Genomic DNA, 55,641 nt, shown 5'->3' on the forward strand with positions numbered 1-55,641 from the left:
TGACGCCCATAGCGCGCCGGCCCCACGCCTTCCCATCCCGAACAGGACCGTGAAACGGCGCCGCGCCCATGATACTGGAGCTCCTGCCTCCGGGAAAGTCGGTCAGCGTCAGACGAACCTCTCAACAAAAACCCCCGCCGTAGGCTGATGGCGGGGGTTTTTGCGTCTACGAGTGCGCTGTTTGCGCCAAAAAAGAAGCCCGCTTCAGGCGGGCTTCATGCATGGGCTTGCCGAAACGTCACACCCGGCGCTTGTATTCACCGGTGGCCGTATCGATTTCGATCTTGTCGCCGATCTCGACGAATGCCGGGACCATGAGCTCGTGGCCAGTCGGCTTGATGCGGGCCGGTTTCATTACCTTGCCGGAGGTGTCACCGCGCACGGCCGGCTCGGTATATTCGACTTCCCGGACCACGGAGGAGGGAAGTTCGACCGCGATCGCCTTGCCCTGATAGAGCACGACTTCGCAGCTCATGCCGTCTTCGAGGTAGGGAAGGACGTTTTCCATGTTGTCCTTTTCCACCTCGTACTGGTTGAATTCCTCGTCCATGAACACGTACATCGGATCGGCAAAGTAGCTGTACGTGCATTCCTTGCGCTCGAGGATCACGGTGTCGAATTTCTCGTCGGCCTTGTAGACTGCTTCGGTGACGTTGCCCGTGAAGAGGTTCTTCAGTTTCATCTTTACGACGGCGGCGTTGCGGCCGGATTTGTTGTACTCGGCCTTCTGGACGATGAAAGGCTCGTCCTTGATGAGGACGACGTTGCCGGCGCGCAGTTCCTGGGCTTGCTTCATCATGGGTGTGGTTTCCCGCAGTTCCGTTGAAAATAAACGATCATTTTATCTCGTTTCTGGCAATGAAGTCGAGCAGCCGGGTGCAGAGGTCTTCCTGGCGAGCAAGGTGGTGGCACCAGCGGCGGCAATGCGCTTGCCAGAGATCGCGTTGTTGCCATAGACCATCCCAGTCTTGAGCGGTTTCCTCGCCGCGGTTGCTGCGCTGGAACAGGCGGCTTATCGAATCGCCGAGTGCCGCCGGCGCATCGGCGAGGTAGTGGTCGAGAAACGCGTCGAGCTTGAGCAGATGGGCATTTCTTTCCTGGCGATAGGGGTGCCAGAGAAAGGGGCGTCCACTCCACTGGGCGCGGACGAAAGAGTCTTCGCCTCGTACCCAATTGAAATCACAGCTCCATAGCAATCGGTCGAAATCGTCCTGCGCCAGCATGGGCAAAGGGACGAAGCGCACGTGTGGCGTTCCCGGAAGGGCGAGGGCTCGGGTACCGAGTTCGAGGCCGGAGCGAGCGAGCGCTTGACGCGGCTGCCCCGGAGGGACGAAGACACTCGTCGCTCGGGGGGCGCTGGCGAGCCAGGCGCGGAATGCGTCCAGCTCGGCGTCGGCATAGCAAAACAGGGTGATCCGCTGCGTTTCGACCGTTTCGACCTGTCCGATGCGCGCCAGGAAGCGGGCGATCTGCTCCGGATCACCTTGAAAGCGGTCGCGCTGCTCGAGGAGCGTGCGTTCGCGCAGTAGGCCGCCGGTGCGGCGGGTGAATCCGGGGACGAAGAACCTGGCGGTGAGCGGCAAGCGGGGGTGGGGGGAGGAGAGGCCATGGACTTCTTCGGCCCAGGATTCCGGTGTGAGGTGCTCGAGGTGGATCCAGCAGGGGGGGAGGTGGCGGCTGGCAAGCGCCTCGAGCCAGGGTTCGCCCAGGCCGCAGCCAAAGGCTTCGATGGCGACGTCGATGTGCGCCAGGGCTTCGCGATCGTGCGCATCCGGTTGTGGACGATGCCAGCGGCGCAGGATGAGCCGGCCGAGCCGCTGGATCTCTGCGTCGGCGCGGACTTCGGGGGCGAAGGCGGCGAGGGTGCCGGGGTCGTCGATCCAGAGGATGACGTCCTTGCCGAAGTCGTCGCGCAGCTGGCGGGCGAGGCGCCAGGCGACGCCGGCGTCGCCGTAGTTGTCGATGACGGAGCAGAAGATGCCGAACTGCATGGCGGTCCGAGAAAAAATGGGAGTCTAGCCGCTCTTGCAGGTTCCTGGGCAGGTGTATAATGTTTTTTCAGGGATTTTTCCGATGGCCTTGTGGTGAGGGTGCAAAGATGCGCAAAGGAATGAGGACTTTGGTGCTGTCGGCGGCGATGGGAATGTCGTGTGCGGCAGCGTGGGCCGAGGAGGAGGCGTTGCCTCAGCTTGATCTCGATTTGCCCAGCGGCGTCTATCGGTGCGAAGAAGGAACCAAGCAGCTGGGCGTGGAACGGGTGCGCCAGGATAGCGATAAGGTTGTGGTGCGCTGGGAGGGCAAGCGCTACACCTTGGCGCGCGACGTCTCTTTCTCGGGCTTGCCGCGCTACGAGGATCGGCAAAACGGCCTGCTGTGGGTCGACCTGCCGTGGAAGAGCGTGCTGCTCAACACTAAGACCGAGCGCCCGATGGCGGCCGATTGCGTCTATGCCCAAGGGGTCGATCCTTCCGTGCTCGATGCGCCGGTGAAAGTGGCTGCAGCCAAGACGAAGAAAAAAACTGCCGCGAAACCGTCCAAGCCGGCGCCGCAGAAAACGGCCAAGGTGACGACGGCTTCGTCCTCCAACTGAAACGATCTCCGCGCACGGCGGGCGTGGCGTCGCGATGACGTCCGCCCGCCGTCGGTTTGATAAAATCTCTTTTTTTATTTCTCGAGGAGTGATCCATGGCCGTAGAGCGTACGCTGTCCATCATCAAACCCGATGCCGTTGCCAAGAACGTGATCGGCAAGATCTACCAGCGCTTCGAAGATGCCGGTCTCAAGATCGTCGCCGCGAAGATGGTATGGCTGTCGGAAAAAGAGGCCGGCGCTTTCTATGCGGTGCATAAGGACCGCCCCTTCTACAAGGATCTGGTGGCCTTCATGACCTCCGGTCCGGTGATGGTGCAGGTGCTAGAAGGCGAGAACGCCATCGCCAAGAATCGCGAGCTGATGGGCGCGACCGATCCGAAAAAGGCTGCTCCGGGCACCATCCGCGCCGATTTCGCCGACTCGATCGACGCCAACGCGGTGCACGGTTCCGATGCGCCCGAAACCGCCAAGGCGGAGATCGCCTTTTTCTTCCCGGAAATGAACATTTATTCGCGTTGAAGGGTCCATGCCGTCAGGAGATGCCCCTGGCGGCCGTACGATGACAACTCTGACGAACCTGCTCGATTTCGACCTGCCGCAACTCACCGACTGGGTTCAGTCCCTCGGTGAGCGTCCTTTCCGTGCACGTCAGATCTTTCGCTGGATCCATCGTGAGGGCTGCGAGGACTTTGCAGCGATGAGCGACGTGGCGAAGAGCCTGCGCGCCAAGCTCGAGGAACAGGCGATCATCGCTGCGCCGCGCGTGCTGCGCGACAGCGTCTCGCGCGACGGTACGCGCAAGTGGCTGCTCGACGTGGGCGGGGGCAACGCCGTGGAGACGGTGTTCATTCCCGAACGCTCGCGCGGCACGCTGTGTGTTTCTACTCAGGCCGGCTGCGCGCTCGAGTGTGCCTTCTGCTCCACGGGTAAGCAGGGATTCAACCGCAATCTCAGCACCGCCGAGATCCTGGGGCAGCTGTGGCTCGCCAACCGGCTGCTGGGTGCGGCCAAGGCCGAGGGCGATTGGGACGCGGCCGAAGGGCCGGACAACGGTCGGGTGGTGACCAACGTCGTGCTCATGGGCATGGGCGAACCGCTGGCCAATTTCGAGGCGGTGGTGCGTGCCCTGCGCGTGATGCTCGACGATCACGGCTATGGCCTGTCGCGGCGTCGGGTCACGGTATCGACTTCCGGAATCGTGCCGGCCATCGACCGCCTGCGCGAGCAGTGCCCGGTGGCGCTGGCGGTGTCGCTGCATGCGCCCAACGATGCGCTGCGCGATCGGCTCGTGCCGATCAATCGCAAGTATCCCCTGCGCGAGCTGCTCGCAGCTTGCCAGCGCTATCTCGAGCGCGCGCCGCGCGACTTCATCACGTTCGAATATGTGCTGCTCGCCGGGGTCAACGACGAACCGGAGCACGCGCGTGAGCTGGTGGCCTTGGTGCGCGACGTGCCCTGCAAATTCAATTTGATCCCATTCAATCCCTTCCCCGGCGCGCCGTTCGCGCGGCCCGAGGAAGATCGCATCCGTCGTTTCGCTTCCATTTTGATGGAGTCGGGATTGGTGACGACGACGCGCAAGACGCGCGGCGACGACGTGGCCGCTGCCTGCGGTCAGCTCGCAGGCCAGGTGCGCGACCGCACGCGCCGTTCGCGTGAGGCGGCAGGCGTTGACCAAGGAGAGGTGGCATGAGGCTTCCGAGACGATCGAGCTTGCTGCTGCTCGCGTTCGCCCTGTCGGGGTGCGTGAGCCAGACCTTGCATTCTGAATCCAACCTCATGGATTCGAGCTATGTCCGGCCGCTGTTGGAGCGCAAGCCCGATCGTCCGGAAGAGGTGCGGGCGAAGGCGCACATCGATCTCGCGCTCGCCTACATCGAGATCGGCCGCGTGGACGTGGCCTTGGACGAATTGCGTGCCGCTGCCGCAGAGGCTCCCGATTATCCACCGCTGCACTATGCCTGGGGGGTGACGCATCTGGCGATCGGCGATCGGGTCCAGGCCGAGAGCGGCTTGAAGCGCGCTCTGGCGGCAGCGCCGCGCGATCCCGATTTCAACTACGCCTACGGATGGTTCCTGTGTACGGGCCCGGATCCGGCAAGTGGTCTGCCTTACATCGAGCAGGTCGTGACCAATCCCTATTATGGGGGCAAGGCGCGTGCCTATGCCAATCTGGCCTGGTGTCAGGACATGACCGGGAACCGGGAGGCCGCCCGCCGCAGCATCCAGGAGGCGATCCGGCTCGAACCCCGCAACACCGTCGTCCTCTATCAGGCTGCCCGATTGGCCCAGCGTTGGGGTGAATGGGACAAGGCTTCCGATTATCTGCAGCGCTTGATGCGCGAGATCGATCCCGATCCCGCCGTGCTGTGGATGGCGCTCAACGTCGAGCGCAAGCGCGGGGATACCGCGGCTTTCGAGCAGTATGCCAAGAGGCTTAGAACGGAGTTTCCCGACAGCCCCGAGGCCGAACGGTTGCAGCAGGGGGCGTGGGAGCCGTGACGAACCAGCAGCCGGGAGACCCTCGCGCGGTCGGCGTGCAGCTGGCGCACGCGAGGATGCAGCAAGGGCGGACGATCGCCGAGATGGCGCAGCAGCTGAAATTGCTGCCGCGGCAGGTCGAGGCGCTCGAAGAGGGGCGTTTCGAGGCGCTGCCGGGCCCGGTGTTCGTGCGCGGCTTCGTGCGCAATTATGCCCGCGCGCTTGGTCTGGATCCTGAGCCCTTGCTCGAAATGCTCGGTGAGCGGGAGCGCGACAAGGAAGTGGTGCTCACGCCCGTCTCCAATGCTCGAGGGGAGATCAGGGTGCGCCGTTTCCGGCCGTGGCGGGTACTCTGGCGCTATGTGCTCCCCGCCCTCGTCCTTTCCTTGGTCGTGGCGGCGTATTTCGACTGGTTTCGCATGCCTGAGCCCGTGGATCAGGAAAACACAGCGGCGGTATTGCTGCCGCCGGGTGAGCCCGAAGCCGACGCGGCTGAAAAAGCCGAAAAGGCGGCATCGGAAGAAACGAACGAACTGGGGACTTCAGTCGGCGGTAACGGAGAAACGGGCGGGGCCGCAGTTCCTGCGCCGGCTCCCGTTGTCCCGTCGGCCGCGCCTATGCCCGCTGCAGAAGAGGAAAAGGCGGAGCCTGCCGTGCCGACCTTGCGCTTTTCCGCTTCGGGACGCTCATGGATCGAAGTGCGGGACGCCAAAGGTACGGTGCTTTTCTCTCGCATACTCTCGGCTGGGGAGCGAGCGGAGGTGCCCGGCGAGCCGCCCTTGAACGTGGTGGTGGGCAACGCCCCGGCGGTCGAGGTCGAGTTCCAGGGACATCCTGTGGACGTGAAACACGCAGCCAAGAACGGTGTGGCCAAGCTGCGTCTGCAATGAGAACGGGGAAGGACATGACGGGGCAGGAAACTCGGCTGCCGGAGGACGACGAACCTCGTAGTGGACCTGCGCCACGCCGACCGACGCGCCAGGTGCAGGTAGGGAACGTGACGATCGGTTCGAACGCGCCCATCGTCGTGCAGTCCATGACCAATACCGCGACGAGCGAGGTCGAGGCCACGGTGCGTCAGGTGCTGGCACTCGCGCGTGCCGGTTCCGAGCTGGTGCGGCTCACGGTCAATGACGAGGCGGCCGCGCGCGCGGTGCCCGAGATTCGCGAACGCCTGTTGCGCGCCGGTTGCACCGTACCGCTGGTGGGCGACTTCCATTACAACGGCCACCAGCTGCTGCGCGAGTATCCGGCCTGCGCCGAGGCGCTGGACAAATGGCGCATCAACCCGGGCAACGTCGGACAGGGAGAGAAACGCGACCGGCGTTTCGCCGAGATCGTCGAACTCGCCTGCCGTTACGACAAACCCGTGCGCATCGGAGTGAATTGGGGCAGCCTCGACCCGGCCGTGCTCGCGCGCCTCATGGACGAGAATGCCCGGCGCGCCCAGCCCTGGTCGGCCGGGGCGGTGATGCGCGAGGCGCTCGTGACGTCCGCCCTCGAATCGGCAGCGCTCGCCGAGCGCTACGGCCTGCCGGCCGATCGCATCGTGCTCTCGGCCAAGGTCTCGAGCGTGCAGGATCTCATCGCCGTCTATCGCGCGCTCGCGCAGCGCTGCGATTATCCGCTGCACCTGGGCCTTACCGAGGCGGGCATGGGTAGCAAGGGCATCGTCGCCTCGACCGCGGCGCTCGCCGTGCTGCTGCAAGAAGGGATCGGCGACACCATCCGCGTCTCCCTCACGCCTGCGCCGGGGGGTGATCGCACCGAAGAAGTGGTGGTGGCGCAGCAGATCCTGCAGACCATGGGGCTGCGGGCGTTCACGCCGATGGTGACGGCCTGCCCGGGATGCGGGCGTACGACTTCCTCTTTTTTTCAGGAGTTGGCCGAATCGACCCAGAACTACGTGCGCGCGCGCATGCCCGAGTGGCGCGAACGCTATGACGGGGTGGAGCAGCTGACGCTGGCCGTGATGGGCTGCGTCGTCAATGGTCCGGGTGAATCCAAGCATGCCCACATCGGCATCTCGCTGCCGGGCACGGGCGAGGCACCGGCCGCTCCCGTGTTCGTCGACGGGCAGAAGGTGGCCACCCTGCGCGGTCCGGACCTCGCTGCGCAGTTCCACGCCATGATCGAGGCCTACGTGGCGCGGCGTTTTCCGCCGAAGCTTACGCAACACGACGAGGAAGCATGAGCGCAACGAAACTGCAGGCGGTGCGCGGGATGAACGACATCCTGCCGCCCGAATCCGATTGGTGGGAAGAATTCGAGGAACGGGTGCGTACCTGGGCGCGCGCCTATGGCTATCGCCCCATTCGTACGCCCATCGTCGAGCCGACGGCGCTCTTCAAGCGTGCCATCGGCGAGGTGACCGACATCGTCGAGAAGGAGATGTATTCCTTCGAGGACGTGCTGAACGGTGAACACCTGACCTTGCGTCCCGAGGGGACGGCAGGCTGTGTTCGGGCGGTGATCGAGCACAACCTCCTCTTCCAAGGGCCGCAGCGGCTCTATTACCTGGGCCCGATGTTCCGCCACGAGCGGCCGCAGAAAGGGCGTTACCGGCAGTTCCACCAGGTCGGCATCGAGGCGCTCGGCTTTGCCGGTCCCGACATCGACGCCGAGCTCATCCTCATGGGCGCGCGCCTGTGGGACGAGCTGGGATTGCAGGACGTGCGGCTCGAGATCAACTCACTGGGTTCCAGCGAGGAGCGCGCCGCGCACCGCCGGGCCTTGGTCGAGTACTTCCGCGCCCGCTACGACGAACTCGACGAGGACGGTAAACGGCGCCTCGAGCGCAATCCGCTGCGTATCCTGGATTCGAAGAATCCGGCGATGCAGGAACTCATCGAGGGGGCGCCGCGTCTGTTGGATTTCCTCGGTGAGGAGTCGAGGGCGCACTTCGAGCGGGTACTCTCCCTCATCGAAGCGGCAGGCGTGCCATATCGTATCAACCCGCGGCTGGTGCGGGGGCTGGATTACTACAACCGCACCGTCTTCGAATGGGTGACCCCGCGGCTCGGGGCGCAGGCGACCATCTGCGCGGGTGGCCGCTACGACGGTCTCATCGAGCAGCTCGGCGGCAGGCCGGCGCCCGCGGCCGGGTTTGCCATCGGCGTGGAGCGCTTGCTGTTGCTGTGGCAGATGAGCGGCGGCAATGTGACGCCCAAAGTGCCCGACGTCTATGTCGTGCATCAGGGCGAGCGAGCCGAGGCCGTGGCATTCCAGCTCGCCGAGCGTCTGCGCGATCTGGGGCTCGACGTGGTGCTGCACTGCGGCGGCGGCAGCTTCAAGAGCCAGATGAAAAAAGCGGACGCGAGCGGCGCGGCGCTGGCCTTGATCCTGGGAGAGGACGAGGTCGACAGCGGCACGGTGGGGCTCAAGCCCCTGCGCCAGGAGGCACCGCAGCAGCGGGTGGCGATCGAAGCCTGCGAAGACGCGGTGATGCAATGGCTCTACGGCCAGGAGGAAGGCGATGGCGCTTGACTTGCAGGAACAGGAACAGATCGACGAACTCAAGACCTGGTGGCAGATGTATGGCCGCTGGGTGACGATCGCCATTCTCGTGGCGGCGATCGTCTCTCTGGGCTGGAACGGATGGCGCTGGTGGCGCCAGCACCAGGCGCAGGAGGCGGCGCGCATCGAGGCGGAACTGGAAGCGGCGCTCGCGCGCGGCGAACTGCCGCAGGCGCGGGCCGCGGGAGAGCGTCTGCGTCAATCGCGCGCCAATCCCACGCTTGCCGATCTCTCCGGCTTGAAACTCGGCCATGAGTTGTGGCAGAAGGGGGATCGTGCCGCGGCCAGGGAAGAGCTGAGGCGCGTGGCAGACGAGGGTTCTGAACCCTACCTGCGCGATCTGGCGCGGCTGCGCGAGGCGGCGGTGTTGCTCGATTCGGGTTCGGCTCAGGAGGCGTTCGAGCGACTCGCCGCTGCGCCGGTGTCGGAGCTGGCCGCACGCTATGAAGAAGCCCGGGGAGATGCGCTCGCGGCGCTCGGACGGATCGAAGAGGCGCGCGCGGCCTATCAGCGTGCCCTCGACCAGGGGGCGGATCCCGCCTGGCGCGAACTCGTCGAACTCAAGCGCGACGGGTTGGGGAGCTGAGCATGAAAGATCGTTCCCTCCGTGCCGCTGCGCGCCTGCTGGCACTTTTGGCCGCCTCTGCGCTCGTCGCCGGCTGCTCTTCGCTCAATCCGTTTTCGCGCAAAGGGCCGCAGATCGCGCCTTTGCCGCCGCTCGTCAGTCCCGTGGAGGTGACGATCGCCGCGCAGACCAAGGTCGGATCCAGCGAGGGACTCTTCCTCACTCCCGTCGTGCTCGACGACGAGGCCATCGTCGCTGGCGGGGACGGGCGCGTGCTGCGCTGGAATGGCGGCGTGCGCTGGGAGGCGAAGCTCGAAGAGGGCATCATCGCCGGCGTGGGCGCGGACGAGCGCCTCGCCGTGGTCGTCACACGCAAAGGAGATACCGTGGCGCTTGCCGTCGGCGATGGCGCGGTGCGTTGGCGCCATCCGCTCAAGGCCGATGTGATCACGCCGCCTTTGGTGGCTGGCGGCCTCGTCGTGGTGCGTACGGCCGATCATCGCCTCATCGCGCTCGATGCGCGCGACGGCAAGGAGCGCTGGGTCTATCAGCGCAACCTGCCGCCCTTGTCCCTGCGTCAGTCGGCCCCGCTCGTGAGCGCGGGCAATGCCATCGTCGCGGGTTATCCCGGAGGGATCATCGCCGTGCTCGATCCGCGCAGCGGCGCGCCGCTCTTCGAGCTGACGGTGGCCTCGCCCAAGGGCGCGACCGAGATCGAGCGGCTCACCGACGTGGTCGGCCCGCCGCTGGTGGCGCGCCAGGAAGTGTGCGCCGCTGCCTATCAGGGGCGCGTGGCCTGTTTCGACGGACGCACCGCCGAGACCCTCTGGGCCAAGGATCTTTCCAGCCGCACCGGGATCGACCGTGACTACCGCTACGTCGTGGTCACTGCCGACAACGACGACGTGGTCGCGCTCGATGCCTACTCCGGCAAGGAACAGTGGCGCACGGGCGGATTCTCCTGGCGCCTCTTGACGCGTCCGCTCATCCTCGGAGACTGGGTGCTCGTGGGCGATCGCGAAGGCTATGTCCATGCGCTCGATCGCAACGACGGCCGCATCCGCGGCCGGGTGCGCGTCGGCTCCGGACCCATCCTCGTCGAGCCGAAATCCATCGGCCCCAACCGGGCGGTGGTGCAGAACACCGACGGGACGGTGGCCATCGTGGAGGTGCATTGATGGCGGCTCTGCCCACCGTCGTGCTCGTCGGGCGGCCCAACGTCGGCAAGTCCACCCTGTTCAACCGGCTCACGCAGAGCCGCGACGCGCTGGTGGCCGACGTGCCGGGGCTGACGCGCGACCGGCGCTACGGCCAGGGCCGGCTCGGTCCGCGGCCCTATCTGGTGGTCGACACCGCCGGGTTCGATCCGACGAGCAAGGAAGGAATCACGCGCGAGATGGCGCGCCAGGCCGAGCAGGCGATCCGCGAGGCCGACGTCGTCCTCTTCCTCGTCGATGGGCGCGCCGGCCTCACCGCACACGATCGGGATATCGCCGACTACCTGAGGCGGCTCGGTCGCCCCGTGCGGCTGGTGGTCAATAAAACCGAGGGGATGCGCCAGGTGATGGCCACGGCCGAATTCCACGCCCTGGGGCTGGGCGAGCCCATGGCCATCTCGGCGGCGCACGGCGAGGGCGTGCGCCAGATGATCGCCGAAGTCCTGGCCGATTTCCCCGAGGACGAAGAAGTCGCACCGCCGCAGGACGAGGATGTGCCGCGCGTGGCGGTGGTCGGCCGCCCCAACGTGGGCAAGTCGACCCTTATCAACGCGCTTCTCGGCGAAGAGCGCCTCATCGCCTATGACCAGCCCGGCACCACGCGCGACGCGATCGAAGTGCCGTTCGCGCAAGGCACGCGCCGCTACGTGCTCGTCGACACGGCCGGCGTGCGCCGCAAGGGGCGCGTCACCGAGGTGGTGGAGAAATTCTCGGTGATCAAGACCATGCAGGCGGTGGAGCGGGCCAACGTCGCCGTGCTCGTGCTTGACGCGACCCAGGAGATCGCCGATCAGGACGCACACCTGGGCGGGTTCATCCTGGAGGCCGGGCGTGCCCTGGTGGTCGCGGTGAACAAATGGGATGCCGTCGACGACTACCGCCGCAGCCTGGTGAAGACGCAGCTTGGCAGCAAGCTGGGGTTTCTCTCGTTCGCGCGCACCGTGTTTCTCTCGGCCGCGAAAGGACAGGGGCTGGCGCCGCTGCTCAAGGCCGTAGACGAAGCCTATGCGGCTGCCTTTGCCAAGTTGCCCACGCCGCAGCTCACGCGCGTGCTGCAGGAACTGGTCAAACGCCAGGCGCCGCCGCGCCACGGGCTGTTTCGCCCCAAGCCGCGCTATGCGCACCAGGGGGGGAGCAACCCGCCAGTGATCGTCATTCACGGCAACGCGCTCGAGCATCTGTCCAAATCCTACCGCCGCTATCTCGAGCATGGATTCCTCGAAGCCTTTCGTTTGCGCGGCACGCCGCTCAAGCTCGAATGGCGCACTTCGGAAAACCCCTACGTGAAACGCAGCGATTGAACGGCTGCTGCGCAAAGCCGGCGCGACTGTGCTATCGTTGTCCGCGGTTCCGCACCACTTTTTTCCTTCGATCAAATCCACAACACGAAAGGCCACGACATGAGCAACAAAGCCTTGCAACTGCAAGACCCCTTCCTCAACCTGCTGCGCCGCGAGCACGTTCCGGTGGCGATCTACCTCGTCAACGGCATCAAGCTGCAGGGGCACATCGAGTCTTTCGACCAGTACGTCGTCCTGCTCAAGAACACCGTCACGCAGATGGTGTATAAGCACGCCATTTCCACCGTCGTGCCTTCGCGTCCGGTGACGCTGCGCGAAGTCCACGAGGACGAGCAGCCGGAACAATGACGGATCTTGGGGAACGCCGGTACGTTTCGGACGTCTCACCGACGTTGCTTTTCTGAAGGGATCCCCCATTGTTCGAACGTCCGCAACGCGGCGAGCAAGCCGTGCTCGTCCAACTCGATCTCGGTCAAGGGGCGCTCGCCGAGCGCCTCTCCGAATTGCAGCTCCTGGTAGAAAGCGCCGGGGCCGACGTGGTCGGCGTGGTGCGCGGTCGCCGTCCCCGGCCTGATCCGGCCTTCTTCGTCGGCCGCGGCAAACTCGAAGAAGTACGCAGCGCCCTCGTGCAGGGGCAGGGCGACTTGGTTGTCTTCGATCATACGCTCTCGCCGGCGCAGCAGCGCAACCTCGAACGCGAGCTGCAGTGTCGGGTGATCGATCGCAATGCCCTCATCCTCGACATCTTCGCGCAGCGTGCCCGCAGCCATGAAGGAAAACTCCAGGTGGAGCTCGCCCAGCTCGAATACCTCTCCACCCGGCTCGTGCGCGGCTGGACCCACCTCGAGCGCCAGCGCGGCGGCATCGGTCTGCGCGGCCCGGGTGAGACCCAGCTCGAAACCGACCGGCGGCTCTTGGGCATCCGCGTCAAGCAGCTGAAGAGCCGGCTCGAGCGGCTCGAGCGCCAGCGCACCACGCGCCGGCGCGCGCGCAACCGTCGGGGGGTGCCGCAGGTCTCGCTGGTGGGCTATACCAACGCTGGCAAGTCGACCCTCTTCAACGCACTCACCAAAGCCGGCGCCTATGCCGCCGACCAGCTCTTTGCCACGCTCGACACCACATCGCGCCGCATCTGGCTGCCGGAAGTGGGCGACGTCGTGCTCTCGGACACCGTCGGTTTCATCCGTGATCTGCCGCACGACCTGGTGGCGGCCTTCCATGCCACCCTCGAAGAGGTGGCCGAGGCCGACCTGCTGCTGCACGTGGTCGATGGCGCGAGCGAGGACCGTGAGGCGCAGCGCGCCACGGTGGAGGCGGTGCTCGCCGAGATCGGGGCTCAAGACGTGCCGCGGCTCGAGGTGCTCAACAAGATCGACCTGCTTACCGAGGTTCCGGCCGAGCTGAGCGACGAGTGTGGTAGCATTCGCCGGGTCTGCGTCAGCGCGCGCACCGGCGAGGGGCTCGACGCCTTGCGTTCGGCGCTCGCTTCCCGCCTGCGCGCTCTGCTGCCGTCGACCTTTGCTGCCGAATCACGAGACGAGGAACTCCATGTCACTGAATGATCCCCGCTGGGGCGATCGCGACGACGAATCCGGCGAGGAGGCGCGACGACGCGAACCGCGGGCCGGGCGTTCGCCCCAGGGCGAAGGCCCGCCCGATCTCGAGGAAGTGTGGCGTCAGTTCAACGAGCGGCTCTCGGTGCTCTTTGGCGGTGGCCGTGGCGGACGCCCTGCCGGCTCTGACGGACGTCAACCGTGGGGCGGCAAGCAAGTGGGGGGCGGAATCGTCCTGCTCGTCGCCATCGTGCTCGCGCTGTGGCTGCTCTCCGGCTTCTACAAGGTCGATGCCAACGAGCGGGCGGTGGTGCTGCGCTTCGGTCGCTACGTCGAGACGACCGAACCTGGCTTGCGCTGGCGTCTGCCCTATCCCATCGAGCGTCACGAGATCGTCGATCTCACCGGCGTGCGCACGGTGGAGGTCGGCTACCGCGGCACGGACCGCAACAAGGTGCTGCGCGAATCGCTCATGCTCACCGACGACGAGAACATCGTCTCCATCCAGTTCGCGGTGCAATACGTGCTCAAATCTCCCGAAGACTATCTCTTCCGCGACCGCGCGCCCGACGAGAGCGTCAAGCAGGCCGCCGAAAGCGCCATGCGCGAGATCGTCGGCAAATCCAAGATGGACTACGTCCTCTACGAAGGGCGCGAGGACATCGCCGTGCGCACGCAGGAGCTGATGCAAGCCATGCTCGATCGCTACCGCACAGGGGTGCAGGTGGTGCGCGTGACCCTGCAAAACGCCCAGCCGCCCGAGCAGGTGCAGGCCGCGTTCGACGACGCGGTCAAGGCCGGGCAGGACCGCGAGCGGCTGCGCAACGAGGGCGAGGCCTACGCCAACGCGGTGATCCCGCGGGCCCGCGGTACCGCCGCGCGCCTGCTGGAAGAGGCCAACGCCTACAAAGGCAAGGTCGTGGCCCAGGCTACGGGCGATGCCTCGCGCTTCACCCAGATCCAGCAGCAATACCGCCAAGCTCCGGCGATCACGCGCGAACGTCTCTATCTCGAAACGATGCAGCAGATCTTCACCAATACGAGCAAGGTGCTGGTCGACGCGCCGGCGCACAACAACCTCATGCTGTTGCCGCTGGATCGCTTGCTGTCCCGCTCCGGCCCGGCGGTGGCGCCGACGGTTACCCGCCAGGGTCCCAGCAGCGGCGACGGCAGTGCCGAGGCCGCGGCCGAATCGGGCGGGCGCAAGGAGCAGCGGGATGTTCCGCGCGACGAGCTGCGCGACCGTGAGCGGGGGAGCCGATGATGCAGGCAAGGATCGCTACGATAGTCGGAGCCGTGTTGCTCCTCGCCGCCGTCGCCTCGATGTCGCTCTTCACCGTCGATCAGCGCCGCTACGCCATGGTGCTGCAGTTCGGCGAAGTGAAGGCCGTCGTCACCGAGCCGGGCCTGCACGTGAAGCTGCCGCTGGTGCAGAACGTGCGCCAGTTCGACCGGCGGCTCCTGACCATCGACACGCCCGAACCGGAGCGCTTCATCACCTCCGAGAAGAAGAACGTGCTGGTGGATCACTTCATCAAATGGCGCATCGTCGACCCGCAGCAGTATTACATCACCATGGGCGGGGACGAGACGCGCGCCCGCACGCGGCTGCTGCAGACGGTCAACGCCACGCTGCGCGAGGAATTCGGCCAGCGCACGGTGCACGACGTCGTCTCCGGTGAGCGCGACAAGGTCATGGAGATCGTGCGCACCAAGACCGACCGCGACGCGCGCACGTTCGGCGTCGAGATCGTCGATCTGCGCCTGAAGCGCGTCGATCTGCCGGCGGAGGTGTCCGAGTCGGTCTACCGCCGCATGGAGGCCGAGCGCAAGCGCGTGGCCAACAACCTTCGTTCCGAAGGGGCGGCGATCGCCGAGCGCATTCGCGCCGACGCCGACCGGCAAAGCGAACTGATCATCGCCGAAGCCTACCGCGAGTCGCAGCGCATCAAGGGCGAAGGGGATGCGGAAGCAACGCGCATCTTCAACGAAGCCTATGGGCGCGATCCCGATTTCTTCAGCTACTACCGTAGCCTGGAAGCCTACCGCGAGAGCTTCGCCCGGCGCGACGACGTGCTCGTCCTCGATCCGAGCTCGTCCTTCTTCAAGTACTTCAAGGCGCCCCAGCCGGCTGGCGGTCGCTGAGCATCGCACGGCGAGGCCACATGCCCGAAGTCTTGTGGAAAGCGCTCGGCTTGATGCTCGTCTTCGAGGGGCTGATGCCTTTCCTCGCGCCCGAGTCCTGGCAGCAGACCATGAGGCGGCTGTCCGAACTGCCGCCGCAGAGGCTACGCTGGTTCGGTGGCGCGGCCGTCGTGCTGGGGCTACTCATCGTGAACGACATTCTGTGAGGCCATTCATGCGTTGGGTCCTGCCCGACTATCTGCGTGACGAACTGCCGCCGGCGGCCGAGCACCTCGAACGCCTGCGCCGCGAGCTGCTCGATCTCTTCCGCCTGCATGGCTACCAGCTCGTCGCCCCGCCGCTCATCGAATTCCTCTCTTCCCTCATCGTCGGCGGCGGGGAAGATCTGCGGCTGCGGACTTTCGAGCTCACCGACCAGCTGAGCGGACGAACCCTGGGCGTGCGTGCCGACATCACGCCGCAGGCGGCGCGTATCGACGCGCATTTGCTCAACCGGCGCGGTGTCACCCGCTTGTGCTATTGCGGCCCGGTGCTGCACACGCTGCCGGCTTCGCTCACCGCGACGCGCGAGCCATTGCAGCTCGGCGCCGAGCTCTATGGCCATGCCGGGGTGGAGGCCGACATCGAGATCATCCGTTTGTTGGCCACGGCGCTCGAACGGGCGCGCCTGCCGGCGGTGCGCATCGACGTTGGCCACATGGGGCTGTTTCGCGCCCTCACCGAGGGGCTGGATGCCGAGCGCGCCGAGACCCTCTTCGAACTGCTGCAGGCGAAAGATTCCGCCGGGCTCGAAGAGATGCTCGCCCAAAGCGGTGACGAGCTCGACGCCGAGCGTGCCGCTTCCCTGCGCGCCCTGCCCGGGCTCTACGGCGGTGTCGAAGTGCTCGCCGCGGCGCGGGCGCGGCTTGCGCCGCTGCCGGCAGTGGTGCGGGCCCTCGACGAGCTCGAAGCGCTCGCCGCGGCGCTCGCCGATCTGCCGCTCGGGTTCGATCTGGCTGACCTGCGCGGCTATCACTACCACACCGGCGTGATGTTCGCCGCCTACGGCGCCGATCATCCCTCGGCACTCGCTCTAGGCGGACGCTACGACGGGCTGGGGGCGGCGTTTGGCCGGGCGCGGCCGGCCACGGGTTTTTCGATCGATTTGCGCGAACTCATCGCCCGCCTGCCGCTTGCCCCTTTGCCGGGCGCCATCCTCGCGCCGTCCTGCGGTGACGAGGCGCTGGAGGCGGTGGTGGCGCAGCTGCGTGAGGCAGGGCAGGCGGTGGTCCGTGAGCTGCCGGGACATCCGCTCGAGGAGTGGCGTGAAGCGGGTTGTGACCGGCGCCTCGTGTGCCGCGCCGGACATTGGGTGGTAGAACCGTTGTGATCGCAAAAGGAAGGGCTGATGGCTAAGAACGTGGTCGTCGTCGGGACACAGTGGGGCGACGAAGGCAAGGGCAAGATCGTCGACTGGCTCACCGACAACGCTCAGGGCGTGGTGCGCTTTCAGGGCGGGCACAACGCCGGGCATACCTTGGTGGTGGGCGAGCGCGAGTACAAACTCAACCTCGTGCCTTCCGGCATCGTGCGCGAGGGGGTGGCCTGTTTCATCGGCAATGGGGTGGTGCTCGACGTGCATCATCTGCTGTCCGAGATCCGGGTGCTGGAGACAGGGGGCATCGAAGTGCGCTCGCGCCTGCGCGTTAGCCCCGGCTGTCCCCTGATCCTGCCTTATCACGTCGCGCTCGACCGGGCGCGCGAGGCGGCGCGCAGCGCCGGCGACAAGATCGGCACCACCGGCAAGGGCATCGGCCCGGCCTACGAGGACAAGGTGGCTCGCCGCGCGATCCGCCTCTATGACCTCTTTCGCCCCGACCAATTCCGCGCCAAGCTCGAAAGCAATCTCGCCTGGTACAACTTCGTGCTCACCCAGGCTTTCCACGCCGAGCCGCTCGAGTTCGAGCCGATCTACGAACAGGCGCTCGCCGATGCGAAAGAAGTCTTGCCGCTGGTGACCGACGTCTCGGAGCGGCTCTACGAGATCAACAAGGCGGGCGGCAACCTCCTCTTCGAGGGCGCCCAGGGGACGCTGCTCGACATCGACCACGGCACTTACCCCTTCGTCACCTCCAGCAACTGCGTCGCCGGTCAGGCCGCCGCCGGTGCGGGGCTGGGGCCAGGGCGGCTGCACTACGTGCTCGGCATCACCAAGGCGTATTGCACCCGGGTGGGTGGCGGTCCTTTCCCTACGGAACTGAACATCGACACCGAGGGCACACCGGGCTGGCAGATGTCGATCAAGGGCCGTGAGTTCGGCACCGTCACCGGACGAAAGCGGCGCTGCGGCTGGCTCGATCTGGCCGCGCTCAAGCGCTCCATCATCATCAACGGCGTCTCGGGCTTGTGCATCACCAAGCTCGACGTGCTCGACGGCCTCGAGCAGCTCAAGCTGTGCATCGGTTACGAACTCGACGGCGAGCGGCGGGAATTGCTGCCGATGGGGGCCGATGAGGTCGCCCGCTGCATTCCCGTCTACGAAACCTTGCCCGGCTGGCAGGAGAGCACCTTCGGGGCGCGCCGTTGGGAGGATCTTCCCTACGAGGCCCGTGCCTACCTGCACCGCATCGAGGAATTCTGCGAGATTCCGATCGACGTGATCTCCACCGGCCCCGAGCGGGACGAAACCATCCTGCGCCGTCATCCCTTCGGCGCCTGATCCTATGCTGCGGCCTCGTGCCGGACGTGCTACAGTGAGAAAGTCCCGCAAGGGGCTTTCTGCCGTTCGAACCACGAAAAAGGAGGAACTCGATGAAGCTGTATTTCTCGCCCGGTGCCTGTTCCCTGTCGCCCCACATCGCCTTGCGTGAGGCCGGTATCGAGCCCGAGCTGGTGCGGGTGGATCTCGCCACGAAGAAACTTGCAGACGGAAGCGATTATCTGGCCATCAACCCCAAGGGCTACGTTCCGGCGCTGCAACTCGACGATGGGACGCTCCTCACCGAAGGGCCGGCGATCCTGCTCTACATCGTGCAGAATCTGGCGCGCACGCCCCTTGGTCCCAAAGAGGGGATGGGGCTGGTGCGGTTGGTGGAATGGCTCAACTTCATCTCCACCGAGATCCACAAAGGATTCTCGCCGCTCTTCAAGCCGAACTGCCCCCAGGAGTGGAAGGCGGTGGCGAAAGAGACCCTGCTCAAGCGCCTGCAGTGGGTGGATGGGCAGCTCGCGCAGCGTCCCTGGCTGCTGGGAGAGGAATTTTCGGTCGCCGATATCTACCTCTACGTGTGCGCGCGCTGGACGGCCTTCGTGCAGATCGATCTGGGGCAATTCCCAGCCTTGGCGCGCTTTGTCGAGAAGATGGCGCAGCGCCCCGCCGTGCAGGCGACGATCAAGGCCGAGGGGCTCAAGCAGTAGCTCTGCCCGTTTCGGAATGAGCGAAAAAGCCGCCTTCAGGCGACTTTTTCGCTTGTGTGCCGAGCTGGGTGCGCCAAGCGTATAATTTGCCTCTGCATTGGCATCGCTTGTGGGTATCTGGACCTCGCCTTGACGAAATTATTCCTTGCCATAACCACCAACACAGATCTACAGGAGGCCAGTATGCCCACCCTGCACAAAGTCGCTGCCGTCACATCCAAGGGACAGATCATCCTACCCAAAGCCATCCGCCAGGGCTCAAGTAGGGATGCAGGTGTGCTGCATATCGTCTCTGTGCTTCGAAATACAAAGATACTTAAATTATTGATATCTTTTGCCTCGAAAAAAAACCTCGGAGCCATCCCGCTCGTGTTATTGGGAGCTATCGGTTATGGCAGTCTGTTCGCGCAGGAGCAAGCGCAGACCATGCCGCTGCCCGGCACAGCGCTCTCACCCAACGCTTCCGCTCCGCAGGTGATCGACGACCTGCCTGCAAGTTATGCAGATGGACTTGATGAAGCAACCAAGGCTTTGGTCGATAAGGGTCGTTACGTCGCACGCCTCGGCGACTGTGTGGCTTGCCATACGGGCGACAAGAACAAACCTCTGGCGGGCGGACTGGCACTGACCACACCTTTTGGAAAGCTGTATTCGACCAACATCACGCCCGACCCAAAAACCGGCATCGGGCGCTATAGCTTCGAGCAGTTCGAGCGGGTAATGCGCAAAGGCGTTGCCGCAGACGGCCACAACCTGTATCCCGCAATGCCCTATCCGTCGTATGCCAAGATGTCGACGGACGATCTCAAAGCGCTTTACACCTACCTCATGAAAGGCGTCAAGCCAATCGAACAAGCCAATCTGCCTTCGGACATGTCGTTTCCGTTCAACCAGCGCTGGGGCTTGACCCTGTGGAACTGGGCATTTCTCGAAGACAAGCCCTTCGAGCCCAACCCGCAGCAAAGCGCCCAATGGAATCGCGGGGCTTACATCGTCCAAGGGGCGGGCCATTGCGGCGCCTGTCACACGCCGCGGGGTATAGGTTTTCAAGAAAAAGCCATGTCCGAAGCCGGCCCCAAGGGCGTTTATTACCTGGCTGGCGAAACGGTGGAAAACTGGCGAGCCCTGAGCCTACGCGGCTTGTGGACGCCGGAAGAAACGGCCGAAATGCTCAAAACCGGGCGAAATCGGCATGGTGCCGTCGCAGGCAACATGGTTGACGTGGTGCAGCACAGCACACAATACCTCACCGACGACGATCTGCTGGCCATCGGCATTTATCTCAAGTCGTTGCCACCCAGTGAATATGACAAGCCCATGCAAGTGGTGCAAAACCCCGCTTTAACCATTGCGCCTGCAGCCCAACAGGTCACTACAGCGAGTGCAGCGAAGGTGCCGGCTGATCTTTATACGAGCCGTGGAGGACTGGGTTATCTTCAGTTCTGCAACGACTGCCATCGCAGCGACGGCGCCGGCGTGCCGGGTGTATTTCCGCCACTTGACGGCAACCTGACACTACAGCAAGATGATCCCGCGACGTTCATGCACATCATGCTCACGGGGGCGAAAACGGCACAGACGAAAACTTATGCGCGCGTATTGACCATGCCCTCTTTCTCGCGCTTGAGCGACGCAGAAATTGCTGAGATTGGCAACTTCGTCCGCAAGCACTGGGGGCACCCCGAATCCAAGCCCATCACGGCAGACATGGTGGCCGAGATGCGCAAGGAGTTGGAAGTCAAGAATATCGACAACCGCAAGTTCGAAACGCCGCGCCTGGCCGACATGCTCAAGGAGCCCAACGCGCAGCAACTGATTCTGGGTGCGCGCTTGAACCTCGAAACCCGCGATCTGCTGCCGCACAATGTGGGCAATGCGCTTAATTGCACCAGTTGCCACCTGAACGCTGGCACGGTGGCAGACGGTTCGCCCTACGTCGGCGTCTCGGCCTTTTTCCCGAGCTATTCGCCGCGTTCCGGCAGAGTGATTACCTTGGCTGATCGGATCAACGGTTGCTTCCTGCGCTCCATGAACGGCAAAGCCTTGCCCGTGGATTCCGAGGAAATGAAGGCCATGATCGCCTACTTCGACTGGATGAAACGCGAGACCAAACCCGAAGACAAGGTAGAAGGCCGTGGCGTGGGCAAGATCGACACGAAGCTTGTGCCCAATGTGGCCAATGGTGAGCAAATTTATGCAAATCAGTGCGCGCTATGCCACGGTAAGGATGGCGAAGGGATCAAAAACGCTGCGGGGCAATGGGTCTATCCGCCGCTGTGGGGCGATCAGTCTTTCAACATCGGCGCCGGAATGGCGCGCACTTATACGGCCGCTGCCTTCGTCAAGCGCAACATGCCCATTGCGTTTCATGACAACTTCCCGTTAGGACAGGGCGGGCTGACAGATCAGGAGGCCGTCGACGTGGCTGAATATTTCTCCCACATGCCGCGCCCGGACTTCGCTGCCAAGGCAAAAGATTGGCCGAAGGACAAAAAGCCTTTCGACGCTCGGTATTGAGATATGGTAGGTCCGCGGGGAAATGGGTGTCCCTGCGTTGAACTTCCCGATGAAGAAGCCGCCCGCGGGCGGCTTCTTCGTGTCAGGGATAGAGTACGGGATAGTCGAGATAGCCCTTCTCGCCTCCCGTATAGAAGGTGGAAGGATCGGGTGTATTGAGCGGTGCGCCGCGGCGCAAGCGCTCGACCAGGTCGGGATTGGCGATGAAGAGTTGCCCGAACGAGATCATGTCGGCTTCGCCCCGTGCGATCGCCGCATTGGCCGTCTCGAAGGTATAGCCGCCGTTCGTCATATAGACGGTCGGCCACAGGGGGCGTAGCAATTTCAGGTCGAAGGCGGGGCCGGCCACCCCTGGCGCCTCCTTACCCATTTCGGTGATATGCAGATAGCCGAGCTTGAATTCTCCCAAGGCCTTGACGACGTAAGAAAACGTCGCTTCGGGGTTGGAATCGCGCATGTCGTTGAACGGTTGCAGGGGCGAGAGGCGCACGCCCACGCAGCCGCGATCCCATACGCCGAGCACCGCCTCGGTCACCTCCATGAGGAAACGGGCGCGGTTGGCGATGGAGCCGCCGTAGGCGTCGGTGCGACGGTTGCTGCCGTCGCGCAGGAACTGGTCGATGAGGTACCCGTTGGCGCCGTGGATCTCCACGCCGTCGAAACCGGCCGCCTTGGCGTTTCGCGCCGCCTGGGCGTAGCGTTCGACGGTTTCTTCGATTTCTTGCAGGCTCATGGCATGCGGCGTGACGAAGGGTTTGCTGCCGCTGGGGGTGTAGGTCTCGCCGCGGGCGGCGATCGCGGAGGGGCCGATGGGCTGCAAGCCGCCGTTGACCTCGGGATGCGCCACCCGGCCGCAGTGCCACAGCTGGGCGAAGATGCGCCCGCCGCGGGCGTGCACCGCCTCGGTGACTGCTTTCCATCCCTGGATCTGAGCCGGCGTGAAGATACCGGGGGTGTTGGGATAGGCGAAGCCCTCGGGGGAGACGATCACGCCTTCGCTGATGATGAGGCCGGCGCTGGCGCGTTGGGCATAGTAGCGCGCCATCATGTCGGTGGGCACGCCTTCGGCGCTGGCGCGGTTGCGCGTCATCGGCGCCATGGCGATGCGGTTGGGCAGGGTATAGGGCCCCAGGACGATAGGGGTGAAGAGATCGATTTTTTCGGTCATCGACGACTCCTTTGATCGAGTGGATGAAGTGCTCGATCAGTATAGGACGCCGATGGGCAAGGCATCATGGTCGGCCGTCAGCGAGGGAGGAGCGCAGGGGGATAGAGAAATGAAAAAAGCACCGCGAGGGCGGTGCTTCTTACTCGTGAATCTGGTGCCCAGAAGAGGACTCGAACCTCCACGCCTTGCGGCACTGGTACCTGAAACCAGCGCGTCTACCAATTCCGCCATCTGGGCGACGAGATGCGTTATTATAAGCACGCGGCGCGCGTTGTCAACGCCATTTCGGCGTGGGCGGGTGCCGCATGATGAATATGCAAGGACTTCTGATTCTCGATGAGCAAAACTTCAAAGAACAAGCCGCGGACTCCTTCCGCTGATCCCGCTCCTTCCTCCCCCCGCCGCCGGCGAACTCCGGCCTTGCTGTCTGCCTCTTCGACCGAAGCACCGGCGTCGGCGCCTCCGGCTCGTGCCGAATCTGCAACCGTGCCGGCGATCGAGGTGAGCGAGCGCCGCCGCCAGGATCCTTTCTTTGCCCGCGAGGCGACCAAGTACGGGCATCCTTTGCCCAGTCGGGAATACGTCCTCCAGGTGCTTGCCGAGGCTGGCCGTCCCATGCCTTGGAGCGAACTCGTGGAGGCGCTCGACATCGCCCCGCAGGAGTACGAGCTCTTCGAACGGCGGCTGCGCGCGATGGAGCGCGATGGCCAGATCCTGCGCAACCGCCGCGGCGCCTATCTCCTGCCGGAGAAGGCCGACCTCATCCGCGGCCGCGTGCAGGGCCATCCCGACGGCTTCGGTTTCGTGATCCGCGACGACGGCGGCGAGGACATCTTCCTCGGGCCCAAGGAAATGCGCCAGGTACTGCACGGCGACCGGGTGATCGTGCGCATCGCCGGCACCGACCGCCGCGGCCGGCCCGAAGGCAAGATCGTGGAGGTGCTCGAACGCGCCAACCAGAAAGTGGTCGGACGCGTACTCGTCGAGCACGGCGTCACTCTGGTGGTGCCCGAGGACAAGCGTATCGCCCAGGACATCCTCGTCGCGCCGGGGGGTAAAAAGGCCAAACCGGGGCAGGTGGTGGTGGTCGAGCTCATCGAGCAGCCGACGAAATACGCCCAACCGATCGGGCGGATCGTCGAGATATTGGGCGATTACGACGATCCCGGCATGGAGATCGAAATCGCGTTGCGTAAGTTCGACCTGCCGTTCGAATGGCCGCCCGAGGTGCGAGAGGAAGCGCGTCGCCTGCCCGACGCGGTGCGGCGCAAGGACCTCGCCGGGCGGGTGGACCTGCGCGAATTGCCGCTCGTGACCATCGACGGCGAGACGGCTAAGGATTTCGACGACGCCGTCTATTGCGAACCGCAGGGCAAAGGGTTCCGGCTGATCGTGGCGATCGCCGACGTGTCCCACTATGTGCACCCCGGCTCGGCGCTCGATGCCGAGGGCTTCAATCGCGGCAACTCGGTCTATTTTCCGCGCCGGGTCATTCCCATGCTGCCGGAGAAGCTGAGCAACGGCCTGTGCTCGCTCGTGCCGCACGAAGATCGGCTGTGCATGGCCTGCGACATGATCGTGAGCGCCTCGGGCAAGGTGCAGCGCTACCGTTTCTACCCGGCAGTGATGAATTCCCACGCCCGCCTCACCTACACCGAGGTCGCCGCCGCCCTCTATGAGGGCAAGGAAGAGGCCCGGACGAAGCTTGCCGAGCTCCTGCCGCACCTGCAGCATCTCGACGCCGTTTTCCGGGCGCTTTTGAAAGCGCGGCGCCAGCGTGGGGCGATCGACTTCGAGACGGTGGAGACGCGCATTGAGTTCGACGAGAACGGCAAGATCGCGCGCATCGTGCCCGAGGTGCGCACCGACGCGCACCGCCTCATCGAAGAATGCATGCTGGCAGCCAACGTCTGCGCCTCCGAGTTCCTTGCCGAACACGAACATCCCACGCTCTACCGCGTGCATGAGCCACCGGCGCCGGAGAAAGTCGCGGCGCTGCGCGAGTTCCTCGCCGGGTTCGGCATCGAGCTGCCCGGCGGCGACGAGCCCTCCCCGAAGGACTACGCCAAGGTGCTGGAGCAGATCCAGCAGCGCCCCGATGCGCCCCTGCTGCAGATGGTGATGCTGCGCTCGCTCAAGCAGGCCGTGTATACGCCAGAAAATCGCGGCCACTTCGGGCTCGCCTACGAGGCGTACGCGCATTTCACCTCCCCCATCCGCCGCTATCCCGACCTGCTGGTGCACCGCTGCATCAAGGCGGTGCTCGCCGGTACGCGCTACGAGCCCGGCGACTGGAAGGCGATCGGCGAGCACTGCTCGATGACGGAGCGGCGCGCCGACGAGGCCACGCGCGAAGTCATCGGCTGGCTCAAGTGCTACTTCATGCAGGACAAGGTGGGCGAGGTCTACACCGGCGTGGTCACGGCGGTGGTGCCCTTCGGCCTCTTCGTCACGCTCGACGAGCTCTTCGTGGAAGGGCTGGTGCACATCTCGGATCTGGGCGACGATTATTTCCACTTCGACGAGCGCGCGCACGCCCTGGTGGGTGAGCGTAGCGGCGTGCGCCACCGCCTGGCCGATCGGGTGAAGGTGCAGGTGGTGCGGGTCGATCTGGCCACGCGCAAGATCGATTTCCATCTCCTGGAGAACCTCAGCCCGGCACCGACCCGGCGCGAGGGCAAGACCGAGCGCACGCGCCGCGCCAAGGGCAAGCGATGAAGGAAGAAACCAGACAACGGCGCACCGTGCCGGGGTTTCATGCGGTCACGGCGCTGCTGCGCCATCGTCCCGAGGACGTCGCCGAGCTCTACGTCGATCGGCAGCGGCAGGATGCGCGCATGCGCTCGCTGCTCGAACGCGCGCAGTTGGCCGGCGTGCGCGTCGTGCCTGCAGACTCCGCCCGGCTCGACGCGATCGCCGGCTCAGGGCGGCATCAGGGGGTGGTCGCCTTCGTCGCCGCGGCGGCGCGGACGCATTTGCTCGAAGAAGTGCTCGATGCGCTCGATGCGAACCGGCCGGCGCTCTTCCTCGTGCTCGACGGGGTGCAGGATCCGCACAACCTGGGGGCCTGCCTGCGCGTGGCCGATGGGGCCGGCGTGGATGCGGTGATCGCGCCCAAGGACCGCGCCGCGGGTTTGAGTGCCGCAGCGGTCAAGGTCGCGAGCGGCGCGGCGGATACCGTCCCCTACGTGACGGTGACCAACCTCGCGCGGGCGCTACGCACGCTCAAGGAGGCGGGCGTGTGGGTAGTGGGCGCGGCGGGCGAGGCGCAGAAGTCGCTCTACGAGTGCGACCTTGCTGGATCCGTAGCCTGGGTGCTCGGCGCCGAGGGGGAGGGACTGCGGCGGCTCACGCGCGAGCTGTGCGACGAGCTCGTACATATCCCCATGCTCGGCGCCGTCGAGAGCCTGAACGTGTCGGTGGCTGCCGGCGTGTGCCTCTATGAGACGGTGCGTCGGCGTCTGGCTCAAGCCGCGGGCGGCTGAGGCGCACCCTGCGCGGCAGGGACAGCCGCCGCGGCCGGCCAGGCGATGTCGCGGATGTGCAGGTCGCGCTGCGGGAAGGGGATCTCGATGCCGTTCGCTTTGAAGATCCGGTCGATTTCATGGTTCAAGCGGCCGAGGATGCTCAGGCGTTGATTGACGTCGGCCACGATGGCCCGCACCTCGAAATCCAGCGAACTCTCGCCGAAACGGGCGAAGACCACGCTGGGCGCCGGATCGGAGAGCACGCCCGGCGTGGCCTTGACGGCTTCGAGCAATAGCGCTTCGACGTGCTCGGGGTCGGTGCCGTAGGCCACGCCGATAGTGACGAAGATGCGCGACAGCGAGTTGCTCAGCGTCCAGTTGGTCACCTGCTCGGTGATGAGTTTCTTGTTCGGTACGAGGATCTCGCGCCGGTCGAAATCCTCGATCACCGTGGCGCGGATGGTAAGCCGCCGCACGGTGCCGGTCTCGTTGCCGATGGTGACCTGGTCGCCCACGCGCACCGGTCGCTCGAAGAGGATGATGAGGCCGGAGACGAAGTTGGCCACGATCTCCTGCAGGCCGAAACCCAACCCCACGCTCAGGGCGGCCAGCAGCCACTGCAGTTTCGACCACGGCATACCGAGTTCGCCCAGGATGAGCACCGAGCCGATGGTGAAGATGGCGTAGCGCAGCAGCGTCACCAAGGCATACTTGCTGCCCGCATCCAACCGCGAGGTGCGCTGCAGCGCCAATTCGAGCAGACCGGGAAGGTTGCGCGCCGCCACCCACATCACCGCAAAGCCGATCATGGCGATGAGGAGGTCGGCGAAGGTGACTTGCAGCGTTACCGTCTCGTTGCCCAGCGTCTCCGTGTAGCGCCACAGCACCCATTCGTCGAGGATGCGGGTGGCGGGCAGCAGCGACGACCAAAGCTCGAAGAGCACGAAGGCGAGTCCAAGGATGAGCGCGAGGTTGAGCAGGGTCAGCGTCTGGCGTTCGGAAGAATCGATGCGCGCATCCTCGCCTGTGTTTCCTTCTTCGAGGCTTTCGCGCTGCCGGTCGAAGCGGTGCAGGAAGAAATCGCGTGCGGCATGCTGCAGCAGGGCGAAGGCGAGCAGCACCCAAAGAGTGGACATGAACCGGCCGACGAGGGCCGCCGCCGCGTAGAAATAGCCGGCTCCGGCGAGCAGCGCGCTCACCAGGGGCAGGCCGGGGCCGCCGATGGCCGCCGTCAGGCGCAGCCAGGGCGGCTGCTGGGCGATGGCGAGGAGCCCTCTCCGCGGCCGGAAGATGCGCCACAGGAGCAAGGCCAGCAGCAACATGGAGACGACGAAAGGCGTGCGCCCCAGGTCGGTAAAGGGGGCATCCAGCTGGGCCTCGTTGAGATAGACGGCGAGAAAGCCCAAGGGCAGCACGCCCCAGGCGAACCCCCGCAGCGTGTGCCTCAGGCGCTTGAGGATGGAGGGCGGCCAATGAAACCGGGTGGCGGCAATCCCCGTGCCCGGCGCGAAGACGCGCTGCCAGAAGGCGACGTTCCAGCCGAAAGGCGCGATGCGCACCAAGGCGGTGCCGATGGCGCGGAAATTTTCGGCGAACGCATCCCCGGCGAGAATCATCGTGCCGCAGCCGTAGGCGATGAGCGGGAAGGGAAGGGCTTGGATGGCTTCCAGGAAAAGCAGCAGCAAGGTATCGAGCAAGCCGGCGTGGTGCGGATCGCGCTCGCCGGCGGCGAGGTGGCGACCGATGAGCCGGGCCAGCCGGGGGCGTGCGAGGAGCAGGCAGACGCCCAGCACGGCGGCCAACCATGTCATCGGCGGGGACTGGGTGAGGGCGAGGCGCCATGAGCCAGGATCGGCAAAGCTCTGGAAAAGGGTGAGCGTGCCCGTGCCGACGGCGAGGAGCTCGGGCATGGGGTCGCGCCACAGCGTGCGGGTGGTGGCCACCCACATGAGGTGCTGGTCGATGAAGGAGGAGAACTCTTCGACGACGTCCAGATCGCGCAGGAGCACCGATTCCAGGTCGCTGAGCGCCGCGAGCAGGGCCGGGCGCAGGGCGTCGATCGTCTCCAGCGTGAGGGAGCGCACGGCCAGGGCTTCGACGATGGCATTTTCCAGGTTGCCGTCGGCTCCGGCCGGGTCGGACTGCCCCAGGACCTGGCGCGCCCGCTCGCGGGGATCGGCAATGAGGCGCTTGGCCTGGCGTAGCTCGAGCTCGAGCAGTTGGACTTCTTCGAGCATGCCGCGGACCTTGTTGAGCTCCTGGCTCAATTCGGACGGGGAAGGGAGGCGGCTGCGGTATTCGAGGAGGAGGTTGCCCACGGCTGGACTCAGGCCCTGTTGGGCGATGCGCTTTTTCAGGGATTCGAGCGTTTCCCACCGCTCCTGCGTTTCACGCTGCAGCTGCGATTGGCGTTCGCGCACGCTCTGCAGGCGATGGCGCAGGGTCTGCAAGCGCGCTTCCCATTCCCGGTTGGTCGCCTCCACCCGGGCAAGTCTCGGGTCGATTGCTTCGGCATTGACCTGGCTCGTTTCCTGGCTGACTTCGGCCGTCGTGCTCTTTTCCACCGCTTCGCGCAGCTGCCGCAGGCGGGCCAGTTCGACGTCGAGCCGCTCGATGCGGCGCGACAGCAGCACCCGCGTGCTCGCGGCAAGACGGCTCTCGAGCAAGGCGGCGCGCCGTTCGGCTTCTTGAGCCTGGCTTGTGACCAAGGTGGCGAGTGTGAGGGCTTGCTGTACCAGGGGATCGTTGCTGGGAAGGGTAGGCAGGGGGGCGGGCGGAGGGGGGGCGACAGCAGCATCGCCGCGCTCCTTGGGTTGTTCGAGGTCTGAGAGCTGGGCGCGCAAAGCTTCCTGCGTCTGGCGTCGCGTCCGTTCTTCCTCGAGGATGCGGCGCAGGCGCTCGGCGCGCTCGCTCGGTGCCAGGCTGTCGCTGACCCGCAGATCGGCAAACTCGCTGGGGCGGCTGGCGGCGAGCTGCTGCAGTTCGCGCTGCGTCTGCTCGATGAGCTTTTCGGCGAGCGCGGCGCGAATCTCGGCTTGCTGTCGGCGGCTTTGCGCTTCCTGGATGCGGTCGAGCAATTGCTTGAGCGCGGCGGAGGTGTCGGGCGGTAGCGCATTGCGCTGCAGCGCATCTTGAATCAGGGCAAGGCCCGACTGGATCGGGTCGTCGCTGGTCTCGGCGGCAAAGGCGGGGACGAGCGCACCGACGAGGCAGAAGATCAAGAGGCCGCACAACCGGCGGACGAAACGCATGGAGCCTTCCTTGGGATGGGCGCGAGATCGGGAGCGGGGAGAATGCCGGCAGTCCGATTCGAACGGACGACCTTCCGCTTACAAGGCGGGTGCTCTACCAGCTGAGCTATGCCGGCGCTGCCGCGTCCGGCTCCGGAATCGCTCCGGAGCGGACGGAAAGATTATACCGTTCCCTCGTGCGGAGGAGAGGGCTTAGGAGGTGACGGGGATCTTGCCGATCTTGATGCGCCACTCGCGCGGGCCGGTTTCATGCACGTTGTTGCCTTGGCTATCGACGGCCACCGTCACCGGCATGTCGCGCACCTCGAATTCGTAGATCGCCTCCATGCCCAGATCCTCGAAGGCGACGACGCGCGCTGCCTTGATCGCCTTGGCCACCAGATAGGCGGCTCCGCCCACGGCCATGAGGTAGGCGGCGCGGTGGTCGCGGATCGCCGCCACGGCTTCGGGGCCGCGCTCGGCCTTGCCGACCATGGCGATGAGTCCGGTCTTTTCCAGCATGAGGCGGGTGAATTTGTCCATGCGCGTGGCGGTGGTGGGGCCGGCGGGGCCGACGACTTCGTCGCGCACCGGATCGACCGGGCCGACGTAGTAGATGACCCGGTTGGTGAAATCGACGGGGAGCGGCTCGCCGCGGGCGATCATGTCGGCGATGCGCTTGTGCGCGGCATCCCGCCCGGTGAGGAGCTTGCCGTTCAGCAGCAGGATGTCGCCGGCCTTCCAGGAGGCGACTTCCTCGCGCGTGAGGGTGTCGAGATTTACCCGCTTGGCTTTCTCGGTGTCGGGCGTCCAGGTGACCTGCGGCCAGTCTTCGAGGCGCGGCGGTTCGAGCCGGGCCGGGCCGCTGCCGTCGAGGGTGAAGTGCACGTGGCGGGTGGCGGCGCAGTTGGGAATCATGGCCACCGGCAGGCTCGCGGCGTGGGTGGGGTAGTCGAGCACTTTCACGTCGAGCACCGTAGTGAGGCCACCCAGCCCCTGGGCGCCGATGCCGAGCGCGTTGACCTTGTCGTAGAGTTCGAGCCGCAGCCGTTCGGCGGTACTGAGCTCCTCGCCGCGCTCGGCGCGGGCCTGCAGCTCGTGGATGTCGACGGGAGCCATGAGGGATTTCTTGGCGAGCAGCATGGCTTTTTCCGGGGTGCCGCCGATGCCGATGCCGAGGATGCCGGGCGGACACCAGCCCGCTCCCATGGTGGGCACGGTCTTGAGCACCCAGTCGACGAGGGAGTCCGACGGGTTGAGCATGGCCATCTTGGCCTTGTTCTCCGAGCCGCCGCCCTTGGCCGCGCAGATCACCTCCACTTTGTTGCCGGGTACGAGCTCGACGTGGACCACGGCCGGGGTGTTGTCGCGGGTATTCTGCCGCTTGCCGGCCGGGTCGCGCAGGACCGAAGCGCGCAGGGGGTTGTCCGGGTTGGTGTAGGCGCGGCGCACGCCCTCGTCGATGAGTTCCTGCAGGCTGCGGCGCGTGTCGAAACGCACGTCCTGGCCGATCTCGAGGAAAACCGTGGCGATGCCCGTGTCCTGGCAGATCGGGCGGTGGCCCTCGGCGGCCATGCGGGAGTTGGTGAGGATCTGGGCGATGGCGTCTTTCGCCGCAGGGCTTTGCTCGCGCTCGTAGGCCTTGGCGAGCGCCTTGATGTAATCGAGCGGGTGATAGTAGCTGATGTACTGGAAGGCGTCGGCGATCGATTCGATCAGGTCTTCTTCACGGATGGTAGTCATCGCAGGATTCCTCGCAGAGGGCGCTATTCTAACAGAGGGCATCGCCGGCCAGAGGGTACGAGACCGGTGCCGTAGTAAGTCTGATGTAAGATATAAACGTTTCAATTCAAAATGTCAGAGGTCGGCGGCTGCGCCGCCCGTTCGGACGAAATCACGCAGAGGGAGGAAACATCCATGGCTCAGAAAATGTACTATCCGCCAGAAGAACTCGTCAAGAACGCCGCCGTCTCGGGGATGGATCACTATAAGCGGCTCGTGGCCGAGGCGGAAAAAGATTACGAAGGCTACTGGGCGAACCACGCCCGCACGCTCCTCGACTGGAAGAAACCCTTCACCCAGGTGCTCGACGAGTCCAACGCTCCGTTCTACAAATGGTTCGCCGACGGGGTGCTCAATGCCTCCTACAACTGTCTCGACCGGCACGTGGCCGCCGGGCTGGGCGACAAGGTGGCCATCATCTTCGAGGCCGACGACGGCAAGGTCACCAAGGTCACGTACCGCGAGCTGCTCGCACGGGTGGGCCAGTTCGCCAATGCGCTCAAGTCGCTCGGCGTGAAGAAGGGCGACCGGGTCCTCATCTATCTGCCCATGGGCATCGAAGGCGTGGTGGCCATGCAGGCGTGCGCCCGCATCGGGGCGACGCACTCGGTGGTCTTCGGCGGCTTTTCCGCTCTGGCGCTGCGCGACCGCATCCAGGACACTGGCGCCACGGTGGTGGTCACGTCCGACGGTCAGTTCCGCGGTGGCAAGGCCTTGCCGTTGAAGGCCATCGTCGAAGAGGCGTTTGCCATGGGCGGTTGCGAATCGGTGCGCCACGTGATCGTCAACAAGCGCACCGGCATGGACATCGAATGGCATCCGGAACGTGACCTGTGGTGGAGTGAGGTGATCGCCAGCCAGAGCGAGGAGTGCGAACCGGAGTGGGTCGAAGCCGAGCACCCGCTCTTCCTGCTCTATACCTCGGGTTCCACCGGCAAGCCCAAAGGCGTGCAGCACTCCACCGGCGGCTATCTCACCCAGGTCGCGCTGACCATGAAGTGGACCTTCGACATCAAGCCGACCGACGTCTTCTGGTGTACGGCCGACATCGGCTGGATCACCGGGCACAGCTACGTCGCCTATGGGCCGCTGGCGGTGGGCGCGACGCAGGTGGTGTTCGAAGGCGTGCCGACTTATCCCGACGCGAGCCGCTTCTGGCGCATGATCGAGGCGCACAAGGTCAGCATCTTCTATACCGCGCCCACGGCGATCCGCGCCCTCATCAAGGCGAGCGAGGCGACGCCCGAAGTACATCCGCGCAATTTCGACCTCTCCAGCCTGCGCATCCTCGGCTCGGTGGGCGAGCCGATCAACCCGGCGGCCTGGGAGTGGTATTACAACGAAGTGGGTCATGGACGCTGCCCCATCGTCGATACCTGGTGGCAGACTGAGACTGGGGCGCACATGATCACGCCGCTGCCCGGCGCCACGCCGCTCGTGCCCGGCTCCTGTACGCTGCCTTTCCCTGGCATCATGGCGGCGGTGGTCGATGAGACCGGTACCGAACTTCCCTGGGGCCATGGCGGGTTCCTCGTCATCAAGAAACCCTGGCCGTCGATGATTCGCACCATCTGGGGCGATCCGGAGCGGTTCAAGAAATCCTATTTCCCCGAAGATTTCAAAGGGAAACTCTATCTGGCCGGCGACGGGGCGATCCGCGATCCCGAGACGGGCTACTTCACCATCACCGGGCGCATCGACGACGTGCTCAACGTCTCCGGCCACCGTCTGGGCACGATGGAGATCGAATCGGCTCTCGTGGCGCACGAACTGGTGGCGGAGGCGGCCGTGGTCGGCCGTCCCGATGATATTACCGGCGAGGCGATCGTGGCCTTCGTCGTGCTCAAACGCTCGCGGCCTCAGGGCGAAGAGGCCAAGCGCCTCGTCAAGGAGCTGCAGGACTGGGTGGCCAAGGAGATCGGCCCCATCGCCAAGCCCAAGGAGATCCGCTTCGGCGAAAACCTGCCCAAGACCCGCTCGGGCAAGATCATGCGTCGGCTGCTACGCCAGCTCGCCAAAGGCGAGGAGATCACGCAGGATACGTCCACGCTGGAGAACCCGGCGATCCTGGAGCAGTTGAAAGGCTAAGAGGAGAAGAAGGACGGGCGGCCTCGAGACCGCCCGCCTCGTGGGAGGAGACGAATTACGGCGCCCGCAAGAGGCGCTTTTCTTTTTCTTGAGGCAAAAGAAAAAGGCCACCCAGATAGAGCGGCCTATTTTCATCTTTTTGCAGCGCAGCTTACTTGAGCTTGGTTTCCTTGTAGAGCACGTGCTTGCGCGCTTTGGGGTCGTACTTCATCAGCTCGAGTTTTTCCGGGGTGGTGCGCTTGTTCTTCGAGGTGGTGTAGAAATGCCCGGTTCCGGCGGTGGACTCGAGCTTGATCTTCTCGCGGGCGGCTTTGGCCATGATGCACTCCTATCCGGGATTCAGATTTTCTCGCCGCGGGCGCGCAGCTCGGCGAGCACGGCATCGATGCCTTTCTTGTCGATCGTGCGCAGCGCCGCGTTGGAAATGCGCAGCTTCACCCAACGCTCTTCGGCCTCGCTCCAGAAACGGCGATAGTGCAGGTTGGGGAGGAAGCGGCGTTTGGTTTTGTTGTTGGCGTGCGAGACGTTGTTTCCCGTCATCGGACGCTTGCCGGTCACTTGACAGACGCGGGCCATGAGGGCTCTCCTGGGAATTCTTCAAAGCATGGAACGATAGCATGAAAACACCGCGGCGGCAAGGTGTCGATGCCAAGCGTGGGGCTGCCTCGCACCGGCCTCAGCCGCGGCGGGCGAAGGTCCACAGGCTGTTCGCGCCGTAGTGCCAGAAGAAGAGGATCCCTGTGACGAGGATCTGGGCAAGCAGGTAGGGTAGCTGTAGCCAATCGAGTGCGAGTGCCATGCCGGCGACGTTGCCGGCAAACCCGGTGGCGGCTACGGCGAGAAACTTGGGTAAGGCGACGATGTGGCGCGCGTCGCTGGCGAAGACCCAGCGGCGCGAGCCGAGGTAGTTCGTCACGGCTCCGGCAAGAAAACCCAGCGCCGAGGCGGGGAGCGGGCCGAGCGTGTCCGTTTCGACCAAGGCCACCAGCACGGTGTAATGCACGAGGGTGCCGGAGACGCTCACCAGGGCGAAGCGCGACATGCGCACGAGTTCGGCCAGCGGACGCCTCATGGAGCAGCGGCCTCGTGGTCGATGATCTTGAGGACGGCGAGCGGCGTGCCGAGCCGCTCGATGCGCGCGATTTCCTTGCCGGGTACCGCCTGGTCGCAGTCATCGTGCGTAGTGGCGAGCAGCAGTTCCGCATCGTCCCAGGCCTCGGTGATGTACACGTTGGGGGGGAGCCAAGGTTCGATCTGGAATCCTTCCGCGCAGTAGGCGAGCGCCCATTCCTTGTCGGCGGGTTGTTTGGCGACCCAGTCGGCGAGCGCGGGTAGCAGCGCCCGGGTAGCGTCGCTCCAGTAGTCCAGTTCCCAATGATGCTTGGCGCCGGCAAGTCCTCGGGCGAGATGGTTGTAGTAGAGGTGTTGATAGGGATGCAGCCGCGCCAGGGTGATGAAGTCATCGGCGGCCGAGAGTACGAGCAAAGCGCTGAGCAGCAGTGCTCCATGGCGGCGGCGAAGGGAGATTTCGGTCAGGGGGCGGTGGAGTGCCGCGAGCGTGCTTTGCCAGCCCCAGCAGGCGAGCAGCGCAAACCACGGCACGAGGAAGAGGAAGTGGCGCAGGCCGTTGTAGAGAGGGGGCTTGCCGATCACGACGTAGGCGAGCACGAAGGTGAGCGCGAACAGCAGCGGCCACAGACGGGGGGATTCCTTGATGCGCCGCCAGTGGGCAAGCGCGAGCACGGTGCCGAGGAGGATGAACTCGGGCAGGCGTACGAGGAGGTATTTCGGAAGGTAGAGGCGCGAGACCTGGGCGTTTTCCACCCGTTTCCCGTCTTCCCAGGTGTAGAGATCGAAAGCGAAGTGGGAGAACTTGGTGAGCGCCTGCCAGACGTGATCCCAGCCCATCACCGACCACGGCCAGAAGAAGGCCATGAGGGCAAGCGCGAGGGCGATGCCCGGCGCGAGGCGCAGGAGGATCGCCGTGAAGAGCCGTGGCCAGGGGGGCAGGGCCCGGCGGCGGGGCCACCAGGAGAGGAGAATGGCCGCGCCGAGGAAGCCGAAGGCGAGCACGCCGCCTACGCGCAGCCCCAGCGCCGCTCCGGTGGCGAGCCCCCACAACAGGACGTGGCGCCAACGCGGCGCAGGAAGCCCGTCGGCGATGCGGCTCGTGTAGTAGAGCGACCACAGCATGGCCGCGGCAAAAGGGACGTCCTTGGTGTGGGTGAAGATGGCGCCGGAGAAGACGCCGCTGCCCATCGTGGCGGCGAGCGCCGCCGTGCCGAGCCAGGCACCGCCGAGGAAGCGCCCGAAACGCGCCGCGCCCAAGAAGGCCAGGGCGCCGAAAGCGGCGGTGAGGAGGTGCCGCAGCGGCCACCAGTCGATGCCGAAAGCCATGGTGATCCAGGCTGCGGGCAGGTCGAAGAGGCCGCCGTAGAGATAGAGGTTGCTGAAATCGAGAAAGGTCTTGTCGGCAAGCCCGCTCGTGTAATACGCCACGAGCAGTTCGCCATAGATGTGCTGTACCCATTCGTCGTTGCTGGGGGCGTGGCGGTCGTAGCCGTCGAACACGTACCAGGCGAAGACGAGCCACAGCAGCATGGCGAGGCTGCGCGGAGTGAGCAGGCGCTGGAAGAGGAGGCGCATCGGCAAGGAACTCGGCACGGAATCGGCAATCAGAAAGGCGCGCGGACGAAAGGTTCAGCGCAGAGGGGAAGGGGGGTCGGCGAGTTCGTCGGGCAGGTTCACGGTGCGCCCGATGAGGTAGAGCGGCCGGCGCTTGACTTCCTCGAAGACGCGGCCGAGGTATTCGCCGAGCACGCCCAGGCTGACGAGCTGCACCCCCGAGAGAAAGAGTGTGGCGACCATCAGCGAAGCGTAGCCGGGCACGTCGCGCCCGAAAAGCAGCGTGCGCACCACCAGCCACAGACCGTAGACGACGGAGGCGAGCGCAAGGAGCGCTCCGATCGAGGACCAGACGTGCAACGGAACCGTGGTGAAGGAGACCATGCCGTCGATGGCGTAGCGCCAGAGCTTGCGCAGCGACCAGCGCGAGGTACCGGCATGGCGCTCAGCCGGGCGGTAGGGCAGGGTGACCTGATCGAAGCCCACCCAGTTCGCCAGCCCTTTGAGGAACCGCTTGCGTTCGGGCAGAAGGTTGAGGGCCGCCACCACGCGCCGGTCGAAGAGGCGGAAGTCGCCTCCGCCCGGCGTGAGCGCGATCTCGGAGATGCCGCGATAGAAGCGGTAGAAGGCGAGCGAGAGCCAGCGGCGCAGGGGGGAGTCGGTGTCGCGGTCGGTGCGCACCGCCGTGACGATGGCCGCTCCGGCGCGCCAGCGCTCGAGCATCTGGGGGATGAGTTCGGGCGGATGCTGCAGGTCGGCATCCATGATGACGGCGGCCCGCCCGGCGACGCGGTGCAGCCCCGCGGCCATGGCGGCTTCCTTGCCGAAGTTGCGTGCGAAGCGCACGCCCTTGACGCGGACATCAGCCTTGCCGAGCCGCTCGATGACGGCGAAACTCTCGTCGCGGCTGCCGTCATCGACGAGGATCAGCTCCCAGGAGAGCTCGAGCGATTCGAGCACGGCCTTGAGCCGTTCGTACAAAACCGGTAACGAGGCCGCCTCGTTATAGACGGGTACAATCACGCTCAATTCGACGGAAGTCGGCGCAGTCGGTGCGGAGGCGGGGATCACGGCTGTCGGCTCCTGTCGTCAGCGAAGCGTAACGGGATGTAAGGCAAGGATCGCATGGACGTCCATTTCGAAAAATCCGGCGTTTTGGCGCTGACGCCGCCCCCCGTACTCGCGTCATTACCGGACGATGTCTCCCAGGAAACGGCCGCGTCGGTACGGCGAACCTTCGTTTTGTGCGCCGACGATTATGGTATCGCACCGGGCGTGAATCGCGCCATCGAGCATCTGATCGAACTGCGGCGCGTGACGGCCACGAGCGCCATGGTGACCATGCCGTGCTGGAAGCGCGATGCGCCAGGCTTGGCGGCCTTGGCGCGCGCAACCGGTGCCCAGGTTGGCTTGCACCTGACGCTCACCGAGCAGCGCTCGGCGAGCCCGGCGCGTGGTCTGGCGCAAGACGGACGTCTGCCGTCGCTGCGTTCCTTGCTCTTGAGGGCATTGGCGAAACGTCTGCCGGCGACGGCAGTGGCCGAGGAGATCCGGGCGCAGTTCGATGCCTTCGAAGACGTCTGGGGGGCGCCGCCCGCCTTCGTCGACGGGCATCAGCACGTGCATCTCCTGCCGACGGTGCGTGAAGCGCTCATCGCCGAGATCCTGCGCCGTTACGCGCCGGGAACGCTGTGGGTGCGCGATTGCCGTGAGACGGTACAGCGTATCCGGGCGCGCGGCGTGGGGGTGCGCAAGGCGCTCTTCCTGCGCCGCTTGGGGCGCGGGCTCAAGGCAGCGCTGCTCGCGCACGGCATCGCCCACAACCAGGGCTTCTCCGGCCTGCACGATTTCAAGGAAACGCCGCCTTTTCGCGAGAAGATGGGCCGTTTCCTCTCGGCCTTGGGGCCGAGGGCCTTGGTGCACGTGCACCCGGGCCGGGTCGACGCGGCGCTTTTGGCCGTCGATACGCTGACGGCTCCTCGTGAGTGGGAATACGGGTATTTGGCAAGTGACGCTTTCGCCGAGGACTGCGCGCGCCTGGGGGTATGGCCGAGCTTGCCTGCGTGGAACGGCACGCCGTCCAAGGCCCAAGAATACGCGCTCTTCTGTACGGCCTGAAGCGCGCGGCGCGACCGGCTCTGCTAGACTTACGGCCTCGATCCTCTCAATCCGTCCGAGTCATGCTCGAAGCTTTGGCGCTCACCTGCATCAAGGGCGATCGCATCCTCTTTCGCGACCTGACGCATGCCTTTCGCCCCGGCGTGCTCACGCGCGTGGCCGGCCCCAACGGGGTGGGCAAGACGAGTCTGCTGCGGCTGCTGTGCGGCCTGGCGCAGCCCGACGAGGGGGAGGTGCGCTGGCAAGGGACGCCGCTGGCGGCGCAGAGGGATGCCTGGCATCGGGCGGTGTTCTTTCACGGCCATCTGCCGGCGGTGCATGAGCTCCTGAGCCCGCGGGAGAATCTGCGCAGCCTGGCGGCGGTGCAGGGGCTGCCGCACGACGGGGCGGCGATCGACGCCGCGCTCGCGGAGCTTGGCCTTGCGCGGCAGCGCGATCTGCCCGTGCGGGTGCTCTCGGCGGGGCAGCGGCGGCGGGTGGCGCTCGCGCGGCTCGTTCTGGCGCAGGAGCGGCCGGTGTGGATCCTCGACGAGCCTTTCACGGCGCTCGACGCCGCTGCGGTGGCTGCGCTCGCGCGCCGCATCGAAGCGCGGGTACGCGACGGGGCCACCGTGGTGCTCACGACGCATCAGGACGTGGAATTTGCCTGTCCCTGCGACACGCTGGAGCCGGGGCGGTTTGCGCCGCGGCGCAAGGCGGCGTGATGGGAGCGGTATTTTTGGCCATGCTGCGGCGGGAGATGGCGCTTGCCTGGCGCGGCCGCACCGACGTGCTGCTCGCGCTCTCCTTCTTCGTCGTGGTGGTGTGTCTCTTCCCCTTCGGCATCGGGCCGGAGGCGAACCAGCTGCGCGCGATCGCCCCCGGCGTGGTCTGGGTGACGGCGCTGCTCGCTTCGCTCCTGGCGCTGCCGCGGCTCTTCGAGCACGACTTGCGCGACGGCACGCTGGAGCAGCTGCTGCTCTCGCCCGAGCCGGCGGTGGTGTGGGTGCTGGCCAAAGTGGCCGTGCACTGGCTGGTGACCGGCGTGCCGGTGGCGCTCTTCGCGCCGCTGCTCGCCGGGCTCTACGATCTGCAGCCGGACGTCCTGCCGCTGCTTGCCGGGACGCTCCTTCTGGGTACGCCCACGCTCACGCTCATCGGGGCGATCGGGGCGGCGCTCACGCTGGGGGTGCGCTCCGGGGCGGTGCTGCTTGCGCTGCTGGTGCTGCCGCTGGCGGTGCCGGTGCTGATCTTCGGCGCAGGGGCGGTGGAAGCGGCCCTGGGTGGGGTATCCTACGCCGCGCACCTGGCCCTGCTGGGGGCGGGCATGCTCGCGGCGGTGGCGCTCGCCCCTTGGGCCTGCGTGGCGGCGCTGCGCCTGGCGGTGCAATGACGGAGAAAGGAAAGGGATGAACGCGACGCAGGAAAGACGGCAACGATGGCGGCAGGGGGTCGAGGAGCGGCAGCGTTCCCCGCGCAGCCTGTGGCGGTTTGCCGCGCCGCAGCAGTTCTATCCGCTCGCCGGGCGGCTCGCGCCGTGGTTCGCCGCGGCGGCCGCCGTGCTGGCCGTGGCGGGGCTGTATCTGGGGTTTTTCGTTGCGCCCACCGACGCGCAGCAGGGTGAGGTCTATCGCGTCATCTTCCTCCATGTGCCGGCGGCGTGGATGTCGATGTTCCTCTATCTCGTGATGGCGTTCTGGGGCATCGTCGGCTGGGTGCTCAATACGCGGCTCTCTTTCATGATGGCGCACGCGCTCGCGCCCACCGGGGCGATCTGGTGTTTCATCGCCCTGTGGACGGGGGCGCTGTGGGGCAGGCCCACCTGGGGGACGTACTGGGTGTGGGATGCGCGGCTCACCTCGCAGCTGCTCCTCATGTTTCTCTATCTGGGCTACTTGGCGCTCACGCGGGCCATCGAGGACCCGCGCCGGGCCGATCGTGCCGGTGCTCTGCTCGCCATCGTCGGGTCGATCAACGTGCCCATCATCTATTTTTCGGTGAAATGGTGGAACACGCTGCACCAGGGGGCGTCGGTGAGCCTGACGCGCGCGCCTTCCATGGCCACCATCATGCTGGTGACCATGCTGATCATGGCGTTTGCCGCCTGGTTCTATTCAATCGCCGTGGCGCTGTGGCGCGTGCGCACGCTCATCCTCGAACGCGAACGGCACACCGACTGGGTGGCCGCCGAGCTCGATCGCCTGGCGGCGAAGGAAAAGGAGTGAAGGGATGCAGTGGGAATCGTGGTCGGCATTCTGGGACATGGGCGGGCGCGGCTTCTACGTCTGGGGGAGCTACGGCGTGAGCTTCGCCCTCATCGCCCTCGAACTTTATTTCCTCCATCGCACTCGTAAGGCCGTGATCCGCCGTCTGCTGCGCTGGCGGGCGGCACGGTTCGAAGACACGGGAGAAGACGCATGACGGCACGCGGCAAGCGTTTGACTTTGATCCTGGCGGCGCTCGCCCTGCTCGGCGGAGCCACGGCGCTGGTGCTCTCGGCGATGCGCGAGAACCTGGTGTTCTTTCATACGCCCTCCGAAGTGGCCGAAGGCAAGGCGCCGTTCGGGCGGACTTTTCGCATCGGCGGGATGGTGGTCGACGGCTCGCTCGAGCGGCTGCCAGACGGGGTGACGGTGCGCTTCGCCGTGACCGATACGGCCAAGACCATCCCCGTCGTCTATCGCGGCGCGTTGCCCGATCTCTTCAGCGAGGGCAAGGGGGCGGTGGTGCAGGGCAGGCTGGGGTCGGACGGGGTGTTCGTCGCGAGCGAAGTGCTCGCCAAGCACGACGAGAACTACATGCCGGTGGAAGCGCAGCACGCCGTGGATCAGGCGCAGCGCGCGGCGGCCACCTTGAAACCCTGAGGAGTGCGTGATGATCCCCGAGATGGGACAGTTCGCGCTGGCGCTCGCCTGGGCGCTGGCGCTGGTGCAGGCGGTGCTGGGCCTTGCCGGGGCGGCGCGCGGTTCGGTTGGGGCGATGGCGGCGGCGCGGCGCGCGGCGCTCGCGCAATGTGCCGCGCTCGTGCTCGCCTACGCTTGCCTGACGGCGGCGTTCCTGCGCATCGATTTTTCCGTGCTCCTGGTGGCGGCCAATTCCTCTACGCGTACGCCGTGGTTCTATCGCCTCACCGGCGTATGGGGCAACCACGAGGGCTCGATGCTCCTGTGGGCGCTGTCGCTTTCCCTCTGGCAGGCGGCGGTGGCCGGTTTCTCGCGTTCGCTCACGGCGGCTTTTCGCGCGCGCGTGCTCGGCGTGCTGGGCACGGTGAGCGTGGGCTTTCTCGCCTTCCTCATCCTCACCTCCAACCCGTTCGAACGCCTGGTACCGATGCCGGGCGAGGGGCGCGATCTCAATCCCTTGCTGCAGGATCCGGGCATGATCATCCATCCGCCGCTCCTGTACATGGGCTACGTGGGCATGGCGGTGGCCTTTGCTTTCGCGATCGCGGCGCTCTTGTCGGGGCGGATGGACGCGGCCTGGGCGCGCTGGTCGCGCCCGTGGACGCTCACCGCCTGGGTGTTCCTCACGCTGGGCATCCTCGTCGGTTCGGCCTGGGCCTATTACGAGCTGGGCTGGGGCGGCTGGTGGTTCTGGGATCCGGTGGAGAACGCCTCGCTCATGCCTTGGCTCGTGGGAACCGCCTTGCTGCATTCGCTCATCGTCACCGAGAAGCGGGGGGCGTTTCGCAGCTGGACGGTGCTGCTGGCGATCGGGGCGTTCTCGCTCTCGCTCCTGGGGACGTTCCTCGTGCGCTCGGGTGTGATCACCTCGGTGCACGCCTTTGCCACCGATCCGACGCGCGGCGTGTTCATCCTGGGCTTGCTCGCGCTCACCGTGGGCGTGTCGCTGCTGCTCTTTGCCTGGCGTGCGCCGCGGCTCTCCGGCGGGGGGGTGTTCGCGCCGGTGTCGCGCGAAGGCTCGCTGCTGGTCAATAACGTGCTCATGGCTGCGGCCGCCGGGGCGGTGCTGCTGGGCACGGTCTATCCGCTGATCCTCGACGCGCTGCAAGGGGCCAAGATTTCGGTGGGGCCGCCGTACTTCGAGACCGTGTTCGTGCCGCTCATGGCCCCGGCGGTGGTGCTGATGGCGCTGGCGCCGTTCCTGCGCTGGAAGCGCGATGCGCTCGCGCGGGTGCTGCGCCGGGTGGGGCCGGAGCTCGTCGGCGCGCTGCTCTTGGCGGCGCTGGGGGTGTGGGCCGCCGGACATGCCACGCCCGGGGCTTATCTTGGGCTTGCCCTGACGGCCTGGGTGGCGCTTGCCTCGCTGCGGCTGCTCGTCGAGCGTCTGCGCCAGGGCGCGGCGCCGGGATTGGCGGCACGGCTGCGCGGCATTCCCGGGTCGTGGTGGGGGATGTGGCTGTCGCATCTCGGGGTGGGCGTGTTCATCCTCGGGGTGACGCTCGTGGGGGCGCTGGAGCAGCGGCTCGACGTGAAGATGATGCCGGGACAGGCGGCGGAACTCGCCGGTTACCGCTTCGTGCTGCGCGGCGTGAGCGAGGTACCCGGGCCCAACTACACGGCCCAGCGCGGCGAGGTGGAAGTGTGGCGCGAAGGGCAAATGCGCACCGTGCTTGTGCCGGAGAAACGCGCCTACTTCCGCTCGGCCATGCCGATGACCGAATCGGCGATCGACTGGGGGGTGTTCCGCGACGTCTATGTGTCGCTGGGTGACCCGACCGGCGATGGCGGCTGGGTGGTGCTGCTCTTCTACAAACCCTTCATTTCCTGGATCTGGTTCGGGGCGATCCTGATTGCCTTGGGTGGAGTGGCCGCGGCGCTCGACCGGCGCTACCGGCGGCTGGCGCGGCGCCGGGATTCGGTTCCTGTGCCGGAGGTGTTGCCCGAACCGGTGGCGGAGGCGGCGCGATGAAACTGAAGTACCTGATTCCGTTCCTCATTTTCGTCGCGTTGGTCGCGCTCTTCGCCTACGCCTTCCGCCTCGATCCGCGCGAGGTGCCTTCGCCGCTCGTCGGCAAGCCGGCGCCGGCCTTCGCCCTGCCGCGGGTGGACGCGCCCGGGACGCTCGCCGGGCCGGCCGATCTGCGGGGGCAGCCGTGGCTGCTCAACGTCTGGGCCACGTGGTGCGTGGCCTGCCGCGAGGAGCACGCCATGCTGGTGCGGCTCGCGCGCGAGGAGGGGGTGCCCATCGTGGGGCTCAATTACAAGGAGATCCGCGGCGACGCCGAGCTCGACGCTTCCCGTCTCTCGCCGCAGGAAGAGCGCGAGGCGGCGCTCCTGCGGGCGCGCACCTGGCTTGCCCAACACGGCGATCCCTATCGCTTTTCCGTGCTCGATCTGGATGGGCGCGTGGCGATCGACTACGGCGTCTATGGCGTGCCGGAGACTTTCCTCATCGACGCCGAGGGCGTCATCCGTTACAAGCACGTCGGCCCGATCGACGAGCAGGCCTGGCGCGAAGTGCTGCAGCCGAAGTGGGCGGCGCTGGCGGGAGCAAAGCGATGAGGCGAGGGGAAAAACGTGAAAGCGGCGTGGGCGGCCTCGTGCGCGGCATCGCCGCCGTCGTGGCTGCGTGCTGCTTCGGTTTCGCTTGGGCGGCGGAGGAGCCACCCAAGGCGCAGCCGGTGGGCGACCCGGCGATCGAGGCGCGCGCCCTGAAGCTCGGGCACGAGCTGCGCTGCCTCGTGTGCCAGAACCAGTCGATCGCCGAATCCAACGCCGAGCTCGCCCACGACCTGATGAACCAGGTACGCGAGCAGCTCGCCGCCGGCAAGAGCGAGGAGGAGGTGCGCGCCTACCTGGTGGCGCGTTACGGCGACTTTGTGCTCTATCAGCCGCCCTTGAAGGCGAGCACGGTGGCGCTGTGGGCGGGGCCGTTCGTTCTGGCGCTCGCTGGGGTGCTTGCCCTGTGGCGGGTGTTGCGGCGCCGTTCGCGGGAAGAAATGCCTGCGCTCTCGGCTGAGGAGGCGGCGCACGCCCAAGCGCTGTTGCGCGGGGAAGGCAAGGAGGAGCGGTCGTGATGGGATTCGTGACGGTGGCGGCGTTCCTGGCGCTCGCGGCCACGGGGTGGGTCGTCTGGCCGCTCGTGCGGCACCAAGGGGGGGCTTCTGATGAGGCGACCCAAGCACGGGCGGCGCTCGCGGTGCTGCGCGAGGAGTTCGCCGCGCTCGAGGCGGCACGGGCGGCCGGCGAGCTGGACGAAGCGGCTCATGCGCAGGCCCGGCGTGAGCTGGAGGCGCGGGCCTTGGCCGAGGCGCAGGCACTCGAGGCGCGCGTGCGGGGTCGGGAGATCTCGCCCGTGGCGGCTGCGCTCGTCGCGTTGGGGGTGCCTTTGCTCGCCGCTTTGGGCTACCTGTGGGTGGGATCGCCGCGCTGGGCGAGCGACGAGGCGGTGCTCGCGGCCACGCGCGAGGCCGAGGTGGCGCAGGCGGCGAGTGCCGCCGGCATCTCGCCCGAGCAGATCAGGGCGATGGTCTCGCGGCTCGAAGCGCGGCTGGAAAGCGGGGAGGGTGACGCGCAAGCCTGGATGATGCTCGCGCGCTCCTATCGCGTGCTGGGCGATCCGGCGTTCGTGGCTGCCGGCTGGGCGCGACTGGGCGCGAAGATTCCCCAGGAACCGGCGGTGCTCGTCGAGTGGGCGGAACTCTTGGTCGTCGCTCGCGGGGGGTTCGATGCCGAGTCGACGGCCTTGCTGGAGCGGGCCTTGGCGCTTGCCCCCGACGAACCCAAGGCGCTCGCCATGGGCGGGGCGGCGGCGGCCGCCGCCGGCGAGCATGCCAAGGCGGTGGAGCGCTGGGAGCGGCTGCTCGCCCAGGCGCCGGCCGAGGGGGAATTCGCCCAAACGCTGCGCGCGGCGATCGAAGCGGAGCGGCAGAAGGCGGGGCTGGCTCCGGGAAATTGAATCCTCGCGGGCCTAACGTTCAGCGAACGTTCGCGGCGGTGCGCTGCTGCGCAATCTCCGATTCGATCATGTCGTCGAGCTCGTCTTCGGTGAGCCCGAAAAATTCGGCTACCGGGCCGCGCGCCTTGTGCCATTCCTTGTCGCGCCCGATGCCCACCGCCTCGGCCGCCACGACGTCGGCCATGGCGATGAGGCTCACGAGGTGCGGCACCTGCGGCGGCAGCGTCGTCTCCTCGAATACCGTGACGTAGTCGTGATGGTGGTTGATCGTCAGCGCCACCGGTTCGGCCAGGCCCCAGCGCCGGGCGAGAAAGAAGCCGACCACGGCGTGATGTGTCTTGTAGCGCTCGAATTCGTGCTCGGTGAAGGGCTTCTCTGGATCGACCCGGGCGAGCGAGAGCGTCTCGTGATAGTCGGGGTGCTGGCGTGCGAGCAGGGAAAAGCCGGTATCGTGCAGCAGCGCCGCCGTGTGCGCCATGGGCGGGGGGACGGTGCGCAGCAGGCGGGCGAAATCGGCGGCGGCCTCGGCCGAAACCCGAAGTTCGTCCCAGAGAGAAGGGCGCAGGTTCTTCGGCATCCCCAGCGTCGAATGCAGCAGGGCGTGCAGCACGATCTGGTGCGTGCGCTCGAGGCCAATCACCTGCAGCGCCTGGGCCACCGATTCGATCTTGCGCATGCGCATGATGCCGTTGGCCGCGCGCAGCACCGCGGCGGCGAGCGCCGGATCCTGCTGGATCATCTTGGCGAGCTTGGCGAGGTTGGGCATATCCGACTCGGCCTCGCGGGCAATCGCCGTGAGCACGTCGGGCGCAGGGGGGATGTCGAGCTGAGCGGGTTCGGCGAGGTTCGTCGTAGGGGTATCCATGGGATCGGTCCTCGAAGCGGCGGCTGGAATCACGCCAAGGGTGCATCGGTTTCATGATAGCGCATGGACGAGGATCTCAAGAGCCATCGCCTGGGGCGTGAGGAATTTTCACTGGTTTGCTAAAGTTTCTTTGCGAATCGCCGATAAAACCAGAAATCCATGAGGGAGGAGATCATGAGAGGACAGAGTCTGACGCGCCGCATCGCCGTGGGAGTGGCGATCGCCACGGTGTGCTTCATCGCGCTGAGCACAGCGGTGATCGGTGGGCTGGAGTGGGAGAAACTGCAGCGCCGCATCGACGATACCATGAGCTTTCAGACGCGCGACGTGCTATCGCGTCTGCAGATGCTGCACGAAGCCGTCACCGTGTCGATACGCTCCCAGCTCAAGATGCTCAAAAGCTTGTTCCCTTATGGGACTCGCGTCGAACTCGATGCCAAACAGACCACGGAGATGGGGCCGACCAAGATGAAAGTTCCTATCTTTCGGCTCGGCGGAATCGAGATGAACGAGCGCTTCATCGAGGTCGATCTCCTCACGGAGCAGACGGGGTCCGTGGCGACGATCTTCGAGCGCGTCGGCGATGACTTCCTGCGTATCTCTACCTCCTTGCGTAAGGAAGACGGTTCACGAGCCTTCTTGACCACTCTCGATCGTAATCACCCGGCCTACAAACGCTTGCTTGCAGGGGAGGAGTACATCGGGCCAGCGGTCCTTTTCGGCAAAGATTACATGACGATCTATGAGCCGATGAAATCTGAGGATGGCAAGGTGTTCGGAGCCTGGTTCATCGGCTATCCCATGGGCAGCCTGTTGACCAAGTTTCGTGATTCGGTTGCCAGTATCAAAATAGGCAGAACAGGCTATGTCTACGTGCTCGACAAAGATGGATACCTTCGTTTTCACCCATCGTTGGAGGGGAAAAATATACGCCAAATGCGTGATGCCAATGGGTTTGACTTTATTGGCGAAATGCTGGAGAAGAAAAATGGGATCATTCGTTATCAATGGATCGATCCGGACAAAGACAAGCCGCGGGAGAAAGTCGCCGCCTATGCCTATTTTCCCGAATGGGATTGGTTGGTCGTCTCTTCGGCATACGCCGACGAGCTCACGGAGGATCTCTTTGGCAATATCCTGCGCAATTCACTTGCGTCTGTCGGGGAAGCGGTTTTGCTTGCCCTGGTGATGGTGTGGCTGGTGCGCCGGGCCTTGCGTCCGCTCGAAGCCTTCGTGGGGGTGACCGAGCGCATGGCTTCGGGCGATCTGAGCGAGCCCTTACGCTACGAGCGGCCCGACGAGCTGGGGCGCCTGGCCACGGCCATCAACCACATGCGCTCGGAGCTGGCCGGCTTGATCGGCGCCTTGCAGCGCGAGGCGGGCGATGTGGCCCTGCGGGCGCAGGCGATCGAGCGGCAGGCCGAGGAAGTGCAGCAGCGCATCGCCGTCCAGGCCGACGATACGCAGGCGGTGGCCGCGGCCATGGAGGAGTTCAGCGTGGCCTTGAATCAGCTCGCGCAGCACATGCGCGAGACGGCGCAGCGGGCGCAGGCCTCGATGGCCAAATCGGACGAAGGGGCCGAGACGATCGCCGCGGCGATCGAAGGGATGAACCAGATCGCGCACATCGTGGAAACGGCGGCCGAGCGCATCCGCACGCTGGATGGATTCTCGCAGCAGATCTCGACCATCGTGGCCACGATCCGCGAGATCGCCGACCAGACGAATCTGTTGGCGCTCAACGCGGCCATCGAGGCGGCGCGCGCCGGCGAGCAAGGCCGGGGCTTCGCCGTGGTGGCCGACGAAGTGCGCAAGCTCGCCGAGCGTACCGGCAGCGCCACGCAGGAGATCGGCGAGATGATCGCCAAGATCCAGCGTGCGACGGGCGAAGCCGTGTCCGGCATGAATGCCGGCGTGACCGAAGTCCAGCGAGGGGTGGAGAATGCCCGTCAGGCGCGCAGTGCGATCGATGAAATCCGGCAGGAATCGGCCGAGACGGCGCGCGCAGTGCAGGAAGTGGATCAGGCGCTGGAGCAGCAGACCGAGGCGGTGCACACGATCGCGCAGCGGGTCGAGCGCATCGCCGGCAGCGCCGAGGCGTCCGTGGCTTCGGCCAAGGCGAGCGAAGCCGAAGCCAGGGCCCTGCAGGCCGCGGCTGCGAGCCTACGCCAACGGGCCGAGCATTTCAAGGTGTGAGTTCGGTGCCGCGGTGGAGGCGCTGCACCCGTTTGACGTGGCACAGCAGCTCGTAGGAAATGGTGCCGGCGGCACGGGCGACTTCATCGACGGAGACGGTCTCCCCCCAGAGCTCCACGGCTGCGCCCAGGCCGACGTCTTCCGGCAGGGGGGTGAGGTCGACGGTGAGCATGTCCATGGAAACGCGCCCGATGAGCCGCGTGCGCCGACCGGCGACGGCCACCGGCGTGCCGGTGGGGGCGTGGCGGGGATAGCCGTCGGCGTAGCCGATGGCGACCAGGCCGACGCGGACCGGCCGTTCGGCGATGAAGGTGGCGCCGTAGCCCAGGGCCTCGCCGGGGGCGAGCCGGCGGGTGGCGAAGACCTTGCTCGTGAGGCGCATCACTGGCCGCAAGGAGGCGGCTTCGCCGGGCTCGGCGCCGGTGAGCAGCGGGTTGCCGCCGTAGAGCAGGATGCCGGGGCGGGCCCAGTCGCCGCGCGCCTGCGGCCAGGCGAGCAGGGCTGCCGAATTGGCCAGGCTCGTCTCCCCCGGCAGCGCGGCCACGCCGCCGTGAAAACGCCGGATCTGCTCCAGCGTCATCGTCGAGCAAGGGTCGTCGGCGCAGGCAAAATGCGTCATCCACACGGGGGGTTCCAATCCCGGCAGGGCCTGCAGGCGCCGCCAGACATTCGGTGCTTCCCGGGGGGCGAAACCAGTGCGGTTCATGCCGCTGTTGATCTTGATCCAGACGCGGCGCGGCCGGCGCGGCGCGAGTTCGAGCATGCGCAGTTGCGCCTCGTGATGCACCACCGGCCAGAGGTCGAGCTCGGCGGCGGCTTCGAGCTCGCCGGGGTCGAAGGCGCCTTCGAGCAGCACGATGGGGCTGCGGATACCGGACGTGCGCAGGGGAAGCGCCTCTTCGAGAAAAGCGACGGCAAACCCGTCGGCGAGCGGTTCGAGCGCCTTGGCGCAGGCGATCGCGCCGTGGCCATAGGCGTCGGCCTTGACGACGGCCAGAGTTCGCGCGCTGGCTAGCCGTTGGGCGAGAAGGTAATTGGCGCGCAGCGCGTCGAGATCGATGGTGGCGCAGGAGGGGCGCATGGTCGGAAGAAAAAGGAGATCCGGTGGGCCATGATAGCCCATCCGGACGGGGAAGAAATGTTTCGGGCGGTATCGCGGCGCCCTTGGGCGCCGCGCGGAGAATCACTTGAAGGGATCGGGCCGCGGCGTGTTCGGACCGGAAGGCGGCAGCAGCGGCAAAGGCATCTGCGGCCGTTCGCCGGTGAGGGTGTGCAGGAAGGCGACGACTTTCTTCAGCTCGTCGGCGGTGAAGGTGCGGCCGAGCTGCAGTCGCCCCATGAGGGTGACCGCATCTTCCAGCGTGGCTGCCTCGCCGTCGTGGAAGTAGGGGTAGGTAAGTTCCACGTTACGCAGCGTCGGCACCTTGAAGTACCAGCGATCCTCGTCTTTTTTCGTCACCGCCGCTCGACCTTCGGCCGGCGAAGTCGATTTGTACGGTTCGACCACGCCGAGTTTCTGGAAGGAATTGCCGCCGAGGTTGGGGCCGTTGTGGCAGGCGATGCAGCCGCTCTCATAGAAGATCTTGAAGCCCTCGAGCTCGGTGGCGGTGAGCGCCTTGTCGTCGCCCTTGAGCCACTTGTCGAAACGGGCGTTGGGCGTGACCAGCGTCTTCTCGAACTCGGCCATCGCATCGGTGATGTGATCGAGGGTGACGACGTCGGTGTCATAGATGGTTTTAATCGTTTCGACGTAACCGGGGATGGACTGGATCACGGCCACGGCGAGCGTGTGGGGCATGGCCATCTCGACCGGCGCCTGGATCGGGCCGGCGGCCTGTTCCTGCAGATTGGCGGCGCGTCCGTCCCAGAACTGGGCGATGTTGAGCGAGGAGTTGAAGACGGTGGGGGCATTGACCGGCCCCGGTTGCCATTTGTGACCGATGGAAGTCTTGAGGTTATCCACTCCGCCCAGCGACAGGTTGTGGCAGGTGTTGCAGGAGATGATGCCGGATAGCGACAGGCGCGGCTCGAAGAAGAGCTGGCGGCCGAGGTCGACCTTGGCCGGATGATCGATCTTCGCTGGTTCGATCGGCTGGATGATGGCCTTGGCCTTTTCGCGCAGTTCGGCAGAGAGGCTGGGCTGGGCCGCCTGGACGGCGGAGACGGCGAAGACGGCGGCGATCGCGGCGAACAAGGGTTTGCGCATCATGAAGGACCTCCGGCGGAAGAAAAATCTGTAAGGCGACTTTAGCCTACCTTCTCTTTTTCCACAGGGAAAAAGCGCCGAAGTTTGCGCTGGATCAAAGTTACCGCCGAGAGGCGTTGCCGATTCGCGACAGGGTTTCCGCTTCGTTACCGAGGACGCGGCAGGAACGGCAGTTCGATCTCGATCGCATCCAGCGTGTTCTTCACGAGCAGCCCCAGTTCGGTGTCGCCGGAAAGCGCCAGGCGCCGCTGGAAGAAAAGCGTGTCGGCGTCTTCTTCCCGGCGCAGCAGGGCGAGGAAGTCGCGGGTGGTGGCGCGCAGCGTCAGACGCGGCGCGACGTGCGCTGGCAGGGGGCGAAAACCACGTCGGGTGAGGGTGAGGGCGAGCCGCAAGCCGAGGTCGCTCACCTCGATGCGCAGCGGTTGCTCGAGGAGCGCGTCGAGCTCCGGCAGCGGCAGCCGGGGAAAGAGCAGGCGGTCAAGGGCGAAGGCGAGCACGGCCGCCGGCGGGGTCTGCGGCAGGCGGGAGACGATCCGGGCGAGTGCGGGCGGAATGACGAAGCGGTCGTCTTTCATCATCGGGCGGCAAGAGGGGAAGAAGAGGGGGCGCGGTACGCGAAGCCGCTTTCACCGTACCAGAAGCCGTTGCACGACTCTGGCTCGGGCGCGGGCATTTCACCCAGGCGTCGGGCGCGGTCGAGGGCGGCGATCCGCTCGAGGGTGCCTTCGGGGGCGGGCACGAGGCGCAGAGCCTGGGCGAGCGCGGTGGCTTCGTCCAGGCGGTCTATCAAGGACCAGGGGCGGGCAGAGAGCACCTGCACGCCGTTGAGCACGAGGAAGTCGGCCCCCTCGCGCGTGGCGAGCGGCAGTCCGGCTGGATGCGCCAGGCAGCGGAATTCGCAGGCGTCCTTCTGCAGCCGGTAATGGCGGGCGGTGAAGCAGCGCGCCGAATGCGCCAGCGCAAGGGGGCCCCATACCGGCAGTTCGGTTTCGATCGTTCCCTGCTCCAGAGCGGTGAAACCCTCCAGCAGGTGCGCGAGCGCCGCGCGGGAGAGCTCCGGCGGCGGCAGCCAGCGGCGCGCCCCGGCCTCATGGAGCTGCGCGAGCGCATGGGGATTGTAGACGTTGAGCGAGGCGCCGGCGATCCAGTCGCGGCGGCCGGCGGCCGCGAGCAGGCGCACCGTGCCCATCTCGTTCGCCTCGACGGCGAATTCGTCCTGTTCCACCAGGCGGCGCACCCATTTGAGGTGCGATTCGGATTCGATGAGGGCGTAGCCGGCGAGGACGACGCGCTTGCCTGCGGCGGCGAGGTCGCGTCCGAGCGCGATCCAGTCGGGCAGGCGCAGCTCGGCGCGGCGGGCACAGACGGTCTCGCCGAGCACGACGGCGTCGACGGGCGCTTCGGCGATCGCCTCGTAGAAGGAAAGGACACGCCCGCGCGGCCAGAAGTAGGGGATGGGTGCGAGCACCAGTTCGAACGAAAGCGGGTTCATGGAGGTCATTTCCACGGCCGGGAATAGGCGCCCAGCGTGTGGCTCGCGCCTTCGCTGACACGGTCGAGCGCGGCGAGCCACTGCGGGTGTGGGGAGAAATCCTGGGGGGCGGCGAGGGCAGCGTCGATCGCTTCGCGCCACACGCGGGTGACCTGCGCCACGTAGGCCGCGCTGCGCTGACGGCCTTCGATCTTGATGGCGGCGACGCCGATCTCGATGAGGCGCGGCAGCAGCTCCAGCGTGTTGAGGCTGGTGGGCTCCTCGATGGCGTAGTAAGTGTGTCCCCCCACCGCGAAACGGCCCTTGCACAGGGTGGGGTAGCCGGCCGGTTCCTCAGGGGCGTAGCGGTCGATGAGAAAGCCGTTGAGCCGCGCCTCCAGCCCTTGCGGCGTTTCGTCCCAGCGCACGAATTTGGCCGGCGAGCAGGCGCCGTGGCAGTTGGGCGACTGTCCGGTGGCGTAGGCCGACAGCGCGCAGCGCCCCTCGACCATCACGCACAGCCCGCCGAAGCCGAAGACCTCGACCGCCACGGGGCTCTGCCGCACCACTTGCGCCACTTGTTCGAGCGAGAGCACGCGCGGCAGCACGGCGCGCTCGATGCCGTAGCGCTCGTGATAGAAGGCGAGCGCCTCGTGGTTCGTGGCCGAGCCTTGGACCGACAGGTGTATACGCAGCTCGGGATGGCGCTCGCGCGCATGGGCCAGCAGGCCGAGATCGGCAAGGATGAGGGCGTCGACCCCGAGCGCCGCGGCCCGGTCGACCGCCGCCGTCCAGTGGGCCCACCCCTCGGCTTGGGGATAGGTGTTGAGGGCGAGGAAGACGCGGCAGCCGTGCGCATGCGCCAGCTCGATCGCCTGCGCGAGGCTGCGTTCGTCGAAATTGAGGCCGTTGAAGTTGCGCGCGTTGGTGGCGTCCTTGAAGCCGAGATAGACGGCGTCCGCTCCGTGTTCGACGGCGGCCTTGAGCATGGCCGGGTTGCCGGCGGGGCAGACGAGTTCAGGGCGGCGCACGCGGGAGGAATTCATCATCGGGCGCAGGAATCCGACTCGGAAAGTTCGCAGGATAGCGCGCGAGGGCGATGCCGTCCTTGACGGAAGTCAAGGTCGAGCCCCGATGGGGGTGATTCGGGGCGCGACCCTCGCTGTCGGGTGCGGCGCCCGAAAGTCAGAGCAGGGCGAACTTGAGCAGGAACACGCCGGCGATCACGGCTACGGCGAGCGGCAGCTCGCGCACGCGCCCGGTGAGGAGCTTGAGGGCGGTGTAGGTGATGAAACCGAAGGCCAGACCGTTGGCCACCGAGAAGGTGAAGGGGATGGTGATGGCGGTGACCGCTGCCGGTGCCGCTTCGGTGAGGTCGTCCCACTGCACCTGCGCCAGCCCGCGCGCCATGAGGATGGCCACGTAGAGGAGCGCCGGCGCGGTGGCATAGGCCGGGACCATGGCCGCGAGCGGGGAGAACACGAGCATGGCGAGGAAGAGGATCGCCACCACCACGGCGGTGAGCCCCGTGCGCCCGCCCACCGAGGCTCCGGCGGCCGATTCGAGGTAGGTGGTGGTCGAGGACGTCCCCAGCGCCGCGCCGAGCACGATGGCGGTGGAGTCGGCCATGAGCGCCCGCCCCAGGCGCGGCAGGCGGCCTTGGGCGTCGAGCAGCTTCGCGCGCTGGGCCACGGCGATGAGCGTGCCGGAGGCGTCGAAGAGTTCCACGAGGAAGAAAGTGAGCACGATGGAGAGGATGCCCGTGTCGATCGCCCCTTTGATGTCCATGGCCAGAAAGGTGGGGGCGAGCGAGGGCGGCGGGGCGAAGAGGCCCTTGAAAGGGACGAGCCCCAGGGCCACGGCGGCGAGTGTCACCCCGAGGATGGCGATCACCACCGCGCCGGTGACGCGGCGTGCTTCCAGCGCCAGGATGGCGAGGAAACCGATCACGGCGAGCAGCACCGGCAGGCGGTGCAGGTCGCCGAGCGTGACGAAGGTGGCCGGGTGCGCCGCCACTAGCCCCGCGTTCTTCAGGCCGATGAGCGCGAGGAAGAATCCCACGCCGGCCGAGATGGCGAACTTGAGACTGGCGGGGATGGCGTCGATGATCCACTCGCGGATGCGCAGCGCGGAAACGATGAGGAAAAGGCAGCCGGAGATGAAGACGGCTCCGAGCGCCGTCTGCCAGGAATAGCCGAGCGTTCCGACCACGACGAAGGCGAAGTAGGCGTTGAGCCCCATGCCCGGGGCGAGGGCGATGGGGTAGTTGGCGTACAGCCCCATGATGGCCGAGCCGATCGCCGCCGCGAGGCACGTGGCGGTGAAGACGGCTTCGCGCGGCATGCCGGCCGAGCCGAGGATCTCGGGGTTGACGAAGACGATGTAGGCCATCGTCAGGAAGGTGGTGAGCCCCGCGAGCACTTCGGTGCGCACGTCGGTGCCGTGGGCCTTGAGCTGGAAGAGGCGTTCGAGCATGGAGATGGCGTCCAACGAAGACGCTGCATTGTAGGAAAAGTCAGCGAAGGAAGGCAATCGATATAATCGCTTCCTGGCATCCGGAGGAAAGGAAATGAAGTGGGCGTGAAGCGCGGAAGGCGAGGGGTGGGGCGCTCGGGCGCCGTGGCGCTGCTGGCGCTGTTGCTGCTCTTCGTTTGGCTGTGGACGGGGCGCAGCGCCCTGCCACAGGATTCGCCCGGCGGCTGGCCGCGCGTGCGCGACACCGTCGACCGGCTGCTCACCACCGAACTCGTCAATCCGGGTTTCGTCGTCGGTTATTCCGAATGGCATGGCGTACCGCGCTGGGTGGCCTATCGCGCCGATCCGCCGCCGGGTCATCGCCTGCAACGGCGTCCGGCGCAGTTCGAGCCGGATCCCCGCACTCTGCGCTGCCGTCTGGGCTGGCATTGCGTGCGGCACGAATCCTACCGCGGCTCGGGGTTTGACCGCGGGCACATGGCGCCGAATTTCCTGATCGGCACCCGCTATGGGCCTGAAGCGCAGCGCGCCACGTTTCTGCTCTCCAACGTCGCGCCGCAGCGCCCGCAACTCAACCAGGGAAGCTGGCAGCGGCTGGAGGCGGTGGAGGCCGACCGCTTCGCACCGAATTCGCGCGTGCTGTGGGTGGTGGTGGGGCCGGTGTTCGACGAGAATCCGCCGCGTTTTTCCCCGGAATGGATCGCGATCCCCAGAGCGTTCTTCCGCATCTTCTGGGGCGAGGACGAGGAGGGGCGACGGCGGGCGCTCGCCTTTCTCATGCCGCAAGACACGCCACCGCAGGCCGACCTGCGGGCATATCTCACCACGGTGCGGGCGATCGAGCAGGCCACGGGAATCGACTTCTTCCCCGATTTGCCTACGCAGGAGCAGGAGCGACTGGAGACGGCCGCGCCGGACGCCCAAGCCTGGGGGCTCACCGAAGAATGGGCCCGCGCTCCGGGGCGCTATCGGGCCGAATGAGCGAGGCTAGACGAGGAAGGGGTTGTTCAGGCGCTCTTCGCCGAAGGTCGACATCGGCCCATGCCCCGGCACGAAACGTACGTCGTCGCCCAAGGGCAGCAGCTTGGCGAGGATGCCGCTGATGAGCTGTCGGTGATCGCCGCGGGGAAAATCGGTGCGCCCGATGGAGCCGGCGAAGAGCACGTCGCCCACGAAGGCGAGCCGCTCGTCGGGCGCGAAGTAGACCACGTGCCCCGGCGTGTGGCCGGGGACGTGGAGGACTTCCAGCGTGTGTTCTCCGATGGATACTGTGTCGCCCTCTTCGAGCCAGCGATCGGGCAGGAAGGCTTCGACCTTGCCGAAACCGAAGGTACGCGCCTGCTCCGGCAGCGCCTGCAGCCAGAAACGTTCTTCTTCTTGCGGCCCGAGGATGGGTATGCCACCCAGGCGCCGGGCAAGTTCCGGGGCCCCGGCGGCGTGGTCGATGTGCCCATGGGTGAGCAGGATCTGGCGCACGTTCAGATTGCGGGTGCGGATCGCCTCTTCGATGCGCTCGAGGTCTCCGCCCGGATCGATGACGGCGGCCTCACCGGTGCGGTCGCACCACAGCAGCGAGCAATTCTGCTCGAAGGGCGTCACGGGAATGACGAGAACGTGGAGCATGGCGAGCATCCGCGGCAAGGAATGCCGATATTGTAGCAGCGAGGCGCCTCACGCAGCGCCCGGGTAAAGCCAGGAACAGATGAAAACCGCCGCGGCCACTCCGGCCAGATCCGCCGTGAGCCCCGCGGCGATGGCGTGGCGCATCTTCTTGATGCCGACGGCGCCGAAGTAGACCGCCAGCACGTAGAAGGTGGTCTCGGTCGA

General features: G+C 66.2%; 53 protein-coding genes, 2 tRNA genes and 1 rRNA gene (1 of these 56 only partly in view). 35 read left to right on the forward strand and 21 right to left on the reverse strand.

The window, feature by feature from the left end:
• A 5S ribosomal RNA gene (gene rrf, locus EPD82_RS02880) occupies positions 1-114 on the forward strand; the annotation flags it as partial.
• A 124-nt stretch (positions 115-238) separates the two neighbouring features.
• On the opposite strand, the gene efp is transcribed toward rrf, so the two are convergent.
• Positions 239-796, reverse strand: a complete 558-nt coding sequence (gene efp / locus EPD82_RS02885; RefSeq protein WP_055424330.1) for an elongation factor P — start codon at positions 794-796, stop codon at positions 239-241.
• Between the two features lie 40 nt (positions 797-836).
• Positions 837-1,991 carry an elongation factor P maturation arginine rhamnosyltransferase EarP gene (gene earP, locus EPD82_RS02890; protein ID WP_141055141.1) on the reverse strand — a complete coding sequence of 385 codons (1,155 nt, stop codon included), beginning with the start codon at positions 1,989-1,991 and terminating at the stop codon, positions 837-839.
• Positions 1,992-2,179: 188 nt separating this feature from the next.
• On the opposite strand from earP, the gene EPD82_RS02895 reads away from it, so the two are divergent.
• From EPD82_RS02895 to EPD82_RS02985, 19 genes are all read left to right on the forward strand, one after another.
• Positions 2,180-2,590 (forward strand): MliC family protein, encoded by a 411-nt coding sequence (locus tag EPD82_RS02895; protein WP_170210775.1) that lies wholly within the window; start codon positions 2,180-2,182, stop codon positions 2,588-2,590.
• 95 nt (positions 2,591-2,685) lie between these two features.
• Positions 2,686-3,111, forward strand: coding sequence for a nucleoside-diphosphate kinase (gene ndk, locus EPD82_RS02900; RefSeq protein ID WP_141055148.1), 426 nt, complete (start codon positions 2,686-2,688; stop codon positions 3,109-3,111).
• A gap of 40 nt (positions 3,112-3,151) precedes the next feature.
• Positions 3,152-4,285 (forward strand): dual-specificity RNA methyltransferase RlmN, encoded by a 1,134-nt coding sequence (gene rlmN / locus EPD82_RS02905; protein ID WP_055424326.1) that lies wholly within the window; start codon positions 3,152-3,154, stop codon positions 4,283-4,285.
• A complete protein-coding gene (locus tag EPD82_RS02910) occupies positions 4,282-5,094 on the forward strand; it encodes a tetratricopeptide repeat protein (RefSeq protein ID WP_141055151.1) in 813 nt (270 codons plus the stop codon). The genes rlmN and EPD82_RS02910 overlap by 4 nt, the downstream gene beginning before the upstream one ends.
• Positions 5,082-5,963, forward strand: coding sequence for a helix-turn-helix domain-containing protein (locus tag EPD82_RS12010; protein ID WP_206202157.1), 882 nt, complete (start codon positions 5,082-5,084; stop codon positions 5,961-5,963). Before EPD82_RS02910 ends, EPD82_RS12010 begins: the two co-directional genes overlap by 13 nt.
• A gap of 14 nt (positions 5,964-5,977) precedes the next feature.
• Positions 5,978-7,267: a flavodoxin-dependent (E)-4-hydroxy-3-methylbut-2-enyl-diphosphate synthase gene (gene ispG, locus EPD82_RS02920; RefSeq protein WP_141055157.1), complete on the forward strand. Its 1,290-nt coding sequence runs from the start codon at positions 5,978-5,980 to the stop codon at positions 7,265-7,267.
• The gene (gene hisS, locus EPD82_RS02925) at positions 7,264-8,559 is read left to right on the forward strand and encodes a histidine--tRNA ligase (protein WP_141055160.1); all 1,296 of its coding nucleotides are present in this window, start codon (positions 7,264-7,266) and stop codon (positions 8,557-8,559) included. Before ispG ends, hisS begins: the two co-directional genes overlap by 4 nt.
• Complete coding sequence (locus EPD82_RS02930) at positions 8,549-9,175, forward strand: YfgM family protein (protein WP_141055163.1); 627 nt, start codon at positions 8,549-8,551, stop codon at positions 9,173-9,175. Before hisS ends, EPD82_RS02930 begins: the two co-directional genes overlap by 11 nt.
• 2 nt (positions 9,176-9,177) lie before the next feature.
• Positions 9,178-10,332 carry an outer membrane protein assembly factor BamB gene (bamB, locus tag EPD82_RS02935; RefSeq protein ID WP_141055167.1) on the forward strand — a complete coding sequence of 385 codons (1,155 nt, stop codon included), beginning with the start codon at positions 9,178-9,180 and terminating at the stop codon, positions 10,330-10,332.
• Positions 10,332-11,672 (forward strand): ribosome biogenesis GTPase Der, encoded by a 1,341-nt coding sequence (gene der, locus EPD82_RS02940; protein ID WP_141055170.1) that lies wholly within the window; start codon positions 10,332-10,334, stop codon positions 11,670-11,672. Before bamB ends, der begins: the two co-directional genes overlap by 1 nt.
• Positions 11,673-11,771: 99 nt before the next feature.
• On the forward strand, positions 11,772-12,020 hold the full coding sequence (hfq, locus tag EPD82_RS02945; protein ID WP_028874594.1) for an RNA chaperone Hfq: 249 nt from the start codon (positions 11,772-11,774) through the stop codon (positions 12,018-12,020).
• A gap of 68 nt (positions 12,021-12,088) precedes the next feature.
• Positions 12,089-13,234: a GTPase HflX gene (hflX, locus tag EPD82_RS02950; protein ID WP_141055173.1), complete on the forward strand. Its 1,146-nt coding sequence runs from the start codon at positions 12,089-12,091 to the stop codon at positions 13,232-13,234.
• Positions 13,221-14,489, forward strand: coding sequence for an FtsH protease activity modulator HflK (hflK, locus tag EPD82_RS02955; protein ID WP_141055176.1), 1,269 nt, complete (start codon positions 13,221-13,223; stop codon positions 14,487-14,489). Before hflX ends, hflK begins: the two co-directional genes overlap by 14 nt.
• On the forward strand, positions 14,489-15,370 hold the full coding sequence (gene hflC, locus EPD82_RS02960; protein ID WP_055424316.1) for a protease modulator HflC: 882 nt from the start codon (positions 14,489-14,491) through the stop codon (positions 15,368-15,370). The genes hflK and hflC overlap by 1 nt, the downstream gene beginning before the upstream one ends.
• 20 nt (positions 15,371-15,390) lie before the next feature.
• On the forward strand, positions 15,391-15,576 hold the full coding sequence (locus EPD82_RS02965; RefSeq protein ID WP_141055179.1) for a DUF2065 domain-containing protein: 186 nt from the start codon (positions 15,391-15,393) through the stop codon (positions 15,574-15,576).
• Between the two features lie 8 nt (positions 15,577-15,584).
• Positions 15,585-16,739, forward strand: a complete 1,155-nt coding sequence (locus EPD82_RS02970; protein WP_055424314.1) for an ATP phosphoribosyltransferase regulatory subunit — start codon at positions 15,585-15,587, stop codon at positions 16,737-16,739.
• A gap of 18 nt (positions 16,740-16,757) precedes the next feature.
• Entirely contained in the window at positions 16,758-18,068 is a 1,311-nt protein-coding gene (locus tag EPD82_RS02975; protein ID WP_141055183.1) for an adenylosuccinate synthase, read from the forward strand.
• Positions 18,069-18,160: 92 nt separating this feature from the next.
• Positions 18,161-18,766 carry a glutathione transferase GstA gene (gstA, locus tag EPD82_RS02980; RefSeq protein WP_141055186.1) on the forward strand — a complete coding sequence of 202 codons (606 nt, stop codon included), beginning with the start codon at positions 18,161-18,163 and terminating at the stop codon, positions 18,764-18,766.
• A gap of 426 nt (positions 18,767-19,192) precedes the next feature.
• The gene (locus EPD82_RS02985) at positions 19,193-21,283 is read left to right on the forward strand and encodes a c-type cytochrome (protein ID WP_141055415.1); all 2,091 of its coding nucleotides are present in this window, start codon (positions 19,193-19,195) and stop codon (positions 21,281-21,283) included.
• Positions 21,284-21,365: 82 nt separating this feature from the next.
• Here EPD82_RS02985 and EPD82_RS02990 read toward each other — a convergent pair whose 3' ends face one another.
• Positions 21,366-22,451, reverse strand: a complete 1,086-nt coding sequence (locus EPD82_RS02990) for an alkene reductase (RefSeq protein WP_141055189.1) — start codon at positions 22,449-22,451, stop codon at positions 21,366-21,368.
• Between the two features lie 152 nt (positions 22,452-22,603).
• Positions 22,604-22,688 (reverse strand) — tRNA-Leu (locus EPD82_RS02995).
• Between the two features lie 258 nt (positions 22,689-22,946).
• Between EPD82_RS02995 and rnr the strand changes: the two genes are divergently transcribed.
• Together rnr and rlmB are read left to right on the forward strand one after the other, a co-directional pair.
• Positions 22,947-25,169, forward strand: a complete 2,223-nt coding sequence (gene rnr, locus EPD82_RS03000) for a ribonuclease R (RefSeq protein WP_476718291.1) — start codon at positions 22,947-22,949, stop codon at positions 25,167-25,169.
• A complete protein-coding gene (rlmB, locus tag EPD82_RS03005; RefSeq protein WP_055424296.1) occupies positions 25,166-25,936 on the forward strand; it encodes a 23S rRNA (guanosine(2251)-2'-O)-methyltransferase RlmB in 771 nt (256 codons plus the stop codon). The genes rnr and rlmB overlap by 4 nt, the downstream gene beginning before the upstream one ends.
• Here the strand turns inward: rlmB and EPD82_RS03010 are convergent.
• The 3 genes from EPD82_RS03010 to EPD82_RS03020 all read right to left on the reverse strand — a co-directional run bounded on the left by EPD82_RS03010 (position 25,918) and on the right by EPD82_RS03020 (position 30,891).
• Complete coding sequence (locus tag EPD82_RS03010; RefSeq protein WP_141055195.1) at positions 25,918-29,169, reverse strand: mechanosensitive ion channel domain-containing protein; 3,252 nt, start codon at positions 29,167-29,169, stop codon at positions 25,918-25,920. The genes rlmB and EPD82_RS03010 overlap by 19 nt on opposite strands.
• A 43-nt stretch (positions 29,170-29,212) precedes the next feature.
• Positions 29,213-29,285: transfer RNA gene (locus tag EPD82_RS03015), tRNA-Thr, on the reverse strand.
• Positions 29,286-29,361: 76 nt separating this feature from the next.
• Positions 29,362-30,891 carry a fumarate hydratase gene (locus EPD82_RS03020; protein ID WP_141055200.1) on the reverse strand — a complete coding sequence of 510 codons (1,530 nt, stop codon included), beginning with the start codon at positions 30,889-30,891 and terminating at the stop codon, positions 29,362-29,364.
• A 174-nt stretch (positions 30,892-31,065) separates the two neighbouring features.
• Here EPD82_RS03020 and acs point away from each other — a divergent pair, with 174 nt between their 5' ends.
• Complete coding sequence (gene acs / locus EPD82_RS03025; protein WP_141055203.1) at positions 31,066-33,018, forward strand: acetate--CoA ligase; 1,953 nt, start codon at positions 31,066-31,068, stop codon at positions 33,016-33,018.
• A 151-nt stretch (positions 33,019-33,169) separates the two neighbouring features.
• Here acs and rpmG read toward each other — a convergent pair whose 3' ends face one another.
• From rpmG to EPD82_RS03050, 5 genes are all read right to left on the reverse strand, one after another.
• On the reverse strand, positions 33,170-33,337 hold the full coding sequence (gene rpmG, locus EPD82_RS03030; protein WP_028874582.1) for a 50S ribosomal protein L33: 168 nt from the start codon (positions 33,335-33,337) through the stop codon (positions 33,170-33,172).
• 20 nt (positions 33,338-33,357) lie between these two features.
• Complete coding sequence (gene rpmB / locus EPD82_RS03035) at positions 33,358-33,594, reverse strand: 50S ribosomal protein L28 (RefSeq protein WP_055424300.1); 237 nt, start codon at positions 33,592-33,594, stop codon at positions 33,358-33,360.
• Positions 33,595-33,694: 100 nt separating this feature from the next.
• Positions 33,695-34,090 (reverse strand): GtrA family protein, encoded by a 396-nt coding sequence (locus tag EPD82_RS03040; RefSeq protein WP_072247998.1) that lies wholly within the window; start codon positions 34,088-34,090, stop codon positions 33,695-33,697.
• Complete coding sequence (locus tag EPD82_RS03045; protein WP_055424301.1) at positions 34,087-35,664, reverse strand: ArnT family glycosyltransferase; 1,578 nt, start codon at positions 35,662-35,664, stop codon at positions 34,087-34,089. The genes EPD82_RS03040 and EPD82_RS03045 overlap by 4 nt, the downstream gene beginning before the upstream one ends.
• Positions 35,665-35,718: 54 nt before the next feature.
• Positions 35,719-36,714, reverse strand: coding sequence for a glycosyltransferase family 2 protein (locus EPD82_RS03050; protein WP_198289085.1), 996 nt, complete (start codon positions 36,712-36,714; stop codon positions 35,719-35,721).
• A gap of 54 nt (positions 36,715-36,768) precedes the next feature.
• Here EPD82_RS03050 and EPD82_RS03055 point away from each other — a divergent pair, with 54 nt between their 5' ends.
• From EPD82_RS03055 to ccmI, 10 genes are all read left to right on the forward strand, one after another.
• On the forward strand, positions 36,769-37,761 hold the full coding sequence (locus EPD82_RS03055) for a ChbG/HpnK family deacetylase (RefSeq protein ID WP_141055205.1): 993 nt from the start codon (positions 36,769-36,771) through the stop codon (positions 37,759-37,761).
• Positions 37,762-37,823: 62 nt separating this feature from the next.
• Positions 37,824-38,465 (forward strand): cytochrome c biogenesis heme-transporting ATPase CcmA, encoded by a 642-nt coding sequence (ccmA, locus tag EPD82_RS03060; protein WP_141055209.1) that lies wholly within the window; start codon positions 37,824-37,826, stop codon positions 38,463-38,465.
• Positions 38,465-39,133, forward strand: coding sequence for a heme exporter protein CcmB (gene ccmB / locus EPD82_RS03065; RefSeq protein ID WP_055424303.1), 669 nt, complete (start codon positions 38,465-38,467; stop codon positions 39,131-39,133). The genes ccmA and ccmB overlap by 1 nt, the downstream gene beginning before the upstream one ends.
• Positions 39,134-39,149: 16 nt before the next feature.
• Positions 39,150-39,965 carry a heme ABC transporter permease CcmC gene (gene ccmC, locus EPD82_RS03070; protein WP_141055214.1) on the forward strand — a complete coding sequence of 272 codons (816 nt, stop codon included), beginning with the start codon at positions 39,150-39,152 and terminating at the stop codon, positions 39,963-39,965.
• A gap of 4 nt (positions 39,966-39,969) precedes the next feature.
• Entirely contained in the window at positions 39,970-40,161 is a 192-nt protein-coding gene (gene ccmD / locus EPD82_RS03075; protein ID WP_141055217.1) for a heme exporter protein CcmD, read from the forward strand.
• The gene (ccmE, locus tag EPD82_RS03080) at positions 40,158-40,604 is read left to right on the forward strand and encodes a cytochrome c maturation protein CcmE (protein ID WP_141055220.1); all 447 of its coding nucleotides are present in this window, start codon (positions 40,158-40,160) and stop codon (positions 40,602-40,604) included. The genes ccmD and ccmE overlap by 4 nt, the downstream gene beginning before the upstream one ends.
• Positions 40,605-40,614: 10 nt before the next feature.
• On the forward strand, positions 40,615-42,612 hold the full coding sequence (locus tag EPD82_RS03085; protein ID WP_141055223.1) for a heme lyase CcmF/NrfE family subunit: 1,998 nt from the start codon (positions 40,615-40,617) through the stop codon (positions 42,610-42,612).
• Positions 42,609-43,205 carry a DsbE family thiol:disulfide interchange protein gene (locus tag EPD82_RS03090; protein ID WP_141055227.1) on the forward strand — a complete coding sequence of 199 codons (597 nt, stop codon included), beginning with the start codon at positions 42,609-42,611 and terminating at the stop codon, positions 43,203-43,205. Before EPD82_RS03085 ends, EPD82_RS03090 begins: the two co-directional genes overlap by 4 nt.
• Positions 43,202-43,720, forward strand: a complete 519-nt coding sequence (locus EPD82_RS03095; protein WP_055424309.1) for a cytochrome c-type biogenesis protein — start codon at positions 43,202-43,204, stop codon at positions 43,718-43,720. The genes EPD82_RS03090 and EPD82_RS03095 overlap by 4 nt, the downstream gene beginning before the upstream one ends.
• Positions 43,720-44,601, forward strand: a complete 882-nt coding sequence (ccmI, locus tag EPD82_RS03100) for a c-type cytochrome biogenesis protein CcmI (protein WP_141055230.1) — start codon at positions 43,720-43,722, stop codon at positions 44,599-44,601. Before EPD82_RS03095 ends, ccmI begins: the two co-directional genes overlap by 1 nt.
• A 19-nt stretch (positions 44,602-44,620) precedes the next feature.
• Here ccmI and EPD82_RS03105 read toward each other — a convergent pair whose 3' ends face one another.
• Complete coding sequence (locus EPD82_RS03105) at positions 44,621-45,466, reverse strand: HDOD domain-containing protein (RefSeq protein WP_141055233.1); 846 nt, start codon at positions 45,464-45,466, stop codon at positions 44,621-44,623.
• A gap of 174 nt (positions 45,467-45,640) precedes the next feature.
• On the opposite strand from EPD82_RS03105, the gene EPD82_RS03110 reads away from it, so the two are divergent.
• Positions 45,641-47,662, forward strand: coding sequence for a methyl-accepting chemotaxis protein (locus EPD82_RS03110; protein ID WP_055424363.1), 2,022 nt, complete (start codon positions 45,641-45,643; stop codon positions 47,660-47,662).
• Here EPD82_RS03110 and alr read toward each other — a convergent pair.
• The 6 genes from alr to EPD82_RS03140 form a co-directional block, all read right to left on the reverse strand.
• A complete protein-coding gene (gene alr, locus EPD82_RS03115; RefSeq protein ID WP_141055237.1) occupies positions 47,652-48,743 on the reverse strand; it encodes an alanine racemase in 1,092 nt (363 codons plus the stop codon). The genes EPD82_RS03110 and alr overlap by 11 nt on opposite strands.
• A gap of 102 nt (positions 48,744-48,845) precedes the next feature.
• Positions 48,846-49,871 (reverse strand): cytochrome-c peroxidase, encoded by a 1,026-nt coding sequence (locus tag EPD82_RS03120; RefSeq protein WP_141055242.1) that lies wholly within the window; start codon positions 49,869-49,871, stop codon positions 48,846-48,848.
• Positions 49,872-50,014: 143 nt separating this feature from the next.
• Positions 50,015-50,446 carry a ubiquinone anaerobic biosynthesis accessory factor UbiT gene (gene ubiT / locus EPD82_RS03125; protein WP_082438480.1) on the reverse strand — a complete coding sequence of 144 codons (432 nt, stop codon included), beginning with the start codon at positions 50,444-50,446 and terminating at the stop codon, positions 50,015-50,017.
• Positions 50,443-51,360, reverse strand: coding sequence for a U32 family peptidase (locus tag EPD82_RS03130; protein WP_141055245.1), 918 nt, complete (start codon positions 51,358-51,360; stop codon positions 50,443-50,445). Before EPD82_RS03130 ends, ubiT begins: the two co-directional genes overlap by 4 nt.
• 5 nt (positions 51,361-51,365) lie before the next feature.
• Complete coding sequence (ubiU, locus tag EPD82_RS03135; RefSeq protein WP_420824928.1) at positions 51,366-52,385, reverse strand: ubiquinone anaerobic biosynthesis protein UbiU; 1,020 nt, start codon at positions 52,383-52,385, stop codon at positions 51,366-51,368.
• Positions 52,386-52,524: 139 nt separating this feature from the next.
• The gene (locus EPD82_RS03140; protein ID WP_055424365.1) at positions 52,525-53,814 is read right to left on the reverse strand and encodes an NCS2 family permease; all 1,290 of its coding nucleotides are present in this window, start codon (positions 53,812-53,814) and stop codon (positions 52,525-52,527) included.
• Between the two features lie 99 nt (positions 53,815-53,913).
• Here EPD82_RS03140 and EPD82_RS03145 point away from each other — a divergent pair, with 99 nt between their 5' ends.
• On the forward strand, positions 53,914-54,795 hold the full coding sequence (locus EPD82_RS03145; protein WP_157287479.1) for a DNA/RNA non-specific endonuclease: 882 nt from the start codon (positions 53,914-53,916) through the stop codon (positions 54,793-54,795).
• Positions 54,796-54,801: 6 nt separating this feature from the next.
• Here the strand turns inward: EPD82_RS03145 and EPD82_RS03150 are convergent, their stop codons facing one another.
• Both EPD82_RS03150 and EPD82_RS03155 read right to left on the reverse strand, forming a co-directional pair.
• Complete coding sequence (locus EPD82_RS03150) at positions 54,802-55,437, reverse strand: MBL fold metallo-hydrolase (protein WP_055424357.1); 636 nt, start codon at positions 55,435-55,437, stop codon at positions 54,802-54,804.
• 48 nt (positions 55,438-55,485) lie between these two features.
• Positions 55,486-55,641 carry the 3' portion of a nucleoside recognition domain-containing protein gene (locus EPD82_RS03155; protein ID WP_055424356.1) on the reverse strand. It continues 1,116 nt past the right edge of the window, so the window shows 156 of its 1,272 coding nt (coding positions 1,117-1,272); its start codon lies beyond the right edge, outside the window; it ends in the stop codon at positions 55,486-55,488.

The organism is Tepidiphilus succinatimandens, from assembly GCF_006503695.1.
Taxonomy (GTDB): domain Bacteria; phylum Pseudomonadota; class Gammaproteobacteria; order Burkholderiales; family Rhodocyclaceae; genus Tepidiphilus; species Tepidiphilus succinatimandens.

Excerpts from the sequence above, each read along its gene's own strand:
- EPD82_RS02965 (WP_141055179.1), top strand. The coding sequence starts at position 15,391 with ATGCCCGAAGTCTTGTGGAAAGCGCTCGGCTTGATGCTCGTCTTCGAG.
- EPD82_RS03140 (WP_055424365.1), bottom strand. The coding sequence starts at position 53,814 with ATGCTCGAACGCCTCTTCCAGCTCAAGGCCCACGGCACCGACGTGCGC.
- hfq (WP_028874594.1), top strand. The coding sequence starts at position 11,772 with ATGAGCAACAAAGCCTTGCAACTGCAAGACCCCTTCCTCAACCTGCTG.
- ccmB (WP_055424303.1), top strand. The coding sequence starts at position 38,465 with ATGGGAGCGGTATTTTTGGCCATGCTGCGGCGGGAGATGGCGCTTGCC.
- EPD82_RS02930 (WP_141055163.1), top strand. The coding sequence starts at position 8,549 with ATGGCGCTTGACTTGCAGGAACAGGAACAGATCGACGAACTCAAGACC.
- EPD82_RS03105 (WP_141055233.1), bottom strand. The coding sequence starts at position 45,466 with ATGGATACCCCTACGACGAACCTCGCCGAACCCGCTCAGCTCGACATC.
- gstA (WP_141055186.1), top strand. The coding sequence starts at position 18,161 with ATGAAGCTGTATTTCTCGCCCGGTGCCTGTTCCCTGTCGCCCCACATC.
- EPD82_RS03150 (WP_055424357.1), bottom strand. The coding sequence starts at position 55,437 with ATGCTCCACGTTCTCGTCATTCCCGTGACGCCCTTCGAGCAGAATTGC.
- ccmC (WP_141055214.1), top strand. The coding sequence starts at position 39,150 with ATGAACGCGACGCAGGAAAGACGGCAACGATGGCGGCAGGGGGTCGAG.
- EPD82_RS03090 (WP_141055227.1), top strand. The coding sequence starts at position 42,609 with ATGAAACTGAAGTACCTGATTCCGTTCCTCATTTTCGTCGCGTTGGTC.
- EPD82_RS02910 (WP_141055151.1), top strand. The coding sequence starts at position 4,282 with ATGAGGCTTCCGAGACGATCGAGCTTGCTGCTGCTCGCGTTCGCCCTG.
- EPD82_RS03020 (WP_141055200.1), bottom strand. The coding sequence starts at position 30,891 with ATGACTACCATCCGTGAAGAAGACCTGATCGAATCGATCGCCGACGCC.
- ndk (WP_141055148.1), top strand. The coding sequence starts at position 2,686 with ATGGCCGTAGAGCGTACGCTGTCCATCATCAAACCCGATGCCGTTGCC.
- rpmB (WP_055424300.1), bottom strand. The coding sequence starts at position 33,594 with ATGGCCCGCGTCTGTCAAGTGACCGGCAAGCGTCCGATGACGGGAAAC.
- EPD82_RS03010 (WP_141055195.1), bottom strand. The coding sequence starts at position 29,169 with ATGCGTTTCGTCCGCCGGTTGTGCGGCCTCTTGATCTTCTGCCTCGTC.
- hflK (WP_141055176.1), top strand. The coding sequence starts at position 13,221 with ATGTCACTGAATGATCCCCGCTGGGGCGATCGCGACGACGAATCCGGC.
- efp (WP_055424330.1), bottom strand. The coding sequence starts at position 796 with ATGAAGCAAGCCCAGGAACTGCGCGCCGGCAACGTCGTCCTCATCAAG.
- acs (WP_141055203.1), top strand. The coding sequence starts at position 31,066 with ATGGCTCAGAAAATGTACTATCCGCCAGAAGAACTCGTCAAGAACGCC.
- ccmI (WP_141055230.1), top strand. The coding sequence starts at position 43,720 with ATGGGATTCGTGACGGTGGCGGCGTTCCTGGCGCTCGCGGCCACGGGG.
- bamB (WP_141055167.1), top strand. The coding sequence starts at position 9,178 with ATGAAAGATCGTTCCCTCCGTGCCGCTGCGCGCCTGCTGGCACTTTTG.
- EPD82_RS02985 (WP_141055415.1), top strand. The coding sequence starts at position 19,193 with ATGCCGCTGCCCGGCACAGCGCTCTCACCCAACGCTTCCGCTCCGCAG.
- EPD82_RS03110 (WP_055424363.1), top strand. The coding sequence starts at position 45,641 with ATGAGAGGACAGAGTCTGACGCGCCGCATCGCCGTGGGAGTGGCGATC.
- hflC (WP_055424316.1), top strand. The coding sequence starts at position 14,489 with ATGCAGGCAAGGATCGCTACGATAGTCGGAGCCGTGTTGCTCCTCGCC.
- EPD82_RS02970 (WP_055424314.1), top strand. The coding sequence starts at position 15,585 with ATGCGTTGGGTCCTGCCCGACTATCTGCGTGACGAACTGCCGCCGGCG.
- EPD82_RS03085 (WP_141055223.1), top strand. The coding sequence starts at position 40,615 with ATGATCCCCGAGATGGGACAGTTCGCGCTGGCGCTCGCCTGGGCGCTG.
- ispG (WP_141055157.1), top strand. The coding sequence starts at position 5,978 with ATGACGGGGCAGGAAACTCGGCTGCCGGAGGACGACGAACCTCGTAGT.
- der (WP_141055170.1), top strand. The coding sequence starts at position 10,332 with ATGGCGGCTCTGCCCACCGTCGTGCTCGTCGGGCGGCCCAACGTCGGC.
- rlmN (WP_055424326.1), top strand. The coding sequence starts at position 3,152 with ATGACAACTCTGACGAACCTGCTCGATTTCGACCTGCCGCAACTCACC.
- ubiT (WP_082438480.1), bottom strand. The coding sequence starts at position 50,446 with ATGATGAAAGACGACCGCTTCGTCATTCCGCCCGCACTCGCCCGGATC.
- EPD82_RS03120 (WP_141055242.1), bottom strand. The coding sequence starts at position 49,871 with ATGATGCGCAAACCCTTGTTCGCCGCGATCGCCGCCGTCTTCGCCGTC.
- EPD82_RS02975 (WP_141055183.1), top strand. The coding sequence starts at position 16,758 with ATGGCTAAGAACGTGGTCGTCGTCGGGACACAGTGGGGCGACGAAGGC.
- EPD82_RS03130 (WP_141055245.1), bottom strand. The coding sequence starts at position 51,360 with ATGAACCCGCTTTCGTTCGAACTGGTGCTCGCACCCATCCCCTACTTC.
- EPD82_RS03095 (WP_055424309.1), top strand. The coding sequence starts at position 43,202 with ATGAGGCGAGGGGAAAAACGTGAAAGCGGCGTGGGCGGCCTCGTGCGC.
- hisS (WP_141055160.1), top strand. The coding sequence starts at position 7,264 with ATGAGCGCAACGAAACTGCAGGCGGTGCGCGGGATGAACGACATCCTG.
- ccmA (WP_141055209.1), top strand. The coding sequence starts at position 37,824 with ATGCTCGAAGCTTTGGCGCTCACCTGCATCAAGGGCGATCGCATCCTC.
- rpmG (WP_028874582.1), bottom strand. The coding sequence starts at position 33,337 with ATGGCCAAAGCCGCCCGCGAGAAGATCAAGCTCGAGTCCACCGCCGGA.
- earP (WP_141055141.1), bottom strand. The coding sequence starts at position 1,991 with ATGCAGTTCGGCATCTTCTGCTCCGTCATCGACAACTACGGCGACGCC.
- ubiU (WP_420824928.1), bottom strand. The coding sequence starts at position 52,385 with ATGAATTCCTCCCGCGTGCGCCGCCCTGAACTCGTCTGCCCCGCCGGC.
- EPD82_RS03055 (WP_141055205.1), top strand. The coding sequence starts at position 36,769 with ATGGACGTCCATTTCGAAAAATCCGGCGTTTTGGCGCTGACGCCGCCC.
- ccmD (WP_141055217.1), top strand. The coding sequence starts at position 39,970 with ATGCAGTGGGAATCGTGGTCGGCATTCTGGGACATGGGCGGGCGCGGC.
- EPD82_RS03040 (WP_072247998.1), bottom strand. The coding sequence starts at position 34,090 with ATGAGGCGTCCGCTGGCCGAACTCGTGCGCATGTCGCGCTTCGCCCTG.
- EPD82_RS02990 (WP_141055189.1), bottom strand. The coding sequence starts at position 22,451 with ATGACCGAAAAAATCGATCTCTTCACCCCTATCGTCCTGGGGCCCTAT.
- rlmB (WP_055424296.1), top strand. The coding sequence starts at position 25,166 with ATGAAGGAAGAAACCAGACAACGGCGCACCGTGCCGGGGTTTCATGCG.
- alr (WP_141055237.1), bottom strand. The coding sequence starts at position 48,743 with ATGCGCCCCTCCTGCGCCACCATCGATCTCGACGCGCTGCGCGCCAAT.
- EPD82_RS03045 (WP_055424301.1), bottom strand. The coding sequence starts at position 35,664 with ATGCGCCTCCTCTTCCAGCGCCTGCTCACTCCGCGCAGCCTCGCCATG.
- ccmE (WP_141055220.1), top strand. The coding sequence starts at position 40,158 with ATGACGGCACGCGGCAAGCGTTTGACTTTGATCCTGGCGGCGCTCGCC.